This is a genomic window from Paenarthrobacter sp. 10L420 (genome assembly GCF_056395385.1).
In genome coordinates, this window is the sequence record NZ_JBFTJK010000004.1 from 1 (window position 1) to 56,067 (window position 56,067).

Consider the following 56,067-nt stretch of genomic DNA (forward strand, 5'->3'; position numbering starts at 1 on the left):
GGTTACGGCGGTCATAGCGTGGGGGAAACGCCCGGTCCCATTCCGAACCCGGAAGCTAAGACCCACAGCGCCGATGGTACTGCACCCGGGAGGGTGTGGGAGAGTAGGACACCGCCGGACACACATTAGGTCGAGACCCCCCAACCCACCACGGGTCGGGGGGTCTCCCACATTAACCAGCATGAGCACATTTAGCAGGGCAAGCCCCGACCACCACGGCCGGGGCTTCCCCATTTAACCCCTGTTTAGCCGTTCCAGAACCCGCTGAGTTGCTCCGCGAGGGACCGACCTTGGTGGTAACCGGCCTGCGCAGCCGCCGGGCGCATTGACACGTCCATCGCATTGGCTCCGAACATGTGCTCGGAGTCGCTGTCCGGGAAGATCGTTTCGACCCTGCTGCCGCCGGCGCGTAATGCGTCCACCTGTGCCGCAAGATGCAGGCCCCACTCCAGTGGAGTCCGCGTTCTGCCCCCAAATGGTGACAGCACCAGGACCCGTGCGTATCCTGCTGCCAGGTCGGCATTCTCCGCGTTGGACCGGTAACCCCCATCAATGTATCGGCCGTCGCCAATGCTAAAGGCAAACCCGCTGGCGCAACTGGCGGCTACAGCATCCACCAGTTCGACTCCGCTGTGATGATCGAAGACGACCGGCTGACCGGTCTTGGCATCAACCGCCGTGATGAGTACTCTCCGTTTCGGCCACGCCAGACTTGGCAGACGGGAGGCGACGGTTGCACGCCACTGCGTTTGCCGTGATTCGTCCGCCGAAGCAGGCAACTCGAGCGCTGCAGCGCCCATCTTGCGGCGCATATCCGCAGGATCCGTAGAGGCCTCGATGATTTTTCGCGTTCTTTCCAACTGGTCCACCACTTGCCGCCCTGGATTGGACTGCCCTGGATTGGACTGCGCTGGATTGAGCTGCGCCGGATTGGGCTGGGTGGGATTGGCCGGAGGAGTGGCCTGCGGTGGCCGCAGTCTTTGCGGCTGGGGTTGGGCGGCAAGGGTAGCGGCATACAGCTCTGAAGGGCTCGCGCCAGCCAGCTGTGCCGCTGCCGTGGAGCCTGCTGACGTGCCGATCGTCAAGTCAGCTCCGGTCACATCCATGCCGCCATCGGACAATCCGGCGATGACGCCGATCAGCCACGCATTGCCTGTGGATCCGCCGCCGCCAAGGACCAAGGCCCGGCCGCTTCTATGCCCAGGAGTCGTGGTGGGTTTTTCCCCCGGCTGATCCTGAGGGGACTGTGGCTGCTCAGTGGTGGTCGTCGATGAGACGGGCAGAGTAGAAAGAGGTGTTGTGTTCATGGGAGTCGCCTTTCGCGAATTGCCTCTGTGGCGCTCCCGCTGGCGACTAGATCAGTCGCGAGATCGTGTACTGCGGGGGAGCACCCATTGCGGATACTGCGTTCATGGGTCTCACCTCCTGTTGATAGATCACGATCAACGGGACTCTAACACCGCGCTAACGGGCTGCGCAACCAAGCCATCCCCCAGCACCCCTGGGTGTACACGGTTGCCGGGGGAAATGAGCGTTTCCGCACCGGTACAGTTGGTGGTCATGGACAGTATTTTCAGTCATCCCGAGCCGGAGCCCGGGCCCTCGTCACAGGACACCAACGAACTTGAGCCCTTGGTGGTGACAGTGGTGGTGCCAACCAGCGTTTCACATGCCTTTTTGGGTTTTACGGACCATCCTCATCTGTGGTGGCCCCTCGAAGAGGAGAGTGTGTTCGGCGTGGGATCACACGTGGAGTTCGAGGAGAACCTGATCCTCGAGACGGCCGAGGACGGGCGCACTTCTGTCTGGGGAACCATCGATGACTGGCAGCCCCCGATGTCCTTCCACGCGAGCTGGTATCCGGCGAGCACGCCTCTCTGGTCCACAGAATTGAGGGTCTCGTTCCGGGCGGTGGAGGGTGGCACGGAGGTGCGCTTGGTTCACGACGGTTGGGAAGGCGCCGAGGATCCTGCTGCCAGCCGGGCATCGTATGCGGAAGGTTGGCCTCGTGTCCTGGAACGCTATGTACGGTTCATGGGCGGGACCGTTGCCTAGGGTCAGGCGACTTCGTGCTGAAGATTGGTGTCTGCTGAGGAAAGTCCGGCTGGAAATGCTGGCGGACACGCCCATGGCTTATGTCGAAAGCCTGGAGGCGGCGCGGCGGCAAACGGATGCGCAATGGCAGGAACGGGCTGCCGCTATGGCCGGCGATTCGAGTGTGACGTTGGTGGCTGACGGTGGCGTGGACGAAAGCCGGTTCTGTGGGCTCATGAGGGTTGTCCTGAAGAATCCCCAAGACCAGCAGAAGCCACTCCAAGCCATGCTGATAAGTGTCTACGTTGCCCCCGAACATCGAGGTTTGGGATTGGCGGATGAACTCCTTGACCAGGCGTGCGAGGCTGCCCGGATCGACTTGGGCGCCAAGCTCCTGGAGTTGGGCGTTCACGAGGACAATACGAGGGCGTTGGCTTTCTACCGGAGGCACGGTTTCAACCCCACAGGGGACAGCCGGCCTTATCCCCAGGACACGTCCAAGCGGGAACTGGCCATGGAAAAGGTGCTGGAGGGGTAGCCCTTTTTCCCGGGGAGCAGCCCTGGCCTAGGCGGCGTCGTTCCTGGGCACAGCCGTGCTCGAACGAATCACGAGCTTGGTGGGATGTTCAGTATCAGCAGGTTCAAGGACCAGGCCATTGTTGATGGCGCCCAGCAAGGTGCGCACAGCCAGGGCTCCTTGTCCCTTCGCGTCCTGGTCGATGGTGGTGAGGCCCATGACCTTCCCGAGGTCGTGTCCGTCGATGCCGATAACCGAGAGGTCCTCGGGAATCCGCAGGCCGAAGTCACGCGCAGCCAGTATGGTGCCGATGGCCATCTCGTCTGATGCAGCAAACACCGCGGTCGGTCGCTCTGGTGCGCCCCCCAGCAGTTGCCGGGCTGCGGCGTAAGCGCCTTCGATGGTGAAGTCAGCGGAAACGATCCATTCGGGCAGAACCGCGCAGCCGGCGTCGTTCATTGCTTTCTCGAACCCACCGCGCCGCGTCCCGGGAAGCTGGAAGTCCTGCTCGTACGCTTCTTCGCCGGTCATGTGGGCGATCTTGCTGTGACCCAGGCGGATCAAGTGGTTTGTGGCTTGCTGTGCGATCGCGGAATCATCGATCCGAATGGTCGACGCTCCCCGAAGGGGGCCGCCGATGCCCACGATCGGCCGGTGAACGGCAAGGAGTTGCTGCATCTCGTCTTCGCTAAGCTCCAAGGAGACCGCAATGACCGCGTCTACGCGCTTGCGCAGCAGGAAGTCGTTGAACACGCTGTGCCGGTGTTGGGGGTCTTCGCCGATGTTGTAGAGCGTGAGGTCGTATCCCGCGCTCAGAAGCGCAGCGGAGGCACCCTCGATCACCGCCGAATAGAACCAGCGGTGGACAGAGGGAACCACCAGGCCAACATTGTGGGTACGGCCGGAGGCAAGGCTGGAGGCGTGATAGGAGAGCACGAAGCCAAGCTCGGCTGCTGCTGCACGTGCGCGTTCCCGACTGGCGGGGGAGACGTTGCCTTTGCCACTGAGCGCGCGTGAAACCGTGGCAACGGAGAGCCCCGATCGCTCGGCTACGTCCTTAATGCCGGTCATGCTGCTCCTCGGTGGGAAAGTTAGTTGGTTGTGAGCCAGATGCTCTCCCCCGAGCTTAGTAGACCCGCGCCAAGTAGATCCGTGCCCTGCAGATCGGAGCCCAAGGCAAGGGCGCCATCTGCCGTTGAACTCCGAAGGATTACCTTGCCCTCGGGAAGCGGCATGGGCTCGTTACCCACGTTCATGATCACCAGGGTGTCGCCGTTGAGGTATGCGAGCGAGGACTCGGTGCAGTAATCCTCCACCCAGGCCAGGGAACCCTGGCCCAATCGACGTTCGGCGCGTTGGGCAAGCATTTCCCGGTAAAGGTTAAGGTGCGACGCCGGATCCTCCTGCTGCTTGTCCCTCGCCAATGCCGCCCATGACTCTGGTTGCGGCAGCCAGGGATCCTGGCCATGGCCGAAACCGGCGTGCAACTCCGAGGAACGCCACGGCAACGGCACACGGCAGCCGTCGCGGCCTATCCTTTCTCCGCCGGTCCGGGCGAAGGTGGGGTCCTGGCGCATGCTCCCGGGAATGCTTGTGGAGTCAGGCAGCCCAAGCTCTTCCCCTTGGTACAGGTAGGCGCCACCGGGGAGGCCAAGCATGAACATGGTGGCCGCGGCAGCCCGCCGTCGTCCGAGTTCTTCATTGGGCTGTAAGTCGTCGGCGCCGATTCCGTCGCCATCGCGGGGACCCGGCCCGTCGTAACCGAATCGGGTGGCGTGCCGGACGACGTCGTGGTTGGACAGCACCCACGTGCTCGGTGCGCCAACCGCGTCCAGCGAGACCAGAGAATCGGTGATGATATGGCGGAGGCGGTTCACGTCCAGGCCAGCGTGCAGGTACGGGAAATTGAAGGCCTGGTGCATCTCGTCAGGCCGGACCCACTGAGCCCGCCGGGGCAGGGGATCGACATTGGCTTCGGCGCAGAGGATTCGGTCGGAGCCATATTCCTCCAGGATGGAGCGCCAGCGCCGGTAGATATCGTGCAGCGCGGGCTGTCCGAACATGGGCGCCTCGTGGCCGGGGAAGCCGTGCGAGCTGTTGCCATCCGCGCGTCCACCCCAGTTGGGCAGGCCGGCTGCCTTGACCAGTGCGTGGGCAACATCCACCCGGAAACCGGAAATTCCCCGGTCCAGCCAGAATCGGAGGACCCGCTCAAACTCGGCGTGCACAGCATCGTTGTCCCAGTTGAAATCCGGTTGCGAGGAATCAAAGAGGTGCAGGTACCACTGCCCGGGCCGGCCATCCGGTTCCACAATCTGGGTCCAGGCGGGGCCACCGAAATGGGACTGCCAGTTGTTGGGAGGCTCGCTTCCGTCAGGTCCTTGGCCGTCCCGGAAGATAAACATGTCACGCTCGCGGCTGTTCGCCGGAGCCGCGAGTGCGGCCTGGAAGGCGGCGTGTTGGTCCGAGCAGTGGTTGGGAACGAGATCTGCAATGACCCGCAGGTGCAGCCGGTTGGCTTCGTAGATCAGGGCGTCGAAGTCCGCGAGGCTTCCAAACAGCGGATCGACATCGCAATAGTCGCTGACGTCATAACCCGCGTCCCGCTGCGGTGAGCGGTAGAACGGCGAGAGCCAGACGGCATCAACGCCCAGTTCGGTGAGCTGGGCGAGTTCGTGCGTGATACCCGCGAGGTCGCCGATTCCGTCGCCATTGAGGTCCCGGAAGGACCGCGGATAAATCTGGTAGATGACCGCGGAGCGCCACCATCCGTGAGCCGCGGAGGCCGAGTGGACGGGCGTCAATGTAGCGAAAGCTGCAGAGGGCGCGGACGCCTCAACTGGGAGCAATGAATCAACAGACATGAACACATGGTAGAAGACCACGCACCCAATTGGAAACGCTTACAGTGAAAGTGACCCTCCCAGGACAACGTTACGGAGTGTCGTGGTTTACCAACTCGCATTTAGACATGTACGCTGTGGAAGCGCTTGCAGTTGTGAGCCGCATCACCGACGCTGCCGCTGGGCCTGGAGCCCCCGCCGTCGAAGCACATAAGGAAAGGGACACCAATGAAGGTGCATAACACCCTCGCGACTCAGACCACCCGCCGCGTCTTCGCTACCGGCGCGATCTCCGTGGTCGCAGCCCTGGCCCTGAGCGCCTGTGGCGGCACTGCCTCCACCGCTCCCAGCTCGGAAGCCGCAAAGCAGGACCTCAAGGCAGCCGGCGCCGGCACCATCACCATGTGGGTGGACGCCGAACGATCGCCGGCGTTGAAGGACATCACCGAAAAGTTCAAGTCCGACACCGGCATCGAAGTCAAGCTCGTAGTGAAGGACTTCGCTGCGGTCCGCGATGACTTCATCACTCAGGTTCCTACCGGCCAAGGCCCCGATCTGATCGTTGGACCGCACGACTGGATTGGAAAGTTCGTTCAAAACGGTGTGATCGCACCGGTGGAACTGGGCGACAAAGCCAGCCAGTTCCAGGATTCTTCTATCAAGGCCATGACCTACAACGGCGCCGTCTATGGCGTCCCGTACGCCATCGAGAACATTGCCCTCCTCCGCAACACCAGCATCGTGGACAGCAAGGCGAACACCCTGGATGAGGTAGTGGCCAACGGCAAGAAGGCCGTTGCAGAGGGCAAAGCCACGTTCCCGTTCCTGGTGGGCATGGATCCCAAGCAGGGCGATCCGTACCACCTGTACCCGTTGCAGTCCTCCATGGGTTCGCAGGTTTTCGGTAAGAACGCCGACGGCGGTTACGATGCCAAGCAGCTTCTCATCGGTGACGCTGCCGGCGTCGAATTCGCCAAGAAGCTGGCGGCCTGGGGCGACGCCGGTGAGAAAATCATCAACTCCAACATCACCGGCGACATCGCCAAGGAGAAGTTCCTTGCCGGAGAATCCCCGTACTTCCTGACGGGCCCATGGAACGTGCCGGACGTTCAGAAGAAGGGCATCAAGTTCGCAGTTGATGAGCTGCCCACGGTCGGTGGCGAAGCTGCCCAGCCATTCATTGGCGTCAACGGGTTCTTCATCAGCGCCAAGAGTGCCAATGCCCTGGCCACCAATGAATTCGTCACCAACTACCTCACCTCCGAGTCCGCTCAGGACTCCATGTACACGGCAGGCGGTCGCCCGCCGGCACTCAAGGCATCCTTTGAGAAGGCAGCCAGCGATCCCGTCGTGGAGGCCTTCGGCAAGATCGGCGCCACGGGCGTGCCCATGCCGGCCATCCCCGAAATGAGCGCCGTCTGGGCTGACTGGGGCGCCACGGAACTGGCCATCATCAAGGGCCAGGGCGATCCCGCTGAAGCGTGGACCAAGATGGCCGCGAGCATCAAGTCCAAGATCGGCGGCTGACGCCGCAACCGGTGATTCCCCCGGTCTGCCCGGGGCCGGACGGTGCCCGCCGTCCAGCCCCGGCCCCACCGTCCGGCCCGTGCCCGCCGCAAACTGCTTTACTCCAAGGATCCAAAATGCCAAAGCCAGATCTCCACGAACTGCCAGCCAGCACAACGAGTACGACGCGGGTGCAGCCGCCTCGCGCTGCTGCCCACCAGAACGCTGCCCACCAGAACGCTGTTCACCAGAACGCTGCCCGCCTCAATGTACGAAGCGGCCGCCGGGGCCCCGACTCCCTCAAGGGCACCATCCTTAAGATCGTGCTGTTGGGCCTGGTGGATGCCTTTGCTGTGTACGTGCTGATGATGCTGTTCCTGAGCCAATCGTGGGCAGCGCTGGTTGTGTCCTCACTGGTGGTCCTGGCTATTAACTGGATCTATTTGCGCAAGGGCGGGCTGCCGGCGAAGTATCTGGCTCCGGGTGTGCTGTTCCTGCTGGTGTTCCAGGTCCTGGTGGTGTTCTTCAGCGGTTACATCGCCTTCACCAATTACGGCGACGGGCACAACAGCACCAAGGAAGACGCCATCGCGGCCATCCAGTTGACGGCTCAGAAGCGCGTCCCGGATTCGCCCGCATACAAGGCAGCAGTGCTGACCAAGGGCGGCACGTTCTACCTGTTGTTTACTGACCCGTCCGGCAAAGCTCAGATAGGCAGCACCCAGGAGCCACTCTCTGAGGTCTCCGGGGCGGGAAAGGATTCCACCGGCAAGGCCAACTCCTTGCCTGGCTACGAAACACTGAAGTTCCAGGAGATCGTGGCCAACCAGCAGGAAATCCTGAAGATTACCGTTCCCGTTTCAGAGGATCCCTCTAATGGGACCCTGCGCACCGCGGATGGCAGCACGGCCTACCAGTTCAAGCCAGCACTGAGCTACGACGCCGCCACCGATACCTTCACTGACAGCGAGACCGGCAAGGCCTACCGCGACAGTGGCAAGGGCGCCTTCGCGGACGCCAACGGAGAGACGTTGGCCACCGGCTGGAAGATCGACGTCGGCATGAATAACTTCGCCCGGGCCTTCACCGATCCGAGCCTCCGCGGTCCACTCCTGGGCGTGATCCTTTGGACGTTCACCTTCTCCGTAGCGTCCGTTGCCTTGACCTTCGCCGTGGGGCTTTTCCTGGCCATCACCTTCAACCGTGAGGATCTCCGCGGCAAAAGGGTTTACCGGATCCTGATGATTTTGCCCTACGCTTTCCCGGCGTTCCTGTCCGGTTTGGTGTGGTCGGGCATCCTCAACCCCGAGTTCGGCTGGCTCAACCAGACTCTGCTGGGCGGGGCGAACATTGGCTGGCTCACGGACCCAGTCCTGGCCAAGGTCAGTGTGCTGGTGGTCAATGTGTGGCTCGGATTCCCGTACATGTTCCTCGTTTGCACCGGGGCACTCCAATCCTTGCCAACAGAAATTGATGAGGCTGCCCGCATGGATGGAGCGTCCCCTTGGCGCGTCTTCCGCTCCATCAAGCTGCCGCTGCTGCTGGTCTCGGTTGCGCCGCTGCTGATCTCCTCCTTTGCGTTCAACTTCAACAACTTCAATGTCATCTACATGTTGACCGGCGGCGGGCCGCGCTTTGCAGACACCGATCGCGATATCGGAGCCACGGACATCCTGATCACGTTGGTCTACAAGGTGGCGTTCGGCCAAGGCACCGGTCGCGACTACGGACTGGCCAGCGCGCTCGCCATCATCATCTTCATCATCGTGGCCACGATTTCGGCCATCAGCTTCAAGCAGACCAAAGCACTCGAGGACGTGAACTAATGAGCGAGGCACAGGTACGCACCCTCCCCACCATTGAACAGGCTCACGACGGCGGTCCCGCACCGTTGGTGCCAAAGCGGCGTCCCTTTGGGGTTTGGTTCAAAGACAAAGGCTGGCGGCACGCCGTCGGCATCGTAACCACCATCTTTGCCGTGTTCCCGCTGCTCTATGTTTTGTCGGCAGCACTGGACTCCAACGGCACCTTGGTAGGCTCCAACGGTCTGTTCTCCAGGTTTGATACCGGCAACTTCATGGCGCTCTTCAACGATCCGAGCCGTCCCTTCGGGCGCTGGTTCCTCAATACCCTGGTGGTGGGCCTGGTGACGTCCGCCGCCACAGTCTTTCTGGGGGCGATGGCCGCCTACGCGTTCTCCCGCATGCGCTTCAAGGGCCGCCGGGTAGGACTGTTGACCCTGCTCCTGCTGCAGATGTTCCCGCAACTGCTGGCCGTCGTCGCGATCTTCCTCCTCCTCAGCGGTATCTCGGAGGTGATCCCGGCCCTGGGCCTTGGCAGCCAGCTGGGGCTCATCATGGTGTACCTGGGCGGGGCGCTGGGCGTGAACACATACCTTATGTACGGGTTCTTCAACACGGTCCCGCAGTCCGTGGACGAAGCTGCAAAGATCGATGGCGCCAGCCACATCCAGATCTTCTTCGGCATTATTCTGCGCCTGGTCACTCCCATCCTGGCGGTTGTTGGGCTGCTGGCATTCATCGGTATCTCCAGCGAGTTCGTGATCGCCAGCGTTGTCCTGACCGATCCTGACAGCCAGACACTCGCCGTCGGGCTCTATTCCTACGTGGCACAGCAGCGTTCCGAGAATTGGGGCGTCTTCGCCGCCGGCGCTGTTATCGCCGCTATCCCGGTCATGGCGCTGTTCCTCTTCCTGCAGAAGTACATCGTCAGCGGACTTACGGCCGGCTCAGTGAAAGGATGACAATGACGCTTGTCATTCCACATCACGACGGATCCGCTCTTCATGTTTCGGGTCCTGCTCCCGGACGGATTTCCCTGGGCAATATTGTTCGGCTCCGGCTGCGGGTTCCGCAGGAGTGGGGTTCCGCGTCCCGCGTTTGGGTCCGTTCCTTGCAGGACGGCGAACCACGCTACGACGCCGCGATCCGGCTCGGCACCATTGATGGCTGGGACTGGTGGGAAGCAGCCATGTTGGTGGCCAATCCTGTGGCTAAATACCGCTTCCTCCTGGAAATCGAAGCAAACAGCCGTGTCGGAACCACGTCCGGTGCTCCCACCAGCAGCGCAAGTGGGCGGCACTACTGGAACCTCAACGCCCAAGGACTTTTCAACAGGGACGTTTCTGATTCAGCGGACTTTCGCCTGACCACGTTTGCCCCGGCACCGCATTGGCTGCATCGGGCCACGATGTACCAGGTGTTTCCGGACCGCTTCGCCCGCTCTGCCCAGTCCGATGCGCACCCGCTACCGGACTGGGCTGTGGGCAGCTCGTGGGACGAGCCAGTGGTGGCTACGGGGCGGGAAACGCCCATTCAGTTTTACGGCGGCGACCTGCACGGAATTACGGGGAAGCTGGACCATCTCCAGGAACTGGGCGTCGATGTTCTTTATCTGACACCGTTCTTCCCTGCCCGTTCCAACCACCGCTACGACGCCTCTACCTTCGACTCCGTGGACCCCCTCCTTGGCGGGAACCAAGCGCTGGTGGAGCTGGTAGAGGCGGCGCATTCCCGGGGTATTCGTGTGATGGGCGACCTCACCGCCAATCACACTGGCGATGCACACGACTGGTTCGTGAAGGCGCTCGCCGATCCCGGCTCAGAGGAAGCGGGCTATTACTACTTCAACGAGGACCATTCGACGTACGAGTCGTGGTGGGGTGTGCCGTCGCTGCCCAAACTCAACTGGTCTCCGGATGCCCTCCGGCGGCGTTTCGTGACGGACGACGATTCAGTGGTTGGCCGCTGGCTCAAGCCGCCCTTCAACCTGGATGGCTGGAGGATAGACGTCGGCAATATGACCGGGCGCCTTGGCTCCGTGGACCTGAATCACGAGGTTGCACGGCTTATCGCGGAGCGGGTTCGCGAGATCAACCCCGATGCGGCCTTGTTGGCCGAGTCCACCTCCGACGCCGCGACGGACTTCACGGGTGAGCACTGGCACGGTGCGATGACGTACTCCAACCTCACCCGGCCTTTGTGGTCCTGGCTTGCGGGGGATGCGCCGCACGTAAACTTCTTCGGCTCGCCCCAGGCTAGGCCCAACAAGATCGAGGCCGAAGACTTCCTGGCCACGCATCAGGAGCTCGCAGCAGGATTTAGCTGGGGTGTGCGAAATAACACCATGAATGCGCTCAATACGCATGACACCGCACGCGCAGCGACAGTAATGATCGACGGCGGCCAGGAAGTTGGCGCCATGCTCACCTTCACCCTGCCGGGCATCCCTGTCTTGTTCGCGGGAGACGAGTTCGGCCTTGAAGGTTTCAATGGCGAGGACTCCAGGACGCCCATGCCGTGGGGTTGGCAGGAAGAAAAATCCGGCCGCCAGCCTGTCAAGGACCTGCTTTCCTTCTACTCAGCGCTGGGGCAGATCAGGCGTGAGCTGCCGGCGTTGACCGAAGGCGGGGTGCGCTGGATCCACGCTGAAGGTGACGCGCTGGTCTTCGTGCGAGAGACGGCCGGTTCCGCAGTCATGGTCATGGCCGCCCGCGACTCTGCCCAGGTCCCCGTGGACAACGCCGTCCTTTCCACGGCTCAACTCGAATCGCTGTCCGCCGCACCGGTGCACTGCTTTGGGAACATCTCGACGAGCCGGGGGATAGGGGGCGATGTGCTTCTGTGCGCCGACGGAATTTCAGCTGGCATCTGGACCCTGCCAGGAACCGATGTTCCCACGGTGGCGGGCGGCGCTGACTAGACTGGGAGCACTGAAAACTCTGCGAAGACTGCCGATTTGGCGTGTCCGCGGAGCTCATGTGTGAAGGGACCACCTTGTCGGACGAAACGGCTATGGCCGGAACAACAGAGGAAAGCATCAAAGGCCGCACAGTCGGCCGCCAGGAAGCTGACCAGCAAACGGACGCGAGCCACAGCGCCTTCTTGCAGAGCCTGGCCGCCGGACTGCACCCAGGCCAGATCGCGGAAGATGAAGCCACCCTTACCGTCTATTCCGTAGATCAAGGGCCATTGCTGGAACGGCACTTGCCACTCGCCGTCGTGTGGGCCGAATCCGTGGCAGACGTTCAAAACATCGTTCGCAGTTGCGCTGCCCACAAGGTGCCAATCGTCGCGCGAGGTGCCGGGACGGGTGTCTCGGGAGGCGCGCACGCCACCCAAGGCTGCATCGTACTCAGCCTGGAACGGATGAACCGCATCCTGGACCTCAACCCCGACGACGAGACCGCCGTCGTCGAACCTGGAGTCATCAACGCTGACCTGAATGCCGCAGCCACCGAACACGGGCTCATGTATGCGCCGGATCCGGCGAGCTACAAGATGTCCACCATCGGTGGCAACGTAGCCACAAACGCCGGGGGGCTGCGCTGTGCGAAGTACGGTGTGACACGGGATTCCGTGCTGGCCTTGGACGTTGTGTTGTCCGACGGATCACTGCTCCACACTGGGCACCAGACCTTCAAAGGCGTTGCCGGATACGACCTCACGGCGCTGCTGGTGGGCTCCGAAGGAACACTCGGAATTGTGGTGGGCGTGACGGTCCGCCTGAAATACCTGCCCCGCGAGGTCCACACCATCGCCGCGTTCTACCAAGACTTCCGCAGCGCCGCCGCAGGCGTCCTGGCAGTAGGCAAAGCCCGGGTCCAGCCAGCCATCATGGAGCTCCTGGACAACGGAACACTCATACAGCTCGATGAGATGAACGGCTCAGACCTGCAAACCCGTGGCAAGTCCTTGCTGTTGATCCAGACGGACGGTTTTGGAGCTGCCGCCGAGGCCGACGTCGTCCGTCAAGTACTCGCCGAAGGCGGCGCCACAGTCACCACCGAAGCCAGCGAAGAAGCCGAGATGCTCGTTGAACTACGCCGCAACAGCCGCGGCGTGGAAATGGACGACGAATTCAGAGTAGGCGAGGACATCGCTGTTCCGCGCTCCCGGCTGGTGGACTTCGTCGCCGAACTCGAAGCCATGGCCGACCGCTTCCAAGTCCGCCTCAAAGTGGTGGCCCACGCCGGAGACGGAAACCTCCACCCCACCTTCTGGATGGACCGGGTAGACCCCGCCACGGATGCCGACGCCCTGGTACGCCTCAACGCTGCATTGGATGAATCGATCAGGATCGGCCTCGAAATGGGCGGCACGATTACTGGTGAACACGGCGTGGGCCAGTACAAGCTCCGTTGGCTTGGACTGGAGCAACCTGAGCCCGTGCGGGAATTGCAGCGGCGGATCAAGGAGCTGTTCGATCCTGCAGGGATTCTGAATCCGGGGAAGGCTATCTAGCCGCGATTCATCCCCCTACGGACTATTCACCCTCGCATGCGGGGGTGAATAGTCCGTTAGACGGGGTTCGGCCACTGTTGGCGGGCTATGCTCCGGCGTATCCTCTGCGATATGACCAACTCAACGTCTGGCGACAACACCCCCAATACCCCCGCCACTGAAGTCCTGGAGACCAACGAATGCTGGGAACTCCTCCGTGGAGTTTCCGTGGGCCGGCTTGCCGTGTGGGTGGACAATCACCCGGATATCTTTCCGGTGAATTACAAGGTGGACCACGGGACCATGGTTTTCCGCACGGGGGAGGGCACCAAGCTTCATGCCGCCCTTGGTGACGCTCCTGTTGCGATCGAGGCTGACGGTGTGGATGCGGAAACCGGAGTGGCCTGGAGCGTGGTGGTCAAAGGGCAAGCTTCCGCCGTGAAGCTGACGCAGGACGTGCTGGATACCATTGGCCTCCTCCTGTTTCCTTGGGAAGCGGGGCAAAAGGACCAGTTCATCCGCATTGTTCCATCAGACGTATCCGGGCGCCGCTTCAAGGTGACGCCGCCCGCGACCTGGTGGACCCCGCTGGATGATGCACCAACCGCCAGGGGCGAGTAACGCTCAACGCCGAAAGCCACTCTTGCCGGTTACTCAGGCCGTCGTACAGTCAGGCGAAGAACAAGTCAGGCGACGAACAACCGCGGGTCCAATGATGCCTTGAACCGCCCTCCGACGAGCTGTTTCCACCCGTGTATGCTCGGTTGGAACGCTGACCGGCGCCGGCCGGCGAATGGAGCGGACGCTGGCATGAAGGGAAGTTTGACAGTGGCTGAGGCGACGCCGGAAACCGGGAATGGCCGCGATGACGAGGCCCGCGCGGAACAGGTCTACCAACTGGTGTTGGAGGGGATCGTCACGGGCACCTTCGCGCAGGGTGGGCGCCTGCGCGAACGGGAACTGTCCGACATGTACGGCGTCTCACGGATCCCGGTCCGTGAAGCCATTCAACGCCTGGAGCAGGACGGCTTCGTGGCCACCTTCCCGCGCCGCGGCGCCGTGGTCCGGCAACTCACACTCACCGACGTCAACGAGCTCTTCGACGTTCGCCTTTGCCTGGAAACGTTCGCCGCGAGGATGGCTGCCACCCGCGTTGCCGAAGGCCATTCCGCAGGTCGGCTCGAGGAACTGATGGAAGCCTCCAATGCCGCCATCGATGAGGACCGCGCAGACGATGTAGCGCTGATCAGTGCCGAGCTGCACGCCGAGATCGTGCGTCTCTCCGGCAACAGGCTGCTGATTGAGTCCGTGAAGCCACTCTTCGGCCGCATGCGCTGGATTTTCGGATTGGCACACAACCGCAGCAACGAACTCCAACGGGACGAACACAAAGAGCTGTGCAACGCCATCCTGAAAGGCCGGCCGGACCTGGCCTACTCACTGGCGTACACGCACATTGAGCTCGGCCGGGAACCCGTCCTGGCAGGCCTCGCGGAGACCCTGGAACCCTGAGTTAGTCGTCCGAGTCCGGGTACTCGTCCACTTCGTCGTACCGGCCTGACTCCTCCACCTCAACCTCAAGGATCTTGAGCATCTCGGTGTCAGGGTTCAACATGATGGCAGCTTCGTCCCTGCGGTGCTGCAACACGGTGTCCAGGTAAGACTGCACGGTCTCTGCCAGCGGGATGTAGCGATCCTGCTTCTGGCTCATGTACCAGCGGTGCTCCAGGACCTCGTGCACAACTTCGGCCGGTTCCAACTTGCCGGCAAGGTGCCGGGGAATAGACCGCACGATCGGCTCGAAGATCTGGCTGACCCAGGCGTGGGCGCTGATTTCCTCGTCCAGGTCAGGGTTGTTGTCCGCCCTGAACTGGTCCATATCGTTCAGCAGCCGGCGGGCCTGGTTCTCCTGGGCGTCCAACCCAGTGAGGCGCAGCAAGCGCCTTTGGTGATGGCCGGCGTCGACGACTTTTGGCTGCAGCTGGATGGTTGAACCATCCGCCGTTGTCTTGATGGCATATTCCTCGACGTCGAAGCCGAGCTCGTTGAGACGGCGGATGCGGGCTCCCACGCGCCAGCGCTCGCCGAGTTCGAAGGATTCCTTCTCCGTCAGCTCAGCCCAGAGCCTGCGGTAGCTGTCCATGATGAGCTCACTGGTAGCCACAGGATCAACCTTTTCCTCGATGAGCCCGCCGTCCAGGAGGTCCATCAGCTCACCGGCGATGTTGACGCGGGCGATCTCCAGATCGTACTCGCGCTGACCCATGGACAGGTCCGGGTAGAGCTCGCCGGTTTCGGCATCCACGAGGTAGGCGGCAAAGGCACCGGCATCGCGACGGAACAGCGTGTTGGAAAGCGAGACGTCACCCCAGTAGAAGCCAATGAGGTGCAAGCGGACAAGCAGCAACGCCTGGGCATCGATGAGGCGCGTCAACGTGTCCTTGCGCAGCATCTGCGAGAAAAGTGCCCGGTAGGGCATGGAAAATTTCAAGTGCCGGGTGACCAATACCGGGTTCAGGGGTTTGCCATCGGCAGTGGTGCGGCCGGTGATGACGGCCACGGGCTCAACACAAGGAACATCCAGCCGTGCCAGCTTCCGGAGCATGTGGTACTCGTGGCGGGCAACATGCTCGGACGTTTCCTTGATGGCGATGACGGATCCACCCAAATGGGCGAAACGCACGATGTGCCGGGAGATACCGCGGGGGAGGGCCGCGAGATTCTCGGCTGGCCAGTCTTCAAGCGCAATGTGCCACGGTAGGTCCAACAGCTCAGGATCCGCTGCCGCAGCAGTGATATTAAGGGACCCGATGACGCTGGCGGGCGGAGCGGTATCCTGCGCGCTGGCCGCTTCAGTCCTGGGGAGCTTGCCGATCTGCCCGTAGTCGGTCGGTTCGTCGTGCCACTGGGCTTCGTTTTGCTCGCTCATGCTTCAATTGTTCCGTACTCGCCGGTGTTGGCGTTCATTGCTGCGGGAAAGGGAAACTCAGATATCGCGGACCACTCGACGTCGGGTGCTGCCTGGAACGTGACGCCCTGCCTCGTGAGGCGCTCACCCAAGGCGCCCAGCCGACGTCGGAAGTCACCAAGGTCCCGCGCGTCCTGGGCCGACCACGCCACTTCCGCCAAGGAAACGGCCCTGGGATACAGGAGCCAGTAGGCCTGCTGGTTGTTGCGGACTGTCTCTGTCCACAGCGGACCTTCGACACCAAGGATCCTGTTGTCCTGCAGGCCGCCCTGGGCGGGATTCCAGTCGTAGTACTCGGCCCATGTGAACGGCCCGCCGTCCACCCACTCAAGGCCGATGGGACTGGTTGCTTCATACTTCTGGTCCAAGTAGGTGTTTGCCGCTGGGGACATGATCATCAAGGACCCCATGTGCTCTGCCTTCTGAACCAAAGGGGGGAGGTCGCCGAACCAGTACTGCACGACGTCGCCCTCACGGAGGTCCACGGAGGCGTACTCGTTCCAGCCAACTACTTTCTTGCCGGTTTCATCCGCAATCCGCACGAACTCCTGCGTCATGCTGACGTAATGCTCGTGATCCGTTACCAAAGCTTCGTCGCCCCCGATGTGCAGGTAGGGGCCGATAGTCATCGCTGCCAATTGTTCAAGGACTTCCCTGACAAACTCATACGTCACAGGAAGGGCCACATCCAACGTGGACCAGCCCACTGCTGCCGAAGTGCTCATGCTTGCGGCACGGCCATCCGGGTTGAGCTGCGGTATGGCTGCAAGGGCCGCATTGACGTGGCCAGGGAGATCGATTTCCGGGACCACCAGGACGTTCCTCGCAGCGGCGTATTCCTGGATTTCCCTGTAGTCCTGTTGGGTGTAGAACCCATCCCGACCACGGACTGGTACCGCAGTGGGGAACTCCACGGCGCCTGCTCCGCCGATTTCCGTGAGCTTGCCATAGTCCAGGCCCGAGGGATTCGCCTTGGGTGTCCGGATTTCGATACGCCAGGCCTGGTCATCCGTCAGGTGCAGATGCAATGCGTTGAGCTTGAACTGGGTCATGACATCTATCTGCTCCTTCACCTCTTGGACCGTGAAGAAGTTCCGGGCGACGTCGAGCATGAGGCCGCGATACGCGAACCTGGGTGCGTCCTTAATCTCGACGGCGGGAATCACCCAGGTGCCGACGGTCCTGTTGTCGCTGTTGTTCGAATCGTCCGCGCCGGTGATGGAGTGTTCAATGGCGGGCGGGAACAGCTGACGGAGCGTTTGGACTGCGTTGAAGAGGCCGGCAGGGGTTGTTGCCGTGAGGCGTGCACGGTCGACGGTGACCGATAGCTGGTACGCTTCCGGACCGCCGTCGAGCGTTTCCATGAAGTCCATGGAGATGTCGCCCGCATTGGCCGTCTCGACGATGGGGAGAGCGAAACCTGTGCCGCGGCGAAGCAGCATCGCCAGTTGCTCTGCGACCGGGACGGCAGCTGGGCTCGCCGCGATCCGGGCAGTGGGTGCAAGCGTGAAAGCCTGACCGTCCGAGGGTGCGATGTGCGCGGGGCGGGGGATCAGGTTATCCGTGGTGTTCATGCAGTTCTTTCTGCGGAAAGGTTAACGCGAGAGCGGCCCGACCGGGAAGGGTCGGGCCGCTGTCACACTGCGGATTTTTGCCGGTGGATTAGTCGCCCAGGCGGAGTCCGGTCTTGGTGTCGAACAGGTGCACGTGGCCGGACTGCGGACGAACGAAAATGGACTCGCCCTTCATCGGGGGGCGGCGACCGTCAACGCGGGCGACGATGTCGTGGCTCTTGCCATCCAGGATGGTGTGGCCGTAGACGTAGGCATCGGCGCCGAGTTCTTCGACGACGTCAACCTCAACCTGCAGGCCTTCGCCGTTGCCGACCGTCTCGAGGTCTTCCGGACGTGAACCAACGGTAACCGTCTGTCCGTGTGCTTCTTCGAGGACGTCGCGCTTGACCGGGTAAACCGTGCCACCGAACTGAACGCCGCCGTCGACGACCGGAAGTTCCAGCAGGTTCATGGCGGGGGAGCCGATGAAGCCTGCAACGAAGACGTTCTGCGGGCGGTCGTAGAGGTTGCGCGGGGTGTCAACCTGCTGGAGCAGGCCGTCCTTGAGGACTGCAACGCGGTCACCCATGGTCATGGCCTCAACCTGGTCGTGCGTCACGTAAACCGTGGTGACGCCGAGGCGGCGGGTCAGGGATGCGATCTGCGTACGGGTCTGGACACGGAGCTTGGCGTCAAGGTTGGACAGCGGCTCGTCCATGAGGAAGACCTGGGGGTTACGGACGATTGCACGGCCCATGGCAACACGCTGGCGCTGACCACCGGAGAGTGCCTTCGGCTTGCGGTCCAGGTATGCCTCAAGGTCAAGAAGCTTGGCGGCTTCGCGAACACGCTCGGCGCGCTCTTCCTTGGAGACGCCGGCAATCTTCAGTGCGAAGCCCATGTTGTCCGCAACAGTCATGTGCGGGTAAAGAGCGTAGTTCTGGAAGACCATTGCGATGTCGCGGTCCTTCGGGGGGACATCCGTGACGTCGCGGTCACCGATCAGAATGCGGCCGGCGTTCACATCCTCAAGTCCTGCGAGCATGCGCAGGGAGGTGGACTTACCGCAACCGGAGGGTCCAACGAGGACCAGGAATTCGCCATCGGCGATGTCGATGTTGAGTTTATCGACGGCGGGCTTATCTGTGCCCGGGTACAGACGCGTAGCGTTATCAAAAGTAACTGTAGCCACAGTTATCAATCCCTTCACCGGCAGGTACGTGCCGGACGATCCGTTGTGAATGGTTCATTTTCTTCAGTTGAACTCCCCGGCCAATGGCCGGGGAGGATCGTGTGACGTCGCACGGTACTGTGCGTCACATCACGTCCAAGAGTATGTCAGACTTTTGGATTTACTGCCCAAATGTTACGAACGTCACATGTGACGTTGATCCCGCTTCATGCTTCGGCGGTGACACGGCGGCGCTCTCGCAGCAGCGCTTCCAGCAATTCCGCAACCTGCACTGGAGCTTCCACACGGTACTGCGCCTGGGTGAAATCCAGTCCCACTTTGATGCCGACGTCGTCGCCCATGAGCCTGCCGAAGGCATCCTCATCGGTCACGTCGTCCCCAGCGAACAACATGGCCGTGGCACCGGTCGCCTGACGGAGGAACTCCACTGCCTCGCCCTTGGAGGCCTTGACCACGGATACCTCCAGCACGCGTTTGCCGGTCTTCACGTACACGCCAGGATGCTCGCGCAGCACCCGCGTCGCGGCTTCGACGGCGTCTTCCGCGACGTCGTCATCGGCCATCCTTGTGTGAAGGACGACGCCGGCGGGCTTGTCTTCGAGCAGCGTTCCAGGAGCAATGTTCACGATTTCGGCCAGGACTTCGCGTACGGCCGCCAACTTGCTGCGCTGATCCTCATCCAGTTCCAGGCCGAGGGAACCTTCGCCCAGCCAAACTTCAGCTCCGTGGCTGCCGATCAGCAGCGTGTCCACAGGAGGTGAGGCGACCAGCCGCAAACTGTCCAAGGCGCGGCCTGAGATGAGTGCCGTCGTCGTGCGCGGCAGTTCGGCGAGGGCTTCCAAAGCCGCGGCAGCCCTGGGCAGGGGCCGTGCATCCTCTGCGCGGTCCACGATCGGGGAGAGCGTGCCGTCGAAGTCCAAGGCCACCAGGAGATGTTCGGTGCCGGAAATGCGCCGGATGGCGTCCAACAGTTCCGGGGACAGAGACAGGTTCTCAGCTGTCATCACGCACTACCTTCTCCTCGAGGGCGGCCAGGAACTCCGCTGACCAATGATCGACGTCGTGGTCCAGGATCTGCTTTCGCATCAGCTTCATGCGGCGGCGGGCTTCCTTGGGGGATAGGTTGACCGCCCGGAGAATGGCGGACTTGAGGCCATCGATGTCATGCGGGTTGATCAGGAGCGCCTGCTTCAATTGGTCGGCAGCGCCTGCGAATTCGCTCAGGACCAGTGCGCCGTCGTCCTCGGAACGCGCCGTCACATATTCCTTGGCCACCAGGTTCATTCCGTCGCGCAGCGCCGTGACCAACATGACGTCCGCGGCGAGGTAGAGCGCCACCATCTCCTCAACCGGGTAGCTGTGGTGCAGGTAGCGGACGGCAGTGTTCTGGATGGTGTCGTAAGTGCCATTGATATGGCCGACCGTGCCCTCGATTTCTTCACGCAGAAGCCGGTACTGCTCCACGCGTTCACGGCTGGGGCTCGCTACCTGTATGAGGGTGGCGTCCTCCACCTTGATGCTGCCCTCGCGCAGGAGTTCCTCGAAGGCCTTCAGGCGGTGGCCGATGCCCTTGGTGTAGTCCAGGCGGTCCACGCCAAGAAGGATGGTCTTCGGATTGCCAAGGTCCTTGCGGATCTGCTTGGCCCTCTCGATGATGTCCGGCCTCCCGGCCAACTCCCGGATCTGGTCAACATCGATGGAAATAGGGAAGGCCTGCGCCCGGGCAATGTGGGTGACCTCGCCGTCAGGGCCCTTTACATGCACTTGCTGCTGCTTGACGCTGGCGCCCAGGAAGCGGCGGGCAGAGCGCATGAAGTTGCCAGCGTCGCTGGGACGCTGGAAGCCCAACAGGTCCGCACCCAGAAGGCCATCAATGATCTCGCGGCGCCACGGCAGCTGCGCGAAGATCTCCGGAGGCGGGAAGGGAATGTGGTTGAAGAAGCCGATCTTCAGGTCCGGCCGTGCCTCGCGGAGCATGCGGGGAACCAACTGGAGCTGGTAGTCCTGGACCCACACCGTTGCGCCGTCCGCGGCATGGCGGACCACGGCATCGGCGAACTTCTTATTCACCTGGCGGTATGCATCCCACCACGTACGGTGGAATTCCGGCGGGGCGATGACATCGTGGTACAGCGGCCAGATGGTCGCATTGGAGAAGCCCTCGTAATACAGCTCGACCTCGTGGCTGCTTAACTGGACCGGGACAAGATCCATCGCTTCGTGGCTGAAAGGACGGACAGTTTCATCCGGAGCGCCGTGCCAACCCACCCACGCGCCGTCGGACTTTGTCATCATCGGTGCAAGCGCAGTAACCAGGCCGCCTGGCGAGCGTCGCCACCCACCGCCACCATCGCCGTCACCATCGCTGTTGTACCGGTCGACAGGCAGGCGGTTGGACACCACCATGAAGTCGAACTTGCTCGCCGTTGGCTTCCTGGTGGGAGAGGCCCTAACGCCGTCTTCCATCTTGAGTTTTTCGCTTGCCAAATCCTGCATTACTGCTCCCTGGGGTTGCTGTGACTCACCTCCCAGCCTACCGGCGGAATCATAGACCGCAGTTGATCGTTCAACGACCGGGCAGGCATGTCAGCGGCAGAGCTCCTAGTTGGCTCCCGTAAACTGACCCCGTTGCCCCAAGCTATGCACTACCGACGTCGAGTAATCCGAGGAACTGATGAGCCCCGCAAACGAACCCCGCCTCTCCAAGGCTGAACGCACCGCCCAGGCACGGGAGAAAGCGCGCGAAATCCGCGAAGCGCAGCTGAAAAAGGAAAAGCGCAACAAGCTCCTGATCGGTTGGGGCATCGTCGTTGCGGTCGTGGCGATCCTGGCCGTCATCGCGCTGGTGGTGACCACCAGCATTCAGCAAAGCGCCCCGATCGCCGATCAGGGACCTACTCCCGCGAATGGCAACGTGCACGGCGGCGTAACATTGCTGGCCAACACCGACGTCGTAAAGTCCGATGCCTCGTCCGTGAATGTGGCGGATGTGCCTTCGGCTCCGGCAACCAAGCCCGCAACCGTGACTGTTCCTGGTGGTGAGCCCGAGGCCGGCAAGCCCGTCAAGGTGATCGCTTACGTCGACTTCATCTGCCCCGTCTGCAAGCGGTTCGAGACAACCTACGGGGAGTCGCTCACCAAGCTGCGCAACGACGGCAAGATTTCCCTCGAGTACCGCCCCCTCGGCTTCCTGGACCAGCAGTCCACCACCAACTACTCCTCGCGTGCAGCAAATGCTGCTGCATGCGTAGTGAACTCTTCACCTGAGAAGTACGCCGACTTCTTCAACCTCCTCTACGAACGCCAGCCGGCCGAAGGCAGTGCCGGTATCTCGGACAACGATCTCAAGTCCATGGCCAAGGAAGTTGGCGCGGCGAACATCGACTCCTGCATCGACAGCAAGCAGTACCGCCCCTATGTAAAGGTCGCCACGCAGGAAGCCGCGGCCATCGGCATCACGGGCACCCCCACCGTGTTCATCGACGGCAAGCAGTGGGACGGATCCACCGACCTGAATGCTGAGATCCAGACCGCGGTTGACGCCAAGGGCTAGGTTTCAGGAATTTACGACGGCGGTTGGTCACCTCGGGTTTGTGCCTTGCGTTCAACCCGGGTGGGCGGCCGCCGTCGTGATTTCCGCGAGGGGGAGTCTCTGGGCTAACCTTATCTAGCGTCGTTTTCGGCGCATGCCTCCTTAGCTCAGTTGGCCAGAGCACCGCTCTTGTAAAGCGGGGGTCGTCGGTTCGAATCCGACAGGGGGCTCCGATTGTGGCTTTGAACTGCGGTTTTAGTACCGTGTGGCCCGATTCTCCCGCCTTCTCGTTAGTGATGCTTTCGGCGCCGGCTGCCAGTGTGGCCTATGACCAGATGCGCGCGTCGGGGCTCCATCGGTGGTGGTTTTCGGCTGAGCCGTCGAACACTGGCTCAATGAACGTGAGCACACGTTCAACCTGCGCGTCGAGGTTCTGCTCGCAGAGGTCTTCGACTTTTAGCTTCCTGCGCCATGCAGCCCATTTCGCTTGCCCTGTCGCACCATAGCCGTCCATAAGGATCCGGAGCGGCCCCAGTTCGACGGTCCGGTGCCCGGCAACCTGCATCGCTGCTTCTCTGACGTCTGCGGCGTCGAACTCGAATCGGTCGGACAGGACTGCCACGTCCAGCAGGTCCCGCCACCTGGTGCTGGTGGTGCCGCGCTGGAGCATAGTTACGGTCTTCTCAGCGATCACCGTCACCAAGGGATGACCTTTCATCCTTACCGTTCCGCCGAGCAGCGACGGCAGTTCGATCTGCTCCGGCTCCGGCCAGATCGGGTCACCGGTACTGATGTCGAGCTTGATGGCAATTCTCGCCCGGCCCAGGACCGCGGGCAGTGAGACCCGCAGGCCGCTGTACTCGTCTTCGTCGCGGATCTGTTCGATCTGCATGGACGAATGGTCGAAGACCAGGCCGTCATCGACGACGATGTCGCATACCCCTTTCACCACTTCGGTGACGTGATCGACGTCGAGCCGGAAATCGAGTGCCTGCATGTCAACGTCACGGGTCGGCCGGCGCAGCGCGTGGGCGGACAGCAGGACGCCACCTTTGAGACAGAAGTCCTTCGCGAAAGGGGTGTCTGCCAAGCGCGCCAGGAAGCGCTCAAGACCGTAAAGCGTGAAGATCTCGTCAACGGGGCGCTTCCGGTCCCGCGCAAGCCTCTGAAGCTGCAGGTAGACGGTTCCTCCTGTCATCACAGGAGGACCTCCAATGCCTGGCTCAGCGGCCCCTTGGACCGCGGGACCAACAAAGCGATCTCCATGAGCCGGGCCGGCTGGGATCCTGGGCGCTTGAGCCAGTTACGTAGGGCTTCGATTCCCGTTTCATATCCGGCGCTTCCACGCAGGCGAAAGGCGTCGACGATCGAGCGCTCGGGGGAGTAGATGCCGATCAACACCCCGTCGGCCCCTTCGATCGGGATCGTCGACCGTCCGACGTCGAACGTCGCTTTGTCGAAGACATGCCAGGTGACCGGAGCCGAAAGCTGCGGAGGGGTCCTTCCGCGAGGCAAGGCCAGGTCGATGCTGGAAGGGATCTCATCGATGAGCTCGTGTCGGGCGAGAGCGCTGGTGAGGCAGATCGTGGCCAAGGGAGCTTTTCGGGAGGCTTCCAACAGATCGATGTCCGCCTGCATGCCCGTTCCGGCGATGTACAGCCCGGAGCCGATCCTCTCAATCAGGCCGGCATCACGCATTCGGTACAGGCTCGTGTGAGAGACTCCGTGCTCTGCCGCGTCCGAGATGCTGAAAAGGCCGCGCGGAAGGCGGTCCAGCAGGTAACTTTGACGCTTCATGTTCATATTCTACGACAGATAAAGCTAACTGTCGTGGAAAATGACCGCCAATTCTATGCGGCAATGATGAGGGCGCTCGCGGCTCAACGCGCGATGAAGGACGCCTTCTCAACTTCACTTGCGGGAGCCGCAGTAAAGGGCTGGGGACACCCAAATCCGAGCGTCCCCAGGCCTTTGCCGTGGCTCCGAAGTATTTGCGCGTCGTCAGAGTCCTGGGCTATGGCACTTCCCCCTGCGGCACAGGGGTCCTGCGTTGACGTTCACGCTGACCCTGGCGAAGCGCCAGCAGCGGGAACAGGAGCACAGAGAGCATGCCGGCCCCAACCAGTGCTGATGAGATTCCGCTTGAAATGAACCCCTGATCCCGGCCAATGGCTGTGACGGCAACGATAATCGGCAGGCCGGTTGCCCCGAAAAGCATGATCGCCCGTTTCTCCGCGAAAGTGGACCTGGGCGGGGCAGCAAGCATCGACGGCAGGCCGCGGATGATCAGCAGGAGGAGCAGGAACAGAGGGAGCAGCGCCAATGCCATGGCGCTGGACGTGAGTGCGCCGAGATCGAAATCTATGCCCGTATCGATGAAGAAGATGGGCACCAGGAATCCGAACGCGACGGCGTCGAGTTTGGTCTCGATCACCTTCCGGTCCCGTTCGGGTGCGCGCGCAATGGCCACCTTCCAGAGGACGCCCGCCGCGAATGCCCCCAGCAACATATCCAGTCCCAGGACCATGCTCAGCACGACGAGCACGGTGAGGATGAACATGATGGAGCGGACAGCGAACTGGCCGCTCGTGTGGAGGGTCCTGGTGACCTGCGAGTGGAACAGCGTGTGCTGTGCCCTGGAGGCCAGGAAAATCGCAATGCCGGCAAGGAGCACAAATCCGAGCAGCACTGCCGTAGCCGGTCCCAGCTCCCTGCCGCTGAAGAACAGCGAGATTGCTATCAGGGGACCAAACTCGCCAGCTGCGCCCAATGCCGTGACGGCGATCCCCATCGGGGATTTTGATTCACCGGAATCGCGAAGAATGGGCAGCAATGCTCCCAACGCCGTGGAGCACAGCGCCACCCCGATGATGACCGCTGCCTCCGGTGTGGGGGCCAGGAGAAAGCCTGCGCCAACGCCCGCGGCCAACGAGATCACCCAGCCAGCGGAGGCACGGATGGCGGGACGGCCCCGGATATCGGCGAAGTCAATCTCATTGCCGGCCACAAAGAAGAGCATCGCCAGCCCGAAATCAGCCAGCGTATCCGTGAACTGGGTAGATTCGATCCACCCCAACACGCTGGGACCCAGCAGGATTCCGAGGACGATCTCGAACACCACCAGCGGCACCTTGACCGCCCGGTCAAGGAAGCGCACCGCAAGGGGTGCCGTCACAGCCAGGAGAGCGATCAGAACCAAGGATGTAGACAAGCCCTGCATCAGCGGTACCTCCGGTACCTCGGCCGCTTTTGAAGGACTCGGCCGCTTCGAAGGAAAAGTAATCCAAAGCTACCGCCACACCTTCGATGACGCCATGACACGGGTCTTTCTGTAGCTGGCCAGAGTTATCCACATGCAGGAAGAAGCGCACGACGGCGGGTCCCGGCCCGCGTTAGTCTGGTTACCTCGGCTGAAGCAAGCGGCCGCAACACCCACTGTGCGGAGTCGTTTTCCAATGTCCGATGACCCAGACCTGGGCGCCCTTGCGGCGTCTTCCTTTTCCCTGCCTAGGCTGCGAGACGGTCAACTCGCGGCCATGAATGCCCTCGCATCCGGCCGCGACGTCCTGGCCGTCATGCCCACTGGGTACGGTAAATCTGCCACCTACCAAGTAGCAGCCATGTACCTCTATAACCAAACGGGACGCCCCGCCGTCGTGGTTTCTCCTTTGATTGCTTTGCAGGAGGACCAGCTGGATGGGCTGAACGGGCAGTTGGGTGACGGCGTTGCTGTAGCCATCAACTCCTCCCGTAGTGACTCGGAGGTGGAGGACGCCTGGGAGGCAGCGGAGTCGGGCAAAGCGACTTTCCTGTTTCTTGCCCCGGAGCAGTTGGCCAAACAGGAGACTGTGGGCCGCATCGCCAAACTGGACATCACGATGTTCGTGGTGGACGAGGCCCACTGCGTCTCTTCCTGGGGTCATGATTTCCGCCCCGACTACCTCGACCTGGGAAATGTCCGCGAACGATTGGGAAACCCTCCGGCGGCAGCCCTTACCGCTACAGCCTCACCGCCCGTGCGCGATGAGATTCTTGAACGGCTGGGGATGAAAGATCCGCTGGTCCTGGTCCGTGGCTTTGACCGGCCCAACATCAGCCTTGACGTGGTCCGCCACCAAGAAGACAAAGGCAAGCGAAAAGCAGTCCTGGAGCAAGTTGTCACTCTGGCCAAGGGAGGCGAGCGGGGGCTCCTGTACGCCGCCACCCGCAAGGACACCGAAAAGTACGCCGCCAAACTGGCAAAGGAAGGACTCCGCGCCGAGGCATACCACGCGGGCCGGTCGGACGCCGACCGGGAGCGCATCCATGAGCAGTTCCTGGACGATCAGCTGGACGTCGTGGTTGCCACAACCGCTTTCGGCATGGGTATCAACAAACCCAATGTGCGGTTCGTCGTCCATGCTGACATTCCGGAATCACTGGATGCCTATTACCAGGAAATCGGCCGTTCCGGACGCGACGGGAAACCGGCCACAGCCACACTGCATTACCGCGAAGAGGATCTTGGCCTGCGGAAGTTCTTCGGTACGCATTCACCGGACCCGGATTCGCTCCTGGCAGTACTGAAGATCCTGAAAGCCGCAGGCCCTCCCGCCCCCAAGGGCGCGCTCGCGGAGTTGACCGGATTCCCTGTCCGACGCCTCACCGGGCTCGTCAACCAGTTGGAGGAAGCCGGCGCTGTCACCACAGGCAAGCGCGGCATTCGGCTGGCATCCAAAGCCAAACTTTCGGCGCTCGTAGCCCGCGCCGTCGAACTGGCCGAGGCCCGACAGCGCGTCGACCAGTCCCGGCTCACCATGATGCGTGCGTACGCGGAGACGGACAGTTGCCGCCGGCAGTTCCTGCTGGGTTATTTCGGTGAGGAACTTTCGGAGCCGTGCGGCAATTGTGATGCGTGCGCCGCTGCTTCCAACGCCGGCAATGATTTCAGCAGTACAGAGGAAGAGCGCGGAGACGAACAGCATGCTGGCGAAAGCGATCCATTCCCGCTGCAATCCGCTGTGGTTCACAAGGAATGGGGTCCGGGACTGGTGATGAGGCATGAGGACGACGTCATCACCGTGTTGTTCGAGCAAGAGGGCTACAAGACGCTCTCCCGCAGGGCAGTTGTGGAACATGAACTTCTGAAGCCTGCTTAGATCCTGTGAGGCTCAACGTTTCAGGTGTTGAGCTCCAGCATCAGGGCGGGCAATTCGTCGGCGAGTTCGCGTGCAAGGAATCCGAGCGGGCCAAGCTTGCTGGCCAAGCGGTCGGCCGCAGTGGCGTGGAGGTGGGTTCCCCAGCAGGCAGCCTGTGCGTCGCTGGTTCCACGCGCCCGGAGACCGGTGATGGCGCCGGCCAGTACATCTCCACTGCCTGAGGTACCCAAGCCGCCGTACCCGGTGGTGATCTTCCAAAGTTCCGGCTCCCCAGGCGCTTCCCCTGACGGACGTGCAATTACGCCCTGGCAGCTCACCACCGCGCCATACTGTTCGGCGACGGCGGCAACGTCATTTTCCAGGTGGTTTACGTCCCGTCCCAGCAGGATCCCGGCCTCTGTCGGATTAGGGGTGAGAATCAGTCGGCCCCGCCAAGGTTCCAGCCTCTCCTTTATCTTCACCAGCCCGCCGAGGGCGTAGGCGTCGAGGACAATGGCCGGCCCTTCGCCTCCAAGCTCCTCCCGCTCCAACAACCTGGTGAGCAATTCCCCGGCCAGATCTGAATCATCCAGGCCGGGCCCGACCAACACGGCATCTGCCCTTTCCAAATACCTTGAGATCAGGTCCAAACCCTCACCGGTAACGGAACCATCGGCGGTCTCCGGCAAGCCCACCGCTCCACACTCCGGGAAAGCTACTCCCACCTGCACGGCCACGGACTCGGCCACAGCCAAGGTAATCTTTCCCGCCCCGGCGCGCAGGGCGGCGATGCCGGCCAGGATGGTGGCGCCTGGAGTGGTTCGCGCCCCGCCGATGATCAGCACAGCGCCGCGGGAGTATTTATCTTCGCCAGGAGCTGGCAGAGGCCAATCACGCAGAAGGGATGGCGTCACTTGCGTGGGGCCGTTGGTGCCGTTGGAATCACTGTGGGTGGACACTGGCATCTCCGGCATGCTCCGTAACCGTGACGCCCTGTTCGGTGAGATGGTCGGCCACATTGAAGCTCTCGAGCGTCCACGGTCCAGCACCAGACGGGCGCACGTACCGGGTAATCGAGGCGTTGAGCACAGTTGCACTGGCCGCGAGGTCCAGGATCTCCCGTTCGGACATCCCCTCCAGGACGTATCGGACCAGCAGGATCACCGCATCATGGCAAACGAGCATCACGCGGTGTCCCCGTCCCAGACTGTTCAGCTCGTCCAGGACGGACCGCAGACGAAGCGCGACGTCAGCCCAGGATTCACCTCCCGGGGGCCGATAGTACAGCTTGCCCAGCCAAAGGCGACGTTCTGCCTCGTCGGGATAACGCGTTTCCACACCTATGCGGGTAAGTCTGTCCAAAATGCCCAATTCCCGGTCCCGCAGGCGTTCATCCGTATGGACTTTCAGGGGCCAGCCAGCTGTTTGGACGGCAATTTCCGCTGTCTGAAGGGCGCGCGCATAGGGGGAGGAGACTACCGTGTCCGGGCGGATCTCCTCCGGAATCCTGGCCAGCGCCGTTCCCAGTGCCTTGGCCTGATCCTGGCCTGTACCCGAGAGGTTGACGTCCGGGTCCCGGGCGGGGACGTCAATGACCTCAGCCCGTGCCAGGCGAGCTTCCGTCGCGGCCACGTTGCCTTCGCTTTCTCCATGCCGGACCAGCAGCAATTCAACAGCTCCGGCCTCCTGTACCGCCTCTGTCAGGCCGTCGTCGTTCAAGAAAACCAACTCCTTCGCGCGCCTTGCTGAATGCAGAACACTACCCACTGCGTACCCACGGGACCAGAGAATAAACGCACGACGGCGACCCTCCGCTCCCGCGCTGGCGGCCACCCGGCGTCGAAATGTTGTAGTCAGGCGAAGAGCGTTTAGCACTGTTGTCCGGACCCACGGTGAAGTAAGTTGCTGGCATGGAGGACACATACCAAGTCATCGTTGTGGGTGCCGGATTTGCAGGTGTTGCGGCAGCCAAAAAACTAGGCCGGAAGGGCGTACGCGTCCTGCTGATTGACTCGAATAACTACCATCAGTTCCAACCGCTCCTTTATCAATTGGCTACATCCCAGATTGGGGTTTCAGCCATTACGCGCCCACTGCGCTCCGTTTTCCGCCGCTACAAGACCGTCAAAGTCCTGACTGCGAGCATTGCCTCTATTGATGCTGCGCAACGGTCAGTCACCACAGCCGATGGCGTGACTTTGCGGGCGGAGATCCTGGTTATTGCGGTAGGTGCCGTTCCCAATTTCTTCAACACGCCCGGCGCCGAGCAACATGCTTTCCCGCTGTACTCCGTTACGGACGCCACCAGGCTGGGTACGGCCATTACACGGCTACTTGATCAGGCCGACCGAAGCACTGAGAGTCTTGTGGATGTCGTAGTGGTCGGAGGAGGTCCGACTGGCGTGGAAACTGCCGGGGCCATGGCGGAAAACGTGAAATATATGGTCCGCAAATACTTCTCTCCTGAGCTCGCTGCGCGCTGCCGCGTGCACCTGGTGGACATGGTTCCGAGTGTGTTGAACATGTTTTCCACGAAGTCCCAGCGCTACGCCACCGAACGTCTTCAGAAGGTGGGCGTCCAGTTGCACATGGGGGTGGGCGTTACCGAGGTGCGAAGCGGTGGTGTGGCTTTGGCAGATGGAAGCTTCGTCCCCGCGCAGATCGTTGCATGGGCAGGCGGGTTGAAAGCCGGGGACCTCATCGCCAATTCCGGGCTGACGCAGGGGAAAGGTGGACGTGTCGATGTTCGCCCAGACCTGACTGCCCCGGACGTGGATGGCGTGTACGTGATTGGGGATGCAGCGAACATCACCGATTCCACGGGCGCAAAGTTGCCCCAGCTCGGCTCCGTGGCCCAACAGGCCGGAAAATGGGCAGCCAGCAACATCCTCGCCGACCTTACTGGGGGTAGCCGTACTCCCTTCCACTACGTCGACAAAGGCTATATGGCCATGGTTGGACGTGGTGCTGCTGTGGCGGAACTTGGCCGCAAGCGAATCCAGTTGCAGGGCCTTTTCGCTTTCTTGTCCTGGCTCCTGGTTCACTTGGCCCTGTTGTCCGGGGTACAGCAGAAGGTCCGTGCCCTGTTTTCCTGGCTCAACGGGTACCTCCTGCACAGCCCCGCGCAGGTTGTGGTCAGCGGTCCAACCGAGAAGGAGCTCGCTGGCGTAAGTCGTCCCGAGGTACCTCCGGCCACAACCCGGCCAAGTCTGGAAAAGGAATAGGCTCAGCCGGGGATGTAACGGGACTTGTGAATGTGATGGGCCACTAAGCCCCACGCCATCAGAAGGAAGCCGCAGTATCCCAAGGGGGACGGACTAATCGGTATGGCCAACAGCATCAGCAGCACGCCAAGTGCTACTCCAAAGACGTGGCGGGCCTGGGGTTCATAAGGGCGGCGCGCGGGGATTCCTGTTTCCAGTTGACGGGCCAAGTCCGGGTCCTGGATGAAAAGTTCCCGTTCGAGTTGCTGCAGCACCCTGCGCTCCCTTTCGTTTAGATGCATGGTTGTCCCTCCCATGTAGCGCTAAGGCTCCTCGGTGCGATCGGTGAGCCAGCCGGTTCCTTCCAGGAAATCCAGCGGCACAACAAGCTAAGCATGCTTACTAAATGCTCCGCAAGGAAAATTTTCCGAACGGTCATTCCGGCCAGCGTCGACTTTGAGGACTGACTACGATGGCAAGTAGGAACCCCACTCAAGGAGCACAATGTCACTGAAAGACCGCCTCAAAGCAGACGTCGTAGGGCACATGAAGGCGGGCAACAAGACAGCGCTCACCACTGTGCGGAACGTCCTGGGTGAGATCACCACCCGGGAGAAGTCGGGTAAAACACCCATCGAGTTGGACGACGCGCAGGTTACGTCACTGCTTCAAAAGGAAGCTGCCAAGCGTCGGGATACCGCACGCATCTACACCGAAGCCGGGGAAGCAGGCAGGGCAGCCGCGGAAGTTGCTGAGGCTGAAATCATCGAGGCGTACCTCCCCAAGCCGCTAAGCCGGGAAGAAGTGGAAGGCATCGTCGACGAAGCCATCGCGGCCTTGAAGGCCGAAGGGCAGGAACTCTCAATGCGTTCTATAGGCGCCGTCATGAAGCCGGTCACTGCCAAGGTTGCAGGACGCTTCGACGGCAAAACCGTCAGCGAGATTGTGCGAGGTCGCCTGAGCTAGGACGGGCGGCTGGCTCACCCTTAGCGAGTCAGCCGTTCCCAAGCAGCCATCGCAAAGTGTCGGCATTGCGCACGGCGTTACCACCGCCGTCGTTGTTGAAATAGGCGTACACGTCCTTGCCTGAGCCGTTCCACTCGCGGATCCGATCCGCCCACCAGCGAAGATCCTCCTCCGAATACGAGCCGCCATAGAGGTGCTCACGATCTGGTCCGTGAAGCCGGACGTAAACGAATGGCGCGGTGGCGCGGAGGATGCACGGCAGATGGGCACCGCTCATGATGCAGTAGGCGGCCTCGTGGCGTTCAAGTAATCCGTATACGTCAGGGTGGTCCCAGCTTTCGTGCCGGAACTCCACCGCCACGCGAATCCAGCGGGGTAGGGCTGCCAGGAAGTAGTCGAGGCGGGCATCATCACGGGCAAAATCAGGAGGAAGCTGGACAAGCAGCACGGCTCGTTTGTCACCCAGCTCGTGCCAGCAGCGGGTAATGCGTTCCACCCACACTTCAGGACTGTACAGCTTTTTCCCATGCGTGAGACCGCGAGGTGCCTTGACCGACATCGCAAATCCAGCAGGCAGGCGATCGTGCCAGCTTTTGAACGCGGTGTCCCGTGGCCAGCGGTAAAAACTTGCGTTGAGCTCAACCGTGTCAAAGCGCGCCACGTAATGCGCCAGGCGTTTGGCCGTGGGCAGGCCCGGTGGGTAGAGCACATTTTCCCAGTGGTCGTAGCTCCAGCCCGAGGTGCCGATGCGGATACTCATGCTCTGGATGGTAGTCCTCGTGAACGCGCTGGCCGGGTCATGTCATGCGTCGGGTCGGGCGCCAAGCACTACGTCGTAAGCCTCTACGCGGCGGTCCTTCACTGTGGTGGGCGACTCCAAATGGACGGCGCCCGAGGGAAGAATTCCTGCACCCCCGTACCTCTCCATCACTTGCCACTGCGCCACCACATCCTCGCCAGCGTGGTCGGCGGGAAGTTTGGGCCAGAATGTGAAGCCTCCCGAATCCAGCAGAGCCTGCTTGTTGTAAAGGACGCATCCCCCAAGCCAAGCCACCCTGTAGGGCACCCATTCGCCTGGAGTCAGGGAAAGATCAGCGCTGAGATGGCTCAGATTGGCGGCATTATGAAGGGGCCAGCGGCCAAAGCCTGGAGTGTTCGGTCGAACCAGCTCCGCCGTTACAGGACCCTCCCATCGCTCAAATGCGGCGGTCTCCTCGGGTCTCCTGTCATCCAGATACGAGAGCCCCTGCGGTGCCATGCCCACGAAACCGCAGCCGAGCTCATCCAATGCGTGGTTCAACCGCTCAAGCACTCCCGGTTCGAGCCACACGTCGTCGTCAAGAAACAGGCACCGATCCGCTGTGGACTGCTCCAGCAGAAACTGCCGATGCTCAGCCAGCCCGCGCCGTGGGATATGGCGGAGCAGTCTGACCGGCCGCCCCTGCGCCTGCAGCACACGAACCATTCCAGCAACGGCAGGATGTTCCCAGTCCGGAGTGTCGGCGGATTGGTCGCTGACCACCACGCTAAAGGAGGGTTCGGATTGTGCAGCCAACCCGGCAAGTGCAACTGCCACTTCGGCCGGGCGGTTGCAGGTAGGGATGAGCACGTCCACAGCCACCGTGTCGGGGGTGTCCAGAGGCCACGCCCAATGCTCGGATGATCTCCTGCTCACAGCACACCTCCTGCCGTCAGGATCGGCATGGATTACGAAGGGTATGCCCGTATCTGTACCCATCCGGGTGGGATCTATTCCTGGCCGGCGGCGCCAGTTACCACCTATTTACGATTGGATGGCGGCCCTGGCAATCAAAGCCTGGAGGTCTTCGGCAACCTTGGCTACTTCGCGTTGTCTGGTGTTCCGCGTCGACTTGGCTGCGTGGGGGGAGGGTCGCGTGGCGCGGGGAGAAATGCGTGTACGGGCTTCAGGACGGAACACGCCATCGCGTCCAATCCTTGGATCACGAACGGGTGCGTCGACGGTGACGCGGCCCTGGAGGGGGTCGTGGAAGAGTGGGAGGTTCATGGTCCATTCCGGGTGACAGGATGTGAACCTTGATCCTGACACATGCCCGAGCGCCGCGAAATGGACGGTTGCCTATCTGCGCTTCGGAAGACTGTGCACATGTCCATGCTGGCGTCATTCAGCCTATGGCCCGACTAATGGTCGCTATTACAACCACTGAGGCCGATAATGCCATGAGCATTATTCGCTCACTTTGACGAAGCCCGGACTGGAACTTAGCCCCACAGCGCCTTCTTCAATAGCGCCCTGAGTTGAGCGTTTTCCTCTTCGCTTAACGGGGCGAGCTGGGTTTGCTCGCATACTTCCAGGGCGGCGCGGGCCTTCGTGTGAATGCGACGGCCCTCGGCTGTGGAGACGATGATCTTGGCGCGCCTGTCTTGTTTTCCCTGCGCGCGCTCAACCAGGCCCCGGTGCTCCAGATCGTCCACGAGGCTCACAACCTGACTGGGGTCGAGGCTGAGGAAATCGGCGAGTTCGCGCTGGGTCGGTTCGAGTCCGCTGCAGGCGAGCGTCAGTACTGAAAAGGACCTTTCCCGCAGTCCAAAGTCGCTGAGCGCACGGTTATTCAGGACTGACCCTGTGGCGTGGAGCTTGGCGAGCAGCAGGCCGACGTCGTTCCCAATTTTCGCGGCCGCGAGGCGCGGTGTTTCGACGTTGGTGCTTTGCGGGCCCATGACAACTCCAATAATAAATAAAAACAATCGTTGACTTTTTCAATGATCCGTAATCTCATTGATCATGACAAGGATCTCACGGGGTAGTGGGATCGGCCCCACCGGCTCCTGCCGGTCACTGCATGCGAAGGAGCACGCCATGAGCTTGAACGGCAAGGTTGCAATCGTCACGGGGAGCGGACAGGGTCTTGGACTCGCTTACGCACGGGAACTCGCCCGCCAGGGTGCCGCCGTCGTGGTCAATGACGTGAACGCTGAGACCGCCGCAGAAGCAGTGGCGCTGATTGAGGCCGACGGCGGCCGGGCCACCGCCGTCGTGGTTCCGGTGGGCACCACGGATGCTGCGAAGGCGCTGGTCGCTGGAGCTGTTGAGGCCTTTGGACGGCTGGACATCCTGGTCACCAACGCTGGCATCCTGCGGGACAAGAGCCTGTTGAAGATGACCGACGAGGACTTCGACCTGGTCATCAACGTCCACTTGAAGGGCACGTTCACGTGCGTGCGTGAGGCGTTCGCGTACTTCAAGGAAAACAACGTTTCGGGCCGCATCGTCACCATAGGTTCACCCACGGGCCAGCGTGGGAACTTCGGCCAGACCAACTACGCCGCGGCCAAGGCCGGGATCGTGGGGATGGTCCGGACGTGGGCCCTTGAAATGAAAAAGGCGGGAGTCACAGTGAACAGCGTGATCCCTGTGGCGGCGACTGCGATGACCAAGACGGTTCCCTACTTCCAGAAGGCCGTGGAGGCCGAGGAACGCGGCGAGGCCATGCCGTCCTTCTTCCGTCACGACCTCGGATTCGGCACCGCCGACGACGTCGCTGGGCTTATTGCCTTCCTCGCCTCGGACGAAGCTTCCGGGATTACCGGGCAGGCGATCGGCGCCGGCGGTGACCGGCTGCAGGTCTGGACGCACCCGACGGCGGCCAGCACCAAATACCGCGACGGCGGTTGGAGCTATGAAGCCCTCCGCGAAAACGCCGGGTCCCTCTTTCGAGCGGACGTCCTGCAGAGCTACGGTGAGGAATTCCTGCCGCTGCCTGAAGAACTCCGGCCCGAGCCTGCGGTTGTAACTGCTTAGGGCCCCGCTGATCATGGCCGACCGTTACGAACTTGGCATCGACGCATCCACGGTGGATGCGATCGACATGCACGTCCATGTGGAGGTGGACAGTTGCGGGCACGGATCCCTGCCGGACGCGCTGACTGAGGCGTCGGCGAAGTACTTCAAAGCGGAGGATCGAACACCGTCCCTGGACCGGATCGCGGAGGTGTACCGCGAACTGAACATGGCCGCCGTCGTCTTTACGGTCGACGCACGGACCCAGCTCAAGCATGAGCCCAACAGCATCCCGGAACTGATTGCCGGTGCTGCCCGGAACAATGATGTGCTGATTCCGTTCGGCAGCGTGGACCCCCGTACGGGGGAGGATGCGATCACCGGTGCGAAGCATCAGGCCATTGAGCTTGGCGCCCGCGGTTTCAAGTTCCACCCCTCGTTGCAGGGCTTCGATCCGTCCAGTGAACAGTTCTACCCTCTCTGGGAAACGCTCCAGGAACTTGGGCTGCCCTGTATTTTCCATACCGGGCAGAACGGCATGGGCGCGGGGCTCCCCGGCGGGTATGGCATCAAGTTGGCATTCTCGAATCCGCTGCTGCTCGACTCTGTGGCCGCGGACTTCCCTGGCCTGCCGATCATCATGGCCCACCCCTCGGTGCCGTGGCAGGAGGAGGCGAACTCGATTGCGACGCACAAGTCCAACGTGTTCATCGACCTTTCCGGGTGGTCGCCCAAATACTTCCCGGAGTCGCTGGTCCGGCTGTCCAATTCTGTGCTGCAGGACAAGGTGCTGTTCGGAACGGACTTCCCGCTGATCACCCCGCAAAAATGGCTCGGAGCGTTCGCCGACCTGCCACTGAAGGACGAAGTCCGGCCGAAGATCCTCAAGGGCAACGCCGTCCGGCTGCTCGGGCTGGGTGGCTGAGATGAGGGCGAGTGCTGTGGAACAGCGGCTCTACTCCGCAGCGGACTGGTATGACGCCGAGTCACTGTTGTCTGCTGACGAGCGTCAGGTGCTATCCCGGTTGCGGGACTTCCTGGACATCGAGGCCAAGCCCCTGCTGGCTGAGTATTGGGAACGGGGCGAGTTCCCGGAGCAGTTGGCGCAGCCCCTGATCGATCTGAACCTCATGGAACCTTTTGCGTCGCCTGCGCGTGGGATCTACCACGGCTTCCGGATCTTCGAGCTCGCACGTTCGGACGCTTCGTTGGCCACGTGGTACACGGCCCAGGCTGGGCTCTTCCGAACCGCGATCCAAGTGGGTGCCTCTGAGGAGCAGCAGCGCGAATGGCTACCCAAGGTCATCGAATTCTCGCTCAAAGGCGTGTTCTCCCTGACCGAACCGGACCACGGCTCGGACATCGCCGGCGGACTCTCCACTACAGCCCGTTTCGAAGCAGTCGCCGACGGCGGCGCTGGCCCCGATGGCGGAGCTGACGACGGCGGCTATTGGGTTCTGGACGGGGCCAAACGTTGGATCGGGGGAGCCTCCACAGCTGACGTGCTGTGCGTGTTCGCGCGCGATGTCAGGGATGGACAGATCAAGTCGTTCCTCGTGGACCGGGCCGCGCCAGGCGTCACCGTGGAGAAGATCCATGGCAAGACGGCGCTGAGAATGATGCAGAACGCACACATTACCCTCGAACGCGTGCGGGTTCCTGAGGCCACGCGCCTGCAGAACGTGAACTCGTTTAAGGACGTCGCCGCCATGCTCCGGGCTATGCGTTCGGATGTTGCATGGATCGCCACCGGCATCCAAGCCGGAGCGTTCGAAGCAGCGTTGGCCTACGTCAACGAACGTCAACAGTTCGGCCGTTCCCTAGGCTCGTTCCAGCTGATCCAGGAAAAGCTTGCCAGGATGCTGGGCAATATCACGGCGTCCATCTCGCTCGTAATCCGGTTGACCGAACAGCAAGCCCTCGGTATGTACAGGGACCAGGACTCGGCCTTGGCAAAGATGCAGACCAGCCTGATGATGCGCGAAACCGTCGCGTTGGCCCGCGAAGTGGTGGGCGGTAACGGCATCACGCTCGCCGCCGACGTCGCGCGTTTCCACGCCGATGCGGAAGCCGTCTATTCCTACGAGGGCACCCACGATATCAACGCCCTCATCGTCGGCCGCGCCCTTACCGGCGTCAGCGCCTTTACGCACTAACACACACCTCACCAAGGAGGCAACAATGCCCAATCTCGTCGTCGATTTCGAGACCCTGCTTACTATGTCGGGAAAGGATCTCGGCACTACCGATTACCGCGAGATCACCCAGCAGCAGATCAGCCTGTTCGCCGACGCCACCGACGATCAGCAGTGGATCCACGTCGATCCTGAGCGCGCCAAGGATGGCCCCTTCGGCGCCCCGATCGCCCATGGATTCCTCACTTTGTCCCTGATCATCCCGTTCTGGAGTGAGCTTTTCGACGTCGACGGCGTCACCACCAAAGTGAACTACGGCCTGGACAAGGTCCGCTTCACTTCACCGGTGAAGGTCGGCTCGAAGGTCCGCATGAACGGCAGCATCGGCGAGGTCACCGAAGTCAAGGGCGGCGCCCAGATCAAAGTCAACGCCACCATCGAGATCGAAGGCCAGGAACGCCCCGCCGTCGTAGCCGAATTCCTGGCCCGCTTCTACAAGTAAACCCCTTTCAATAGACCCACCCCTCCTCTCCCAAGGAACAGCCATGTCAGGACACACTGCACTCGCCACTCCGAGCACGGCCGCGAAGCGCAAAGAAGCGCGTACGGTCATTTTGTCCAGCTATCTGGGCAGCACCATCGAGTTCTACGACTTCCTGCTGTACGCAACTGCCGCTGCGGTCGCTTTCCCCAAAGTCTTCTTCGCGGGCACTGATGAGTGGGTTGGCGTCGTAGCCGCCTACGCTACTTTCGCCGCCGGCTATGTTGCGCGGCCCCTGGGTGGCATCATCTTCGGACACTTCGGAGACCGGATCGGCCGGAAGGGAATGCTCATCGTCTCCATGGCGATGATGGGCATCGCCTCTACCCTGATCGGCCTGATCCCTGGCGCGAGCATCATAGGTCCGTGGGGAGCTGTGATCCTGGTGGTCCTGCGCGTGTGCCAAGGTATCGCCGTCGGCGGTGAATGGGGTGGGGCTGCGCTGATGGCGTTGGAACACTCCGACCCCAAGCGGCGCGGCTTCGCAGCATCGTTCGTCAACGCGGGCGCGCCAACAGGGGCGGTACTGGGCACTATGGTCATGGGTATCTTCTCGGCGCTTCCGCAGGATGCGTTCCTGGCATGGGGGTGGCGCGTGCCATTCCTGTTGTCCTTCGTGCTGCTGATCGTTGGCATGTTCGTGCGGCTGCGGGTCTCCGAGAGCCCCATCTTTGCTGAAGCCGTGGCCAAGGAGGGGGCCCAAAGCACCAAACGCAAGATCCCGTTGCTGGAAGTGCTGCGTCGCCCGAAGGCCCTCATCATGATCATGTTCGCAGGTGCCGCCGGCTTCGGCCTCCAAGTTGTGCTGCCTACCTTCTCGATCACATATGCAGTCTCCAAGGGCGCACCGCAGCAAGGCGTTCTTTATGCCTTCGCAGGAGCCTCCGCCATCTCCATCGTGTTTGTGCTCCTGGGCGGCAGAATGTCGGACCGCTTCGGGCGCAGGCCAATCATGGTCACAGGGTTGACACTCTTTATCCTCTACCTGTTCCCGATGTTCGGCATGCTCAGCTCCGGCAACATCGCCTTGATCTTCCTGGCTTTTACGGTGGCACTCATTCTGCACTCGTCCCTGTACGGGCCACTTGCAGCATTCGTCTCCGAGCAGTTCGGAACCACCAACAGATACACGGGTGCCGCCGTCGGCTACCAGTTGGCGACCTTGATCGGTGCGGGTTTCACCCCGGGCATCGTGGCTGGCCTTTACAAGGATTCTGCACAGAGCATTCTCCCCGTGGTGGTCTTCCTCTCCGTCATGTCGCTCGTCTCGATTGTGTTCATCCTGCTAACGCGGGAATCTAAGAACAACGACCTCACCTCGGTCAGTTAGGAGCACCGCACCATGGACAACAACGGAGTTGGATCCTGGCTGCACCGTCGCCGTGCCAAGTCGGGTCCCAAAACGGCCCTCGTTTCCGGGGATCGCATCCTGAGTTACACGGAGCTCGCCGACCGCACCGATTGCCTCGCCAACGCCCTGAACGAAAGAGGTGTGGTCATGGGCGACAGAGTGGCCTACCTCGGTGAGAACCATTCGTCGTTTGTTGAGACCTTCTTCGCTTGCGGGCTGCTCGGTGCGATTTTCGTCCCGCTGAACACCCGCCTCGCCGCCCCTGAGCTGCAGTTCCAACTTCAGGATTCAGGAGCACGGGTCCTGATCAGCGCCGGGGCGCTTGAAGCGGTGGCCGCTGCCTCGGTGGAGGACACTGCGGTGACACACCGGCTTGTAGTGCTGCCCGACGCCGGAACCCAAGCTGCCGCGGTCAAGCCGCCATCCGGCGTCGAAAGTTATGACGAGGTACTTTCAGCGGCAGCCGGGACTTTGCTTGATGTAGCCGTGAGCCTGGACGACCCGGCGATGATCCTCTACACCTCCGGAACCACGGGCAAGCCCAAAGGCGCACTCCTCACGCACGGAAACATCACATGGAACTGTTTCAACACCGTGGTGGACATGGACCTGAGCAAGAACGACGTCGCGCTGATGATTTCACCCCTGTTTCACGTTGCCTCCCTGGATATGGGCCTGCTGCCGATGCTGCTCAAAGGTGCCACAGTGGTGCTCGAAACCAAGTTCGACGCCGGCCGCGTCCTCAAACTGATCGGGCAGCACAAAGTCACCACGCTCAATGGCGTGCCCACCACGTTCCAGATGCTCTGCGACCATCCCGAATGGTCGACGGCGGACCTCACTTCCCTGGACAAGCTCACCTGTGGAGGGTCTGCTGTTCCACAGCGCGTGTTGGACGCGTATGAGGAGCGGGGCATTGGTTTCACGAGTTGCTACGGCATGACCGAGACTGCCCCAGGCGCCACGATGCTCCCAGCCTCGAGGTCCAAGGAGAAAGCCGGTTCCGCAGGCCTGCCGCACTTCTTCACCGACGTCCGGATTGCCGACCCGATGGGTGGGCTCGCTCTTCCCGGTGCAGTGGGGGAGATCCAGATTTCCGGGCCAAATGTCATCAAAGAGTATTGGAACAGGCCTGAAGCCACGGCTGATAGTTACTCTGATTCGCTGTGGTTCCGTTCAGGGGACATGGGCTTCCAGGACGACGAAGGCTTCTTGTTCGTCTCGGACCGCATCAAGGACATGATCATTTCCGGTGGCGAGAACATCTATCCGGCCGAGGTGGAAGCCGCGATCGCGGAACTCCCGGAGGTGGGGAGTGTGGCGGTCATTGGGATGGCCGACCCGAAATGGGGCGAGGTTCCCCGCGCCATCGTGACACTGCTGGAAGGTGCTTCCCTGACGGAGGAGCAGCTGCGCTCGCATCTTGAAGGACGGCTTGCCCGCTACAAGATCCCCAAGTCCGTGGTTTTCGTTGAGGAAATGCCGCGGACTGCCAGCGGGAAGATTCGCAAGGTGGAGCTCAAGAAGCAGTTCGCGTCCTGAGCCCCGGTTCTTCTCTCACGTCCTGCCGTGTTTTGGCGGTTCTTCTCTCACGTCCTGCCGTGTTTTGCCGGTTCTTCTCTCACGTCCTGCGGCTAATCCATGGATGGGATTACTTTTGCTCCGGGATCCAATACGGCGCGTCTACGCCGGCGCCGGTGAGGTTATCGCAGCGAACAAGTTGCGTGCCGATCCGTTCGAGGAGGCAGTTGACGTAGATTGTGGGGGTTTTGTCCTCGGGGACGTCCGCGGTTGCCTGCCCTTGGGACAGAAAAACGAACGGGACAAAGAGTAGGGCGAGGCAAAGACGCCGGGCTGGGCTAGCAGGTTCACGCATGGCAAGAGTCCTTTGAGTGGTGCTTGTGGGTAACTCCACTCTGCGTCGTGCCCTCACACCGGGGCATCCGGACTTCACCCTTAAACTCACCGCAAATACCCTCGGATCTACCCCATGGGTCAGCAAGGTGCGAAGCTTGAACGGTGGCTACTAGGGCCAAATCCAACGGACCTGCTCTGGTGGGCCGGGAGGATGAACTGGCTGAACTCGAGGGCATGGTCGACGCCGTGCGCGCTGGAGCGTCCAGGACGTTTATCGTGTCCGGCGACGCGGGTGTAGGTAAGACAGCATTGGTAGGACAGATCTGTGCCACGGCTTCCCTGGATGTACTTGTTCTCAGTGGGGCAGCATTGCCGCTGACGACACTTAAAGTGCCATTTCAAGCCCTTCGTTCGGCCTTCCACGGTGCTGCCCAGCTGGGGACGCCAGTGCCCTTCAGCAGTAACGCAATGGTCGAAGCACGGGTGGACAGTCCGCTTTTCGTTGACGAGTGGCTGACCACGCTCAGCAGTTCCAGACCCGTGCTCCTGGTGATCGATGATCTTCAGTGGTCCGACCCACAAACACTGGATATCCTGATGTTCCTCATCGCGGGGCCCGCAGACCGTTCGTTGGGCATTGTGGCCACTGTCCGTTCGGACATCCCGACGGAAAACCAGCCTCTTGAGCGATGGATGACGGACATCCGCCGGCTGCCGAGCGTGGAACTCGTGACACTTCGGCCTCTGGACAGGCCGGCAACTGCTACCCAAATCTCCCGGCTGCTGGGTGTGCCTCCGCCCCAGTCCCTGGTTACGGATGTGTACGCACACTCCGCCGGAAACCCTTACTTCACCCGCCTCCTGATCGAGGGCATGAGAGCCAACGGCAGGCGGTTCGAGGACGGCTTTCCGCCGGATCTAAGGGGTGCCGTCCTCAGATCCTGGAAGGGCCTACCTAAAGCTGCGCAACAACTGACCCGGATTCTGGCTATTGCCGGACGATCGGTAGACGCTGCTGAACTACGCACGGTTGCCAGGGGAACTATCGCCCAGGAAACAGTTTTGCCTATGCTGCAGACAGCTGCGACCGCGGGGATCGTGGACCTGCTGCCAGACGGCACTTACTGGTTTCACCATCCACTCATCGCGGAGATGCTCGAGCAGGGCATGGACGGCGAGGAGAGGCGCTCTTGGCATTCAGCTTTTGCCGATGCTTATGAGAACTCCTTGTCATTGGGACTACAGCGTACTTCCGGGACGATCGCCTCCTTGGCCGAACACCACTACCACGCTGAACGATGGGCGTCCGCCTATCAATGGACTCTTCGTGCAGCCACGGAACATGTCCACCTCGGAAACTGGGGTGATGCCCTGCGAATGTTCCGTAGGGCAGTGGAGCTCACGGACAAAGCGGGCATGGTGCCGGAGATTCTCCGTGAACTTTGGGGCCAGGTGCGGAACGCCGCATTCCGTTCCGGTGACCAGACAGCTGAACTTGAGGCTTTGGAGTCGTTGATCTCGCTCACCGAACCCACGGCCGAACCCTTGGAAACGGCTGCTTGGCTGGTGAGGCGGATGCATCTGTCCATGTCAACAGGAAGGTCCTTCTTTGACGTGGCGGAGATGGAACGGGCCGTTCAGCTTTCGGCAGCTGATCCTCAAAGCTGGCAGTATGCGTTGGCTTTAGCAGAGCGTACGCACGCCGCACTCTGGCTTGATCGCGCTGGCGGAGCCGAAAGCGCGGCACAGGCGCTTACACTTGCCCGCCTGACGAAAAACCCCATAGCCATGTCCTACGCGCTGACAGCCGCCTCAATGGTGGAGCTCTTCGCCAAGCACCCGGAGGAGGCCTTCAACCTGGCCAAAACTGCAGCGGACGAGGCGCTCCTGGCCAGGGATTACTGGGGGTACCTCCATGCCGTTGCTTGGCTTGCCAACTCGCAGGAGAGCTGGATCAGCCAAGAGTACGCGGACGTTCTTCACATTGCCCGGGAGGAATTGGCCAGGCACGAGGCTCCCCACTCCTACATCTCCAAGATCGCAGCGGACGAAGCGGCCAGCTTCCTCGGCATCGGTTCTTGGCGCCAGGCCCAGGCAGCCTTGCGGATCGCCATCAGGCTGGACCCTGGCCCTATGGGGGATGTGAGCGCCCGATTGACGGCGGCACGGCTGGATGCCTTGCAAGGGCGGACGCAGGATGCTTTTGTCCATTTAGCCCGCGCTGAAGAAGTGAATGGCAACACTGAGGCCTATCTCAACCTCAACTTCGCCGCAATCCGTTCAGAGGTCAATGCTCTTGACGGCCAGCCGGCTGCTTCGCTTGAGGCCGCGATGACTGGCGCCCTGCGCCCAGGGCCGCCGCCTACCATGTGCGAATGGTTGCTGCCCCTGGCAGCCAGGGCACTTGCCGATCTCATGCAAAAGGCAAAAGACGAAGGAAAACCAACAGCTGGGTTGCTTTCCGAAATGGTCCAATTGGAGGAGCGGTTTCCTCATGTTTTCAACGAATCGGGAGAACAATCGGAGCTGTATCAACGCCAAGTATTTGCCTTCGAAAGCCTCTATGCCGCGGAACTTGGCCGTGCACGGGGAGATCACGCCAATGCCGATGCTTGGATTCACACTGCAGATGCCTGCAGGGACGCTTCCCTGGCTTGGGAACATGCCTATGCATGCCAACGCGCCGCCGAATCGCTCCTCCTGCAGGGCCACAGCGCCAAGGCCCAAGCCTCGCAGATCCTCCGCAGGGGACTTCAACTGGCGCGCGATCTTCAAGCCGTTCCCGTGCAGAGAGTTTTGGAGCAACTCGCTGACCAAGCCAAGATCTCGCTAACGCCCATCACACGGCCCAACCCTGAAGTCAGCAACCGCCATGGGTTGACGGCACGGGAGGCAACCATCCTCGACTATGTCGTCGCAGGCAGAACCTACAGGGAGATTGCTGAATCGTTGTTTATCAGCGAGAAAACGGTGAGTTCGCACATTTCCAGTCTCCTGCGGAAAACCGGCGCCTCCAATAAGTTTGATCTGGCACGGCGGGAGCGTAAGAAATCTGACGGATGACGTACGACGACGGCGCGTGGCTAGTGCCGCCGTCGAACCTCAATGGGAGTTCCATTAGAGAACATAGGCCGGAAAGGGCCGATATGTGAGAGAGCATGCCTCAAAATCGGCAGTTATGTGAGAGAACGTTGGGTTAAAAGGGTTGGTATGTGAGAGAGGGCTTGGGGCGACATAATCCGCCCCCGAACTAAATCCCGGTTAATTTTGTCCGTTGACCTGCATAAATACCGCGGAGAGCACTACGATGAGCAACGACTCATCACTGAGTTTGGTCTCATTGCATCATTCACACCTAACCCCGGGGGAACACCGTGAGTTACCAGCAACAGCCACAGCACACCCAGCCGTATGGCGCACAGGCCGGCGAACCGCCGCTGTGGGCTCCCTACTATGGCGCACCCATTGGCGCCGCTGTAAAGCGTTTCTTCAAGAAGTACACCGCCTTCACTGGCCGCGCGAGCCGCAGCGAATACTGGTGGGTGGCCCTCGCTTTGGGTGTCATCGGCCTCGTGCTTGAGTTCATTTTCCTTGGCCTGGGCACTGCTGGCGCAACCGTTTCAGCTGACGGAACATTAGTGCCTGGAGGTGGCTTTGTCGTGGGCATAATTTTGCTCGTCATTTTCGGCCTGGCAACGATCATTCCGTCCATTGCGCTGATCGTCCGCCGCCTGCACGATGGCAACTTCAGCGGCTGGCTCGCCCTCATCGGTCTGGTTCCCTTCGTGGGTGGACTGGGCCTGCTGGTACTGATGCTCCTCCCGTCCAACCCGGCCGGCCAGCGCTTCGACCAGCCCAGCGGTTTCTAGCAGTTCATGCACCCATAAGCACCATCTAAAAGGGGCGGCACGCCAAGTGCCGCCCCTTTTCATTCCCCAACGCAGAGGCCCCCAACGAGGAGTTCCCATGTCCACGAACACAACTCCGAAAAACATCAGACGTTGCGCCGTCATAGGCGGCGGGATTATCGGCGTGGCTGTGGCCCGGGAACTGGCCAAGAAACTCGACGGCGTCCAGGTCACGGTTTACGAGAAGGAAGACCAGCTCGGCAAGCACCAGACCGGCCACAACTCTGGTGTAGTCCATGCGGGCCTGTACTACGAGCCTGGCGGGCTGAAGGCAACGCTCTGCCGCCGGGGAGTTGCCCTGCTTCAGGAATTCTGCGCCGCCAAGGATCTGCCGTACGAGGCCTGCGGGAAGGTGGTGATCGCGCAGACCGCCGAAGAATCGAAACGACTGGAGAACATCTTCGCGCGGGCAACGGCCAATGGAGTGCCGGGCGCACGCATGCTGCGCGGTGATCAAATACGGGAGGTGGAGCCGAACGCCGTCGGGCTTTCTGCCTTGCACTCGCCGGAAACAGCGATCGTGGACTACAGGGCCATCACCAATGCGCTCGCCGACGACGTTCGTGACGCAGGCGGGCAGATCCGGCTTGGGCAGGAAGTCACCTCGCTGGAACAGCAGGGGAGCGGCGCCGTGGTCCACACGAAGGCTGGAGGCGAACACTACGATCTCGTGGTGGCCTGCGCCGGGCTTCAATCGGACCGGTTGGCGAAAGCGACCGGGGAGTCCGCAACGCCGCGAATCGTTCCGTTCTTTGGGCAATACTTCCTCCTCGGGAAGGAAACCCGCGCACAAGTGAGGGGCTTGATTTATCCTGTGCCGGACCCCAAGCATCCCTTCCTTGGCGTGCACCTGACCAAAAGGATCGACGGCGAAATGATGCTGGGCCCCAACGCATTCATCTCCTTCGGACGCGAGGCCTATTCCTGGAAGGACTTCGATGTGCGCGACGTCCTGAATTACACCCTGTTTCCGGGCTTCTGGAATTTTGCCCGCCAGAATGTACCGTCGGCGGTCCGCGAATTCCAGACCGTCGTCAGTAAGAAGAAGTTCATCAAGGAGGCCGTACGCTTTGTTCCCTCATTGGAGGGTGCCACTATTTTTCCCGGGACGCGCGGTGTCCGTGCCCAAGCCATGAACGCTGACGGTTCACTGGTGGATGATTTTGTGATTTCACGACGCAGGGACACGGTTTTGGTGCGGAATGCACCGTCGCCGGGGGCTACGTCGTCGATGGCGATTGCGGAGTACATCGTGCAGCAGGCTTTGCAGGACTAAGCCCCAACGGGGAAGTTAACAAGCCCGTGACGCCGCAGAAACCAGCCCCACATGACGGCTGGATACCTTTGCCACATGAAAGCATCCTGGTTGGTTCAACAAAGCGCGAAGATCGGCTCCAAGATCGGCCAATGGATTGGGGCCGCATACGTCCTGGATTGTGTGGAACCGGCAAACGATCACGGTGGCCAAGGGGGTCACGGGCGGCCCGCCGATTGGACGTGGCTTCCGGCGCTTAGCGGGGTTACGGTCGCCAGTGCGCAGGCAATTCAATCCCATTCGGGAATGAGCCGCCGTAACCCCTAAAGGTTGGCTTGAAAGCTGCTGAATGTTGTTTTGGGCACACTTTTCGTCTAACGCGGATGCTATGCCCTAAACTGCTTCACTGAGGTGCCTGAAATGGCACTATGCAGCAACGAAAGCGAACCCAATGGCTACTGATTACGACGCGCCCCGCAAGACAGAAGAAGAGACTCCCGCGGACTCGCTTGAGGCTCTTCAGGCGTCCCGCGGCACCGGTGCCCAGACTGCAGTCATCGACATCGACGAAAACGACACCGCGGAAGGCATCGACCTCCCGGGCGCCGATCTTTCCGGTGAAGAACTGACCGTTGTGGTGGTACCAGAACAGTCTGACGAATTCACGTGTTCTTCCTGCTTCCTGGTCCGCCACAGGTCCCAGGTTGCCTTGGAAAAGAACGGCCTTAAGTACTGCAAGGACTGCGAAGGCTAACCCCCAGGCATCGCAAAACGTTCAAGCCCCGTCAGGCCAATGAATGGTCGGATGGGGCTTTTGCGTGTCCGCGACTCTTTGTAACGCCCGGGTATCGTTATCTTCGGTTACGAACCTAGGCATGAAGACCCTCAATGGGGTCCCTGAATCGGCCTAATTGTCCCCTTCCATGACTCTCCTGTGACCACCCCTGAGTCGTTTTAACGGTTGTGCGCCGAAGCGGCCACAACCCATCCAAACCATCCAAGGCGCTCCTACTGTTGAAGTATCAACTTCGCCTGAAGGGGGCACAAAAAATGAGGAAATTTGGAGCGGGTTTGGCAGCAGTCCTTGCGGCTGCCGGACTCGGTCTGGTGGCACCGGGGCCAGCCTCGGCATCACCATATTGCGGGATCATGTGGGGGTCGCTGGCCAAGGCCGACCCCGATATGAGCGCCGCCAACGTCACCAACGTCCGCACGGGCCAGCAGCCCTGCTACGACCGCTTGGTGATTGACATGACCGGCAAGGTGGCCGGCTATTCAGTGCAGTATGTCCCGGTTGTGGTTCAGGATGCCACGGGCTATCCAATCCCCGTGCTCGGTGATGCTGACCTGCAGGTTGTTGTGACAGCGCCTTCATACAACCAGAACGGCCAACTGACGTACGATCCAGCTGCCAAGGCTGAGTTGTCCAACGTTTCCGGGTATGAGACGTTCCGCCAGGTGGTTTACGCGGGCAGCTTCGAAGGCTACACGAGCATCGGTTTGGGTGTCCGTGCCCGGCTTCCGTTCCGCGTTTTCACTTTGGACGGGCCCGACGGCGGTTCGCGCCTTGTGGTGGACGTCGCCCATCGTTGGTAGGAAATCCGCCAAAACCTACGAAAGCTGCCAGTTCGCCCGGATCATTCCGGCGAACTGGCAGCTTTCCAGCGATTTCCCGGCAAGAGCTACTCGGGCACAACCAAGGCAGGGGTGTCCTTACGGATGGTTTCTCCGCGGAAGAAGCCGGGACGGACGCGGGACATGATCAGCATGAACACCGCACCCAGGGCAAGGATTCCGATGCCGAGCACGAACACGAGTCCCACTCCGAAGATCTCCGAGCCACTTCCAAACTCCGGGGCCCAGCTGTCCACCGCGGTCTGCAGGAAGACAACGAACAGGCCGACGCCGCCCAGCAGCGGGCAGAGGAGACGCAGGAAGAAGTTGCGGGCACTGGAGAACACGCTGTTCCGGAAGTACCAGACACACGCGATGGCCGTGAGCCCGTAGTAGAAGCAGATCATCAAGCCCAGTGCCAGGATGGTGTCGTTCAGGACGTTTTCACTGATCACGTGCATCACGGCGTAGAAGCCCGCGGACAGGACGCCGGCCGCGACGGTGGCGAAGCCCGGCGTCGAGAACTTCTTGCTCATGTGGGCGAAGCGCTCGGGCAGGGCGCCATAGTGTGCCATGGCCAGCAGGCTGCGCGATGGTGAAGTGAACGTGGACTGAAGTGATGCGGCCGAGCTCGAGAGGACTGCGAGGGACATGAGGATCGCGAACGGACCCATAACCGGTGAAGCGAGGGCTGTGAACACGTTGGCGCTGTTTTCCTCGTTGTTCAGGCCGACTCCCGTGTCCCCAACGCCTGCGAACATCATGGTGGCGATGGTGACAAGGAGGTAGATGCCCAGCACGATGACGGCGGTCAGCGTGCCTGCGAGGCCGGCGGTCTTCTTCCCGTTGGCGGTTTCCTCGTTCACTGTGAGGCAGACATCCCAGCCCCAGTAAACGAAGATCGACAGGGAGATGCCGGCCGCGATCTGGCCGAAGGTCTCGATCTTGGTGACGTCGAACCAGTCCCAGCTGAAGGGAACGGCAGTCTCGGAGGTGGACCAGTTGGCGAACGCCATGGCCACGAAGAGGCCCAGGACCAGCAACTGGAAGCCCACCAGCCCGTACTGGACGATCTTGGTGGTGTGCAGGCCGCGGTAGCTCACCCACACGGCCAACGCAACGAAGACGAAGCAGGTGGCAACGTTCAGCACCTTGTTCGAGGCAAGGTCCGCGAGTTCGGGGGAGCCCGTAACCTGTGCCAGGAAGAGGTAGAAGAAGTCCACTGCGACGCCTGCCAGGTTGGACAGGACGATGATGTTCGCCGCAAGCAGGCCCCAGCCACCCATCCAACCCACCCAGGGGCCGAAGGCTTTGGTCACCCACGTGAAGGTGGTGCCGCTGTCCGGGGAATCTGCGTTGAGTTCCCGGTATGCCAGTGACACCAGGATCATCGGAATGAACCCGATAAGGAAGATCACGGGCAGTTGCAGCCCTGCTTCGTTGACAGTCGGACCGAGCGCGCTGGTAAGCGTATACGCCGGGGCGATGGTTGAAATGCCAAGAACGACGACGGCGAGGAGCCCCAACTGCCCCGTCTTCAGTCCCTTGCCGCTGATCTCGTGCGACGTGCCGGCCGGGCTGCTGCCTGAGGCCGTGCTACGGATTGTCTGGCTCATGAAAGGCCCTTTCTAGATGGCCGTAGGCTGCTGCTGCGTAATGCAGTGGATACCGCCGCCCCGGGCAAAGAGTTCCCGCGCGTCAACACTGACTACGCGGCGTCCGGGGTAGGCGTCGGCGAGGATGCGGAGTGCTTTCTCGTCCATGGGGTCATTGAAACTGCATGCGATAACCCCTCCGTTGACCACGAGGTGGTTGATGTAGCTGTAGTCCACATATCCTTCGTCGTCGGTAAGGGTTTCCGGGGCGGGAACTTCGATGATGTTCCAGTCCCGGCCTGCTGCGTCATGGGTGGTGCGCAGGAAGTCGATGATTTCCCGGGAGACGTTGTAGTCCGGGTGTTCGGGGTTCTGCTGGGAGTGGACCAGCAGGGTTCCGGGGCTCGGGATCGCTGCCACGATGTCCACGTGGCCGCGGGTGCCGAATTTCTCGGAGTCGCGGGTGAGGCCTCGGGGCAGCCAGATCACATGGGTAGCGCCGATGGTGCGGGCCAGTTCCCCTTCGATGTCCGCCTTGGTCAGGCCCGGGTTGCGGCCTTGGTCAAGCTGGACGGTCTCCGTGACCAGGACGGTGCCTTCGCCGTCAACCTGGATGCCGCCACCCTCGTTGACGATGCCTGAGGGGATGTGGTGGGCATCGGCGCGAGCGCTGATCTCCGCTGCGATGAGGGAATCCTTGTCCCATGCAGCCCAATCCTGGCCGCCCCATCCGTTGAAGATCCAGTCCACGGCACCCAGCTGCTTGTTGGCATCAAGCACGAAGGACGGCCCGATGTCCCGCATCCAGGCATCGTTGAGTTCAGCGGTTAGTACCTCGACGCGAGGGTCCAGGTAACGCGCGGCGGTGTCGACGTCGTCGGGGTGTACCACCATGGTGACCGGCTCGAACTCAAGGATGGCGTTGGCAACGGCAGCCCACGTGGACCGCGCAGCGTGGGCCTCTTCCTCCGTGTCGCCCAAGGTGTAGCCACCAGTGGGGAAGGCCATCCAGACACGATCCTGGGGTGCGGTCTCGGACGGCATCCGCCAGGCGCTCATGCGGATACAGCCTGGTACGGCGTGGCTTCGGCCGTGGAGCCGAGCGGGGCGTTGGGGTTCACGGGTTCCGTGAGGCGGCCGTACGTGTCCGGGCGGCGGGTGGCCAGGAATGGGAAGAGAGTGAGCCAGTCCTTGCGCTGGTCCAGGTCGAGGTCGGCCACAAGGACGGCGGATTCGTCGCGGGGTGCCTGGACCAGGATGCGGCCGTAGGGATCGGAGATGAAGGATGAACCATAGAAGTTCAGGGTGCCCTCACTGCCGTAGCGGTTGGGGGCAATCATGAAGAGGCCGTTGGCGATGGCGTTGCCCACGATGACCTGCTGCCAGAGCGGTTGGGTGTCGAAGTCGGGGTGGTCCGGTTCGGAACCAATGGCAGTGGGGTAGACCAGGATTTCGGCCCCACCCAGGGAGTACATACGGGCCAGCTCCGGGAACCATTCATCCCAGCAGGTGGGCATGCCCAGGCGTGCGCCGCCGAGTTCGGCAGGAGCGTGGACGGCGTACGCATCTTCGGCGGGCGGGCCCTTACGGAAGAACTTGTCCTCGTAGTAGCCGGCTGTGACGGGGATGTGCAGCTTGTGGGTACGGGCCACGAGCTCGCCAGCGGGGGAGACGAGGATCGCGGTGTTCAGTCCCAAGCCGTCATCCGAGCCGTCTGGGTTTTCAGCACGCTGGTAGAGCGATGCGTGCACCGAGACGCCGTACGTCCTGGCAGCCGCTGCGGCGAACGTGAAAGTGGGGCCCGTCAGCAGGTCTTCGGTGATGTCTGAAGGGCGGATACCTGCGGCCGGGTTGTTCTCCGGCCGGGTATCTGCGGGGTAGCGGGAGAGCGTCAGTTCAGGCAGGAAAACAACACTGGCTCCCAGCTTGGCTGCGCGTTCGATTCCCTCGTTCAGTTCGGCATGCAGGACTGCTTCATCAGCGTGCCAGCGGTGCTGAACGACGCCGACCCGCAGCGGGGTGCGGGTGGACGGCTCGGTGCGGGCCAAGGAAGTCGGGGCTTCGAGGCGGGTAATTTCAATCATGGGGGCATGTACTCCGGTGAGACGACAGTCACTAAATGAATAGCGTTCATTTAGTATGGCGGTAGTCACGGCTGGATGCAAGGGGAAAAATGAATTCCCTTCATTTCCTGCCCTTAGGAGGCACCTATCGCTTCGGCCGCGCCCTGACATGCATGCGCTCGCCCTGCTGCCCAAAAAGGGTAAGGAGCTCCACGGGTTCCTTAGTGGCACTGGCGAACCAGTGCGGCGTCCGCGTATCAAACTCCGCCGCCTCACCTGCTTTGAGAATGAAGTCGTTCTCACCCAGGACAAGCCGAAGTTTGCCGTTGAGGATGTACATCCAGTCGTAGCCCTCATGCGATTGAGGATCGGGAACTTCCTTCGCAGTGCCGCCCGGCAGGACCATCTTGAACGCCTGAATGCCCCCGGCCCGTCGCGTCAGCGGCACGGCTGTGCCCCACTCGTGCACGTGCGGCTTGAGGTGAATCCGCGGATCACCGGTTTCCGGGGCGTCGATGAGTTCTTCGAGGGGGATTTGGTGAAGCCGTGCAATGGGCAGGAGTAGTTCGAGCGTGGGCTTCCGTTGCCCCGACTCCAACCTGGAGAGCGTGCTGACTGAAATGCCCGTGGCTGCCGAGGCCTCCGCCAGGGTCACATTGCGTTGGGTCCGTAGCGCTCGCAGGCGAGGGCCGACGGCGTCGAGCATTTTGCTGAAATCCGGCGTCATGGCTCCAGTTTGCCATAGTGGCAAAATTTGTTGCTGCTTTCGGTGTCTCCGGTTGAGCATTGAATCAGGCCATTGTGAGGCCCGCTTTGCGCCCGAAAACCCGGGAATAACACGCAGAGCAGGGCTCGCAACACAGCGAACAGGAGGCAAAAATGGAACAACAGTACGACGTCGTCATTGTGGGAGGTGGCGCAGCTGGGTTAAGTGCCGCCGTCACGCTGGGTAGGGCGTTGCGGTCCGTGCTGGTCATCGACGCAGGGGAGCCACGGAACGCCCCTGCCGCTGGCGTGCACGGCTTCCTTTCCCGGGACGGGCTCAGCCCCAAGGAACTCCTGGCACTCGGTCGGGCTCAAGTTTTGCACTACGGCGGCCACATCGTTTCGGGCGTGGCTGTGGCGGCGCGTTCGACGCCGGATCCCGCCAACGTTTCCGAGCCCGCCTTTGAGGTGGACCTGGCTGATGGTCGGACTGTCGGGGCGCGTCGGATACTGGTGGCCACGGGCCTGACCGACATCCTTCCCGACGTGCAGGGCCTCCGGGAGCGCTGGGGCAGGGACGTCCTGCACTGCCCGTACTGCCATGGTTGGGAAGTGCGGAACACAGCAATCGGCATCCTTGGTTCCACACCGATGGCCCTGCACCAGACTCTGTTGTTCCGGCAGTGGAGCCCCAATATCACGCTGTTCCTGAACGACATCGTTGAACCGACTGAAGAGCAGTGGGAACAATTGGCGGCCCGATCCATCAGGGTGGTCGAAGGCAAGGTTCAGTCATTGGACGTCACTGACGATGCCCTGAGCGGCGTCGTCCTGGAATCCGGCTCGGTGATACCAGTTGAGGCGGTGGTGGCTGGTCCGCGGATGGAAGCGCGTTCCAGGGTGCTCGAATCACTCGGCATTGAGCCGGTGGAACACCCCCAGGGAGTCGGACTTCATTTTGAAGCGGCTGCGCCTGGAGGAGCCACGTCAGTGCCGGGCGTTTGGGTCGCCGGCAACGTTACGGACCTCACTGGGCAGGTAGTGGCTGCTGCGGCAGCAGGAAACATGTCCGGTGCAGTCATCAACGCGGATCTCATGATGGCTGAAACCCGGCTGGCGGTAGCGACGGCGGCCACCCGCACTGAAGGCCTTGTTTCACCGTGAGTTGCAATAATTAGCAGTCGACTTACGGTCCATGTGCGAGGACGATTAAAGAACAGCCACTAAGGAGGTTGGGTATGTGCTACTCGTACTATGAGGGCTATGAGAGGCGCTCGAAGAAGGACTCCGTGCGCACGCCCGAGATGCACAAGCCTGAGACGAGCAAGGATCAGGCACCTGAGGCCCCTGCTGAGAAGAGCCCGCAGACAGAAGGAACGTTGTGGACTTTCCTGGCCCGTCGTCGCAGGGAATTTGAGGTTTCAGAACCGAAGATCGACCGCATCCGCGAAAAGGTCTAGGCATCGGTCTGGGCTAAGAACCCCATACAACGGACAATTCACCACCGCTCGCGGCGGTGAATTGTCCGTTAAGCGGGGTTTCCTGCTGCCTGCTTCGGGACGTCCAGGAATTCGAGGGCGGCGGTAACCAGTGCTTCCGTGCCAAGGGTCAGTGTTGGCTGGATGATCGGGGCAAAGAAGGGCGAATGGTTCGATGGAACGTCCTCCGGCAGGCGACCCGTCGTCGCCCAATCTTGAAAGTGGGTGGCCCCGATCCCGCCCAAGAACCAAAAAACCAAGGGCGCGCCGGCCGCCGTCGCGAGTTGCCCTACGTCTTCACTGCCTGAGACGGGGCCCGGGTCTATGATCCTTGCCGCCCCAAACCTATCGGAGAATGCTGAAGACACCCTTCCCGCGGCCGATTCATCATTGACGGTTAACGGGAAGCGCTCCTCATAGTGGAAGTCGGGTTCCTTGAGGGAGCCTGAGGCGGCAGCCTCACTTCGAACGATGCGCTCGATCGAGTTCAGGACTTTCTCCCGGGTGGGCTCGCTGAAGGATCGGATGCTGAGGCCAAGGGTTGCGGTCTCGGGAATGATGTTGTTCTTGGTTCCCGAATGGATTTGCCCAACCGTAACTACTGCGGAATCGCTGGCGGCGAGTTCGCGGGACACCACTCCCTGCAGGCGCATGATGGTTGCCGCGGCCATGAGCACTGGATCAATGGTGGTTTCGGGCCGGGAGCCGTGGCCGCCGCGCCCATGCAAAGTCACGTTGAGGGAATCCGCTGACGCCATGGCCACACCGGGACGGATGCCGAACCATCCGGCAGGAAAGGGCGCCACGTGCTGGCCGAGGACCACGTCCGGCTTGGGGACCAGGTCAAAGAGCCCATCCGCGACCATTGCCTGGGCACCGCCACCCCATTCTTCGGCTGGCTGGAAGACGGCGATCAGGGTGCCCTGCCACTCCTGCCGCTTTGCGGCCAACTCTTCCACTGCTCCGAGCAGGCAGGTGACATGTACGTCGTGCCCGCACGCATGCATGACCGGCACCTCACGGCCTTCATGATCGACGCCGACTGCCGTACTTGCGTAGTCCAATCCGGTGGCTTCTTTGACGGGCAACGCGTCCATATCGGCACGAAGCATGACCACAGGTCCGGGGCCATTGTCCAGGACTCCTGCAACCCCGGTTTTCCCCACGCTTCGGTGAACCAACAATCCCAAGTCCTCAAGGTGTCCGCTGATGATCCCGGCGGTTCTGACCTCTTGGAAGGAAAGCTCCGGGTTGGCGTGGAGGTCACGGTAGAGGGCTTCAAGGTCCATGCTCATGGGAATTTTCCTTAACAGGTAGACGCCGCAGGGTCTGGCCAGTGTACCGAGGTCACCAGAGGGCAAACTTGATGCATGGAATCTTCACAAGAGTTCACAACCCAACGCTCGACGGTCGAGGATTGGACCAAGGCTCTGGCGGAGTCCACTGGATCACCTGGTGGAGGCGCAGGGACCGGCGTGATGCTCGCTATTGCAGCATCCCTGACGTCAATGGTTGCCGGCTATACGGAGGCCCCCGATGATCGGCTGGCCGAGCTGCACGCCCGTGCCCGATCCCTCCGCGAGACCGCCCTTAAGTTGGCCGACGACGATGCGGCGGCGTCGAAGGCTTTCGGCGCGGCCTTCCGGCTTGATCCGGGCGCGGAGCGCGAGGATGCAATCCACCGTGCATCCGTCGATGCAGCCAAGGCGTCCGCGGTCCTTGGAGACCATGCCATCGACGCGATTGAGGACCTGGGATGGCTGGCTGCCAACGGGAATCCGGCGCTCATTGCTGACGTGGTGGTTGGCTTCGGAGCCCTCAGGGCGGCCATCGCAGGAGCCCGCACCAACGTGAGCTTTGATCTCGGATCGCTCAGATCCGCAGGCGCATCACTGGACGAGATCAAGGAACAGCATCCTGAATTGTGGGCAACGGTAGGGCGGCTCAGCGATGCCCTGGACCGGATCGACCAGCTGGTGGCGGACGTAGATGCCAAGGCTGCACCTACGGACGGCCACTGATTCCCGCGGTGCTTACTGCGCCTTGGGAACCCGGCGGAGCACGACGGCGGCAAGCACTGCCGCGCCAGCCATCAATACCAGCCCAATCGCCGCAGTGATGTGGACGCCGGA

General features: G+C 61.7%; 52 protein-coding genes, 1 tRNA gene and 1 rRNA gene (1 of these 54 only partly in view). 29 read left to right on the forward strand and 25 right to left on the reverse strand.

Translation table 11 applies throughout. The annotated features are described in order from the left end of the window. Positions 1–3 precede the first annotated feature (3 nt). Positions 4–120 (forward strand): 5S ribosomal RNA (gene rrf, locus AC1DD5_RS08410). A 125-nt stretch (positions 121–245) separates the two neighbouring features. Here rrf and AC1DD5_RS08415 read toward each other — a convergent pair. Continuing rightward, positions 246–1,307, reverse strand: a complete 1,062-nt coding sequence (locus AC1DD5_RS08415; protein WP_477518017.1) for a patatin-like phospholipase family protein — start codon at positions 1,305–1,307, stop codon at positions 246–248. Between the two features lie 220 nt (positions 1,308–1,527). Between AC1DD5_RS08415 and AC1DD5_RS08420 the strand changes: the two genes are divergently transcribed. Both AC1DD5_RS08420 and AC1DD5_RS08425 read left to right on the forward strand, forming a co-directional pair. Continuing rightward, positions 1,528–2,055, forward strand: a complete 528-nt coding sequence (locus tag AC1DD5_RS08420) for an SRPBCC domain-containing protein (RefSeq protein WP_477518018.1) — start codon at positions 1,528–1,530, stop codon at positions 2,053–2,055. A gap of 55 nt (positions 2,056–2,110) precedes the next feature. Next, a complete protein-coding gene (locus tag AC1DD5_RS08425; protein ID WP_477518019.1) occupies positions 2,111–2,572 on the forward strand; it encodes a GNAT family N-acetyltransferase in 462 nt (153 codons plus the stop codon). A 27-nt stretch (positions 2,573–2,599) separates the two neighbouring features. Here the strand turns inward: AC1DD5_RS08425 and AC1DD5_RS08430 are convergent, their stop codons facing one another. Continuing rightward, a complete protein-coding gene (locus tag AC1DD5_RS08430; RefSeq protein ID WP_477518020.1) occupies positions 2,600–3,622 on the reverse strand; it encodes a LacI family DNA-binding transcriptional regulator in 1,023 nt (340 codons plus the stop codon). Positions 3,623–3,642: 20 nt separating this feature from the next. After that, positions 3,643–5,415 carry a glycoside hydrolase family 13 protein gene (locus AC1DD5_RS08435; protein ID WP_477521139.1) on the reverse strand — a complete coding sequence of 591 codons (1,773 nt, stop codon included), beginning with the start codon at positions 5,413–5,415 and terminating at the stop codon, positions 3,643–3,645. Between the two features lie 207 nt (positions 5,416–5,622). On the opposite strand from AC1DD5_RS08435, the gene AC1DD5_RS08440 reads away from it, so the two are divergent. The 7 genes from AC1DD5_RS08440 to AC1DD5_RS08470 all read left to right on the forward strand — a co-directional run bounded on the left by AC1DD5_RS08440 (position 5,623) and on the right by AC1DD5_RS08470 (position 14,654). Continuing rightward, positions 5,623–6,921: a sugar ABC transporter substrate-binding protein gene (locus AC1DD5_RS08440; protein WP_477518022.1), complete on the forward strand. Its 1,299-nt coding sequence runs from the start codon at positions 5,623–5,625 to the stop codon at positions 6,919–6,921. A gap of 116 nt (positions 6,922–7,037) precedes the next feature. Continuing rightward, entirely contained in the window at positions 7,038–8,726 is a 1,689-nt protein-coding gene (locus AC1DD5_RS08445; RefSeq protein WP_477518023.1) for an ABC transporter permease subunit, read from the forward strand. After that, on the forward strand, positions 8,726–9,664 hold the full coding sequence (locus tag AC1DD5_RS08450) for a sugar ABC transporter permease (RefSeq protein ID WP_477518024.1): 939 nt from the start codon (positions 8,726–8,728) through the stop codon (positions 9,662–9,664). The genes AC1DD5_RS08445 and AC1DD5_RS08450 overlap by 1 nt, the downstream gene beginning before the upstream one ends. Before the next feature lie 2 nt (positions 9,665–9,666). After that, complete coding sequence (locus AC1DD5_RS08455) at positions 9,667–11,622, forward strand: glycoside hydrolase family 13 protein (protein ID WP_477521140.1); 1,956 nt, start codon at positions 9,667–9,669, stop codon at positions 11,620–11,622. A 92-nt stretch (positions 11,623–11,714) separates the two neighbouring features. Continuing rightward, positions 11,715–13,163, forward strand: coding sequence for an FAD-binding oxidoreductase (locus AC1DD5_RS08460; protein ID WP_477518026.1), 1,449 nt, complete (start codon positions 11,715–11,717; stop codon positions 13,161–13,163). Between the two features lie 87 nt (positions 13,164–13,250). Beyond that, positions 13,251–13,763 (forward strand): pyridoxamine 5'-phosphate oxidase family protein, encoded by a 513-nt coding sequence (locus AC1DD5_RS08465; RefSeq protein WP_442019266.1) that lies wholly within the window; start codon positions 13,251–13,253, stop codon positions 13,761–13,763. Positions 13,764–13,952: 189 nt separating this feature from the next. Next, the gene (locus AC1DD5_RS08470; RefSeq protein ID WP_442006717.1) at positions 13,953–14,654 is read left to right on the forward strand and encodes a GntR family transcriptional regulator; all 702 of its coding nucleotides are present in this window, start codon (positions 13,953–13,955) and stop codon (positions 14,652–14,654) included. A 1-nt stretch (position 14,655) separates the two neighbouring features. On the opposite strand, the gene AC1DD5_RS08475 is transcribed toward AC1DD5_RS08470, so the two are convergent. From AC1DD5_RS08475 to AC1DD5_RS08495, 5 genes are all read right to left on the reverse strand, one after another. Then, positions 14,656–16,071: a DUF4032 domain-containing protein gene (locus AC1DD5_RS08475; protein ID WP_442006718.1), complete on the reverse strand. Its 1,416-nt coding sequence runs from the start codon at positions 16,069–16,071 to the stop codon at positions 14,656–14,658. Next, positions 16,068–17,684, reverse strand: coding sequence for a beta-N-acetylhexosaminidase (locus tag AC1DD5_RS08480; protein ID WP_477518028.1), 1,617 nt, complete (start codon positions 17,682–17,684; stop codon positions 16,068–16,070). Before AC1DD5_RS08480 ends, AC1DD5_RS08475 begins: the two co-directional genes overlap by 4 nt. A gap of 88 nt (positions 17,685–17,772) precedes the next feature. Then, complete coding sequence (locus AC1DD5_RS08485) at positions 17,773–18,855, reverse strand: ABC transporter ATP-binding protein (RefSeq protein WP_431118474.1); 1,083 nt, start codon at positions 18,853–18,855, stop codon at positions 17,773–17,775. A 206-nt stretch (positions 18,856–19,061) separates the two neighbouring features. Next, positions 19,062–19,859: a trehalose-phosphatase gene (gene otsB, locus AC1DD5_RS08490; protein ID WP_442006720.1), complete on the reverse strand. Its 798-nt coding sequence runs from the start codon at positions 19,857–19,859 to the stop codon at positions 19,062–19,064. Then, positions 19,849–21,321 (reverse strand): alpha,alpha-trehalose-phosphate synthase (UDP-forming), encoded by a 1,473-nt coding sequence (locus tag AC1DD5_RS08495; RefSeq protein ID WP_477518138.1) that lies wholly within the window; start codon positions 21,319–21,321, stop codon positions 19,849–19,851. Before AC1DD5_RS08495 ends, otsB begins: the two co-directional genes overlap by 11 nt. A gap of 208 nt (positions 21,322–21,529) precedes the next feature. Here AC1DD5_RS08495 and AC1DD5_RS08500 point away from each other — a divergent pair, with 208 nt between their 5' ends. Further along, positions 21,530–22,408: a DsbA family protein gene (locus AC1DD5_RS08500; RefSeq protein ID WP_442006721.1), complete on the forward strand. Its 879-nt coding sequence runs from the start codon at positions 21,530–21,532 to the stop codon at positions 22,406–22,408. A 135-nt stretch (positions 22,409–22,543) separates the two neighbouring features. Next, positions 22,544–22,617, forward strand: a tRNA-Thr gene (locus AC1DD5_RS08505). Positions 22,618–22,712: 95 nt separating this feature from the next. Here AC1DD5_RS08505 and AC1DD5_RS08510 read toward each other — a convergent pair. From AC1DD5_RS08510 to AC1DD5_RS08520, 3 genes are all read right to left on the reverse strand, one after another. Beyond that, positions 22,713–23,585 (reverse strand): nucleotidyl transferase AbiEii/AbiGii toxin family protein, encoded by an 873-nt coding sequence (locus tag AC1DD5_RS08510; protein WP_477518029.1) that lies wholly within the window; start codon positions 23,583–23,585, stop codon positions 22,713–22,715. Then, positions 23,585–24,184, reverse strand: coding sequence for a type IV toxin-antitoxin system AbiEi family antitoxin domain-containing protein (locus AC1DD5_RS08515; protein WP_477518030.1), 600 nt, complete (start codon positions 24,182–24,184; stop codon positions 23,585–23,587). Before AC1DD5_RS08515 ends, AC1DD5_RS08510 begins: the two co-directional genes overlap by 1 nt. A gap of 217 nt (positions 24,185–24,401) precedes the next feature. Continuing rightward, entirely contained in the window at positions 24,402–25,607 is a 1,206-nt protein-coding gene (locus AC1DD5_RS08520; protein ID WP_442006866.1) for a cation:proton antiporter, read from the reverse strand. A gap of 235 nt (positions 25,608–25,842) precedes the next feature. Here AC1DD5_RS08520 and AC1DD5_RS08525 point away from each other — a divergent pair, with 235 nt between their 5' ends. Continuing rightward, positions 25,843–27,525 carry a RecQ family ATP-dependent DNA helicase gene (locus AC1DD5_RS08525; RefSeq protein ID WP_477518031.1) on the forward strand — a complete coding sequence of 561 codons (1,683 nt, stop codon included), beginning with the start codon at positions 25,843–25,845 and terminating at the stop codon, positions 27,523–27,525. Positions 27,526–27,545: 20 nt separating this feature from the next. Here AC1DD5_RS08525 and AC1DD5_RS08530 read toward each other — a convergent pair whose 3' ends face one another. After that, the gene (locus tag AC1DD5_RS08530; RefSeq protein WP_477518139.1) at positions 27,546–28,469 is read right to left on the reverse strand and encodes an NAD(P)H-hydrate dehydratase; all 924 of its coding nucleotides are present in this window, start codon (positions 28,467–28,469) and stop codon (positions 27,546–27,548) included. Next, entirely contained in the window at positions 28,447–29,232 is a 786-nt protein-coding gene (locus AC1DD5_RS08535) for a histidine phosphatase family protein (RefSeq protein WP_477518032.1), read from the reverse strand. Before AC1DD5_RS08535 ends, AC1DD5_RS08530 begins: the two co-directional genes overlap by 23 nt. 182 nt (positions 29,233–29,414) lie before the next feature. On the opposite strand from AC1DD5_RS08535, the gene AC1DD5_RS08540 reads away from it, so the two are divergent. Next, positions 29,415–30,728 (forward strand): NAD(P)/FAD-dependent oxidoreductase, encoded by a 1,314-nt coding sequence (locus AC1DD5_RS08540; RefSeq protein WP_477518033.1) that lies wholly within the window; start codon positions 29,415–29,417, stop codon positions 30,726–30,728. A gap of 2 nt (positions 30,729–30,730) precedes the next feature. Here AC1DD5_RS08540 and AC1DD5_RS08545 read toward each other — a convergent pair whose 3' ends face one another. Further along, the gene (locus AC1DD5_RS08545; RefSeq protein ID WP_442006871.1) at positions 30,731–31,009 is read right to left on the reverse strand and encodes a DUF3040 domain-containing protein; all 279 of its coding nucleotides are present in this window, start codon (positions 31,007–31,009) and stop codon (positions 30,731–30,733) included. Between the two features lie 202 nt (positions 31,010–31,211). Between AC1DD5_RS08545 and AC1DD5_RS08550 the strand changes: the two genes are divergently transcribed. Continuing rightward, complete coding sequence (locus AC1DD5_RS08550) at positions 31,212–31,673, forward strand: GatB/YqeY domain-containing protein (RefSeq protein WP_442006872.1); 462 nt, start codon at positions 31,212–31,214, stop codon at positions 31,671–31,673. Positions 31,674–31,701: 28 nt separating this feature from the next. On the opposite strand, the gene AC1DD5_RS08555 is transcribed toward AC1DD5_RS08550, so the two are convergent. From AC1DD5_RS08555 to AC1DD5_RS08570, 4 genes are all read right to left on the reverse strand, one after another. Beyond that, positions 31,702–32,433, reverse strand: coding sequence for a DUF72 domain-containing protein (locus AC1DD5_RS08555; protein WP_477518034.1), 732 nt, complete (start codon positions 32,431–32,433; stop codon positions 31,702–31,704). A 42-nt stretch (positions 32,434–32,475) separates the two neighbouring features. Beyond that, positions 32,476–33,348 carry a glycosyltransferase family 2 protein gene (locus tag AC1DD5_RS08560; RefSeq protein WP_477518035.1) on the reverse strand — a complete coding sequence of 291 codons (873 nt, stop codon included), beginning with the start codon at positions 33,346–33,348 and terminating at the stop codon, positions 32,476–32,478. 108 nt (positions 33,349–33,456) lie between these two features. Next, a complete protein-coding gene (locus AC1DD5_RS08565) occupies positions 33,457–33,699 on the reverse strand; it encodes a hypothetical protein (RefSeq protein WP_442019277.1) in 243 nt (80 codons plus the stop codon). Between the two features lie 215 nt (positions 33,700–33,914). Continuing rightward, complete coding sequence (locus AC1DD5_RS08570; RefSeq protein WP_442006876.1) at positions 33,915–34,373, reverse strand: MarR family winged helix-turn-helix transcriptional regulator; 459 nt, start codon at positions 34,371–34,373, stop codon at positions 33,915–33,917. 139 nt (positions 34,374–34,512) lie between these two features. On the opposite strand from AC1DD5_RS08570, the gene AC1DD5_RS08575 reads away from it, so the two are divergent. The 6 genes from AC1DD5_RS08575 to AC1DD5_RS08600 are packed head-to-tail and all read left to right on the forward strand — an operon-like array spanning position 34,513 to position 41,002. Next, entirely contained in the window at positions 34,513–35,454 is a 942-nt protein-coding gene (locus AC1DD5_RS08575; RefSeq protein ID WP_477518036.1) for an SDR family NAD(P)-dependent oxidoreductase, read from the forward strand. Between the two features lie 13 nt (positions 35,455–35,467). Next, a complete protein-coding gene (locus AC1DD5_RS08580) occupies positions 35,468–36,358 on the forward strand; it encodes an amidohydrolase family protein (RefSeq protein ID WP_477518037.1) in 891 nt (296 codons plus the stop codon). A 1-nt stretch (position 36,359) separates the two neighbouring features. Beyond that, a complete protein-coding gene (locus AC1DD5_RS08585) occupies positions 36,360–37,589 on the forward strand; it encodes an acyl-CoA dehydrogenase family protein (protein WP_477518038.1) in 1,230 nt (409 codons plus the stop codon). Between the two features lie 25 nt (positions 37,590–37,614). After that, a complete protein-coding gene (locus AC1DD5_RS08590) occupies positions 37,615–38,070 on the forward strand; it encodes a MaoC family dehydratase (RefSeq protein WP_477518039.1) in 456 nt (151 codons plus the stop codon). A 43-nt stretch (positions 38,071–38,113) separates the two neighbouring features. Then, positions 38,114–39,439, forward strand: coding sequence for an MFS transporter (locus tag AC1DD5_RS08595; protein WP_442006881.1), 1,326 nt, complete (start codon positions 38,114–38,116; stop codon positions 39,437–39,439). 12 nt (positions 39,440–39,451) lie between these two features. Then, positions 39,452–41,002, forward strand: a complete 1,551-nt coding sequence (locus AC1DD5_RS08600; protein ID WP_477521141.1) for an acyl-CoA synthetase — start codon at positions 39,452–39,454, stop codon at positions 41,000–41,002. A 109-nt stretch (positions 41,003–41,111) separates the two neighbouring features. Here AC1DD5_RS08600 and AC1DD5_RS08605 read toward each other — a convergent pair whose 3' ends face one another. Continuing rightward, on the reverse strand, positions 41,112–41,336 hold the full coding sequence (locus tag AC1DD5_RS08605) for a hypothetical protein (protein ID WP_477518041.1): 225 nt from the start codon (positions 41,334–41,336) through the stop codon (positions 41,112–41,114). Positions 41,337–41,479: 143 nt separating this feature from the next. Here AC1DD5_RS08605 and AC1DD5_RS08610 point away from each other — a divergent pair, with 143 nt between their 5' ends. From AC1DD5_RS08610 to AC1DD5_RS08630, 5 genes are all read left to right on the forward strand, one after another. Continuing rightward, on the forward strand, positions 41,480–44,380 hold the full coding sequence (locus tag AC1DD5_RS08610) for a helix-turn-helix transcriptional regulator (RefSeq protein WP_477518042.1): 2,901 nt from the start codon (positions 41,480–41,482) through the stop codon (positions 44,378–44,380). Positions 44,381–44,691: 311 nt separating this feature from the next. Beyond that, entirely contained in the window at positions 44,692–45,186 is a 495-nt protein-coding gene (locus AC1DD5_RS08615; protein WP_477518043.1) for a DUF805 domain-containing protein, read from the forward strand. Between the two features lie 97 nt (positions 45,187–45,283). Further along, complete coding sequence (gene lhgO / locus AC1DD5_RS08620) at positions 45,284–46,501, forward strand: L-2-hydroxyglutarate oxidase (RefSeq protein WP_477518044.1); 1,218 nt, start codon at positions 45,284–45,286, stop codon at positions 46,499–46,501. Positions 46,502–46,931: 430 nt separating this feature from the next. Further along, the gene (locus AC1DD5_RS08625; protein ID WP_216926976.1) at positions 46,932–47,234 is read left to right on the forward strand and encodes a DUF4193 domain-containing protein; all 303 of its coding nucleotides are present in this window, start codon (positions 46,932–46,934) and stop codon (positions 47,232–47,234) included. A 296-nt stretch (positions 47,235–47,530) separates the two neighbouring features. Next, the gene (locus AC1DD5_RS08630) at positions 47,531–48,076 is read left to right on the forward strand and encodes an AMIN-like domain-containing (lipo)protein (RefSeq protein WP_477518045.1); all 546 of its coding nucleotides are present in this window, start codon (positions 47,531–47,533) and stop codon (positions 48,074–48,076) included. An 86-nt stretch (positions 48,077–48,162) separates the two neighbouring features. Here AC1DD5_RS08630 and AC1DD5_RS08635 read toward each other — a convergent pair whose 3' ends face one another. The 4 genes from AC1DD5_RS08635 to AC1DD5_RS08650 all read right to left on the reverse strand — a co-directional run bounded on the left by AC1DD5_RS08635 (position 48,163) and on the right by AC1DD5_RS08650 (position 52,479). After that, entirely contained in the window at positions 48,163–49,710 is a 1,548-nt protein-coding gene (locus AC1DD5_RS08635; RefSeq protein ID WP_477518046.1) for an APC family permease, read from the reverse strand. Positions 49,711–49,722: 12 nt separating this feature from the next. Next, a complete protein-coding gene (locus tag AC1DD5_RS08640; RefSeq protein ID WP_477518047.1) occupies positions 49,723–50,748 on the reverse strand; it encodes an agmatine deiminase family protein in 1,026 nt (341 codons plus the stop codon). Continuing rightward, complete coding sequence (locus AC1DD5_RS08645; RefSeq protein ID WP_477518048.1) at positions 50,745–51,773, reverse strand: nitrilase-related carbon-nitrogen hydrolase; 1,029 nt, start codon at positions 51,771–51,773, stop codon at positions 50,745–50,747. The genes AC1DD5_RS08640 and AC1DD5_RS08645 overlap by 4 nt, the downstream gene beginning before the upstream one ends. 124 nt (positions 51,774–51,897) lie before the next feature. After that, positions 51,898–52,479, reverse strand: a complete 582-nt coding sequence (locus AC1DD5_RS08650; RefSeq protein WP_477518049.1) for a helix-turn-helix domain-containing protein — start codon at positions 52,477–52,479, stop codon at positions 51,898–51,900. Positions 52,480–52,631: 152 nt separating this feature from the next. Between AC1DD5_RS08650 and AC1DD5_RS08655 the strand changes: the two genes are divergently transcribed. Together AC1DD5_RS08655 and AC1DD5_RS08660 are read left to right on the forward strand one after the other, a co-directional pair. Beyond that, on the forward strand, positions 52,632–53,621 hold the full coding sequence (locus tag AC1DD5_RS08655) for an NAD(P)/FAD-dependent oxidoreductase (RefSeq protein WP_477518050.1): 990 nt from the start codon (positions 52,632–52,634) through the stop codon (positions 53,619–53,621). 74 nt (positions 53,622–53,695) lie between these two features. Next, complete coding sequence (locus AC1DD5_RS08660; protein WP_477516632.1) at positions 53,696–53,917, forward strand: hypothetical protein; 222 nt, start codon at positions 53,696–53,698, stop codon at positions 53,915–53,917. 68 nt (positions 53,918–53,985) lie between these two features. Here AC1DD5_RS08660 and AC1DD5_RS08665 read toward each other — a convergent pair whose 3' ends face one another. After that, positions 53,986–55,230 (reverse strand): amidohydrolase, encoded by a 1,245-nt coding sequence (locus AC1DD5_RS08665; protein WP_477518051.1) that lies wholly within the window; start codon positions 55,228–55,230, stop codon positions 53,986–53,988. A 75-nt stretch (positions 55,231–55,305) separates the two neighbouring features. On the opposite strand from AC1DD5_RS08665, the gene AC1DD5_RS08670 reads away from it, so the two are divergent. Then, positions 55,306–55,956 (forward strand): cyclodeaminase/cyclohydrolase family protein, encoded by a 651-nt coding sequence (locus AC1DD5_RS08670; RefSeq protein WP_477518052.1) that lies wholly within the window; start codon positions 55,306–55,308, stop codon positions 55,954–55,956. Positions 55,957–55,968: 12 nt separating this feature from the next. Here the strand turns inward: AC1DD5_RS08670 and AC1DD5_RS08675 are convergent, their stop codons facing one another. Beyond that, positions 55,969–56,067, reverse strand: partial view of an MFS transporter gene (locus AC1DD5_RS08675; protein ID WP_477518053.1) — the 3' portion only. The gene runs 1,452 nt beyond the window's last position; only the last 99 of its 1,551 coding nucleotides appear in the window; its start codon lies off the right edge, out of view; its stop codon occupies positions 55,969–55,971.

Excerpts from the sequence above, each read along its gene's own strand:
- AC1DD5_RS08415 (WP_477518017.1), bottom strand. The coding sequence starts at position 1,307 with ATGAACACAACACCTCTTTCTACTCTGCCCGTCTCATCGACGACCACC.
- AC1DD5_RS08420 (WP_477518018.1), top strand. The coding sequence starts at position 1,528 with ATGAGCGTTTCCGCACCGGTACAGTTGGTGGTCATGGACAGTATTTTC.
- AC1DD5_RS08425 (WP_477518019.1), top strand. The coding sequence starts at position 2,111 with ATGCTGGCGGACACGCCCATGGCTTATGTCGAAAGCCTGGAGGCGGCG.
- AC1DD5_RS08430 (WP_477518020.1), bottom strand. The coding sequence starts at position 3,622 with ATGACCGGCATTAAGGACGTAGCCGAGCGATCGGGGCTCTCCGTTGCC.
- AC1DD5_RS08435 (WP_477521139.1), bottom strand. The coding sequence starts at position 5,415 with ATGTCTGTTGATTCATTGCTCCCAGTTGAGGCGTCCGCGCCCTCTGCA.
- AC1DD5_RS08440 (WP_477518022.1), top strand. The coding sequence starts at position 5,623 with ATGAAGGTGCATAACACCCTCGCGACTCAGACCACCCGCCGCGTCTTC.
- AC1DD5_RS08445 (WP_477518023.1), top strand. The coding sequence starts at position 7,038 with ATGCCAAAGCCAGATCTCCACGAACTGCCAGCCAGCACAACGAGTACG.
- AC1DD5_RS08450 (WP_477518024.1), top strand. The coding sequence starts at position 8,726 with ATGAGCGAGGCACAGGTACGCACCCTCCCCACCATTGAACAGGCTCAC.
- AC1DD5_RS08455 (WP_477521140.1), top strand. The coding sequence starts at position 9,667 with ATGACGCTTGTCATTCCACATCACGACGGATCCGCTCTTCATGTTTCG.
- AC1DD5_RS08460 (WP_477518026.1), top strand. The coding sequence starts at position 11,715 with ATGGCCGGAACAACAGAGGAAAGCATCAAAGGCCGCACAGTCGGCCGC.
- AC1DD5_RS08465 (WP_442019266.1), top strand. The coding sequence starts at position 13,251 with ATGCTCCGGCGTATCCTCTGCGATATGACCAACTCAACGTCTGGCGAC.
- AC1DD5_RS08470 (WP_442006717.1), top strand. The coding sequence starts at position 13,953 with ATGAAGGGAAGTTTGACAGTGGCTGAGGCGACGCCGGAAACCGGGAAT.
- AC1DD5_RS08475 (WP_442006718.1), bottom strand. The coding sequence starts at position 16,071 with ATGAGCGAGCAAAACGAAGCCCAGTGGCACGACGAACCGACCGACTAC.
- AC1DD5_RS08480 (WP_477518028.1), bottom strand. The coding sequence starts at position 17,684 with ATGAACACCACGGATAACCTGATCCCCCGCCCCGCGCACATCGCACCC.
- otsB (WP_442006720.1), bottom strand. The coding sequence starts at position 19,859 with ATGACAGCTGAGAACCTGTCTCTGTCCCCGGAACTGTTGGACGCCATC.
- AC1DD5_RS08495 (WP_477518138.1), bottom strand. The coding sequence starts at position 21,321 with ATGGAAGACGGCGTTAGGGCCTCTCCCACCAGGAAGCCAACGGCGAGC.
- AC1DD5_RS08500 (WP_442006721.1), top strand. The coding sequence starts at position 21,530 with ATGAGCCCCGCAAACGAACCCCGCCTCTCCAAGGCTGAACGCACCGCC.
- AC1DD5_RS08510 (WP_477518029.1), bottom strand. The coding sequence starts at position 23,585 with ATGACAGGAGGAACCGTCTACCTGCAGCTTCAGAGGCTTGCGCGGGAC.
- AC1DD5_RS08515 (WP_477518030.1), bottom strand. The coding sequence starts at position 24,184 with ATGAAGCGTCAAAGTTACCTGCTGGACCGCCTTCCGCGCGGCCTTTTC.
- AC1DD5_RS08520 (WP_442006866.1), bottom strand. The coding sequence starts at position 25,607 with ATGCAGGGCTTGTCTACATCCTTGGTTCTGATCGCTCTCCTGGCTGTG.
- AC1DD5_RS08525 (WP_477518031.1), top strand. The coding sequence starts at position 25,843 with ATGTCCGATGACCCAGACCTGGGCGCCCTTGCGGCGTCTTCCTTTTCC.
- AC1DD5_RS08530 (WP_477518139.1), bottom strand. The coding sequence starts at position 28,469 with ATGCCAGTGTCCACCCACAGTGATTCCAACGGCACCAACGGCCCCACG.
- AC1DD5_RS08540 (WP_477518033.1), top strand. The coding sequence starts at position 29,415 with ATGGAGGACACATACCAAGTCATCGTTGTGGGTGCCGGATTTGCAGGT.
- AC1DD5_RS08545 (WP_442006871.1), bottom strand. The coding sequence starts at position 31,009 with ATGCATCTAAACGAAAGGGAGCGCAGGGTGCTGCAGCAACTCGAACGG.
- AC1DD5_RS08550 (WP_442006872.1), top strand. The coding sequence starts at position 31,212 with ATGTCACTGAAAGACCGCCTCAAAGCAGACGTCGTAGGGCACATGAAG.
- AC1DD5_RS08555 (WP_477518034.1), bottom strand. The coding sequence starts at position 32,433 with ATGAGTATCCGCATCGGCACCTCGGGCTGGAGCTACGACCACTGGGAA.
- AC1DD5_RS08565 (WP_442019277.1), bottom strand. The coding sequence starts at position 33,699 with ATGAACCTCCCACTCTTCCACGACCCCCTCCAGGGCCGCGTCACCGTC.
- AC1DD5_RS08570 (WP_442006876.1), bottom strand. The coding sequence starts at position 34,373 with ATGGGCCCGCAAAGCACCAACGTCGAAACACCGCGCCTCGCGGCCGCG.
- AC1DD5_RS08575 (WP_477518036.1), top strand. The coding sequence starts at position 34,513 with ATGAGCTTGAACGGCAAGGTTGCAATCGTCACGGGGAGCGGACAGGGT.
- AC1DD5_RS08580 (WP_477518037.1), top strand. The coding sequence starts at position 35,468 with ATGGCCGACCGTTACGAACTTGGCATCGACGCATCCACGGTGGATGCG.
- AC1DD5_RS08585 (WP_477518038.1), top strand. The coding sequence starts at position 36,360 with ATGAGGGCGAGTGCTGTGGAACAGCGGCTCTACTCCGCAGCGGACTGG.
- AC1DD5_RS08590 (WP_477518039.1), top strand. The coding sequence starts at position 37,615 with ATGCCCAATCTCGTCGTCGATTTCGAGACCCTGCTTACTATGTCGGGA.
- AC1DD5_RS08595 (WP_442006881.1), top strand. The coding sequence starts at position 38,114 with ATGTCAGGACACACTGCACTCGCCACTCCGAGCACGGCCGCGAAGCGC.
- AC1DD5_RS08600 (WP_477521141.1), top strand. The coding sequence starts at position 39,452 with ATGGACAACAACGGAGTTGGATCCTGGCTGCACCGTCGCCGTGCCAAG.
- AC1DD5_RS08605 (WP_477518041.1), bottom strand. The coding sequence starts at position 41,336 with ATGCGTGAACCTGCTAGCCCAGCCCGGCGTCTTTGCCTCGCCCTACTC.
- lhgO (WP_477518044.1), top strand. The coding sequence starts at position 45,284 with ATGTCCACGAACACAACTCCGAAAAACATCAGACGTTGCGCCGTCATA.
- AC1DD5_RS08625 (WP_216926976.1), top strand. The coding sequence starts at position 46,932 with ATGGCTACTGATTACGACGCGCCCCGCAAGACAGAAGAAGAGACTCCC.
- AC1DD5_RS08630 (WP_477518045.1), top strand. The coding sequence starts at position 47,531 with ATGAGGAAATTTGGAGCGGGTTTGGCAGCAGTCCTTGCGGCTGCCGGA.
- AC1DD5_RS08635 (WP_477518046.1), bottom strand. The coding sequence starts at position 49,710 with ATGAGCCAGACAATCCGTAGCACGGCCTCAGGCAGCAGCCCGGCCGGC.
- AC1DD5_RS08640 (WP_477518047.1), bottom strand. The coding sequence starts at position 50,748 with ATGAGCGCCTGGCGGATGCCGTCCGAGACCGCACCCCAGGATCGTGTC.
- AC1DD5_RS08645 (WP_477518048.1), bottom strand. The coding sequence starts at position 51,773 with ATGATTGAAATTACCCGCCTCGAAGCCCCGACTTCCTTGGCCCGCACC.
- AC1DD5_RS08650 (WP_477518049.1), bottom strand. The coding sequence starts at position 52,479 with ATGACGCCGGATTTCAGCAAAATGCTCGACGCCGTCGGCCCTCGCCTG.
- AC1DD5_RS08655 (WP_477518050.1), top strand. The coding sequence starts at position 52,632 with ATGGAACAACAGTACGACGTCGTCATTGTGGGAGGTGGCGCAGCTGGG.
- AC1DD5_RS08660 (WP_477516632.1), top strand. The coding sequence starts at position 53,696 with ATGTGCTACTCGTACTATGAGGGCTATGAGAGGCGCTCGAAGAAGGAC.
- AC1DD5_RS08665 (WP_477518051.1), bottom strand. The coding sequence starts at position 55,230 with ATGAGCATGGACCTTGAAGCCCTCTACCGTGACCTCCACGCCAACCCG.
- AC1DD5_RS08670 (WP_477518052.1), top strand. The coding sequence starts at position 55,306 with ATGGAATCTTCACAAGAGTTCACAACCCAACGCTCGACGGTCGAGGAT.